Consider the following 57671-nt stretch of genomic DNA (forward strand, 5'->3'; position numbering starts at 1 on the left):
TAATCCCATACGACAAACGATGAACGACCTACGATCAACGTAAAAAGAGGCTGTCTTAATGCGACAGCCTCTTTTTCTTATGCTATTTCCGGCAGCACGGAGGCAATTTGGAATCGTCCCCCGTTTTTGTTTTTCCACCGGATGAGCAGCTGCCTGAGCAGTTGCCGCAGCAGCTGGCCGTTCCGTTGAACAGGCCGCGGATATGGTGGATGAAGTACGCTACGGCGATAAGGACGACGATAGCGACGATAATCGTTGCAGGACTCATAGATATACCTCCTTTCGGGATTAGCGATTATTAGTTGTGAAATCAACCTCTCCGGCCCTTTGGGCCACCTCCAGCCCGGCTCTCCGTTTTGGCAACCGTCCTGTGTTTCCCTGCGGTCAACGCCTGACGGACCAAAAAGGGCCTATGAGGGGAGGCTTAAAATCAACCTCTCCGGCCCTTTGGGCCACCTCCCCTATGAGGGGAGGCAAGCCACTAGCCACTAGCCACTAGCCACTAGCCACTAGCCACTAACATTATACGTTATGGGAGAGGCTGCTTCAAGCCTTAGGCGCCGAGGCCGGCCATGAGAGCCAGGTGATAGGTGGCAAAGGCCAGGACGTACGAGAGTACGAGGCACATAGCGTCGCAGGCGAGGAGCATTTTCCAGGAACCGGTTTCACGTTTGATGACGGCCATGGCAGCGACGCACGGCATGTAGAGCAGTACGAAGACCATGAGCGAGAGGGCGACGGCCTGGTTGAAGTCCGGATCATCGCGGAGATAAGCGACGATGCCCGATTCGTGGGTGTCGTCACCGCCAACGCTGTAAATCGTGCCCAGCGTAGATACCATGACTTCTTTAGCAGCCGTGCAGGCGATGAGGCCTACGCCGATCTTCCAGTCAAAGCCAAGCGGTGCGATGACCGGTTCTACGAAATGACCGAGGCGGGCGGCATAGGACTGCTGGAGTTTTTCAGCGGTCTGCTGGTCGTCGAGTTTGGACGATTCGTCGTCGGCATCTGCTTTGGCATCAAAGAGCGGCAGAGCCTGAGCGAAGACGGCCGGATTCTGTTCCTGGAGGTCGGCGAAGCTCTGCGGATATTTGCCCATGAACAAGTTGTCTTCTTCTTCTTCGGAATTCTTGACCTGGTCTTCGACGGAGCTCAGGGCGGCAGCCGGGTTCAGGGCGTTGCCTGTATCGGCTTCATCTTCATCGGCTTCGTCAGCGGCTTCATCAGCAGCAGCGACCATGGATTCATACATATCATTCAATTCAGCATTGTCTTCGATAGCGCTGAGGCCATAGGACTGGAGGATGTCAGACTGTTTCTGTTCCATTTCAGCCGTGACCTGGTCTTTGGCTGCATCGAAGTCCTGAGAGTATTCGACGTCCATCGGGTATGCCGTGAGGAACCAGACCAGGATGGATGCGCCGAGGATGAAGGTACCGGCTTTTTTGAGGTACAAGACGGTGCGTTCCCACATGTGCATGAGGACGCCCTTCAAGGTCGGAATGTGATACGGCGGCATTTCCATGACGAACGGTTCCTGTTCCCCTTTAAAAGTCGTATGACGGAGGACCAGGGCGACGCAGACGGAAATGATGATGCCCAGGAGATATACGCCGAAGAGGACGGTACCACCGTGACCGGAAGCGCCGAAGAAAGCGGCGATGAGCAGGGTGTATACCGGCAGGCGGGCACCGCAGCTCATGAACGGGCAGGCCAGGATCGTGACCAGACGGTCTTTTTCGTTATCCAGGGTACGAGCGGCCATGATGCCCGGTACGTTGCAGCCAAAGCCGAGGATCATCGGGATAAAGGACTTGCCGTGCAGCCCCAGGGCACGCATGGCGCGGTCAATCAGGAAAGCGGCGCGGGCCATATAACCCGTATCTTCGAGAAGGCTGATGAATAAATACAAGAGGACGATAAGGGGAACGAAGGAAAGGACGGAACCGACACCGCCGATGACGCCGTCGACGACGAGGGAGCGGAGCTGTTCATCTTCGATGACATCGCTGCACCAATCGCCGAGCATGGAAAAGCCCGTGTCGAGCCAGCCCTGCGGATAAGCGCCGACGTTGATGACGACGACGAACATGAGCCACATGAGGGCCAGGAAAATAGGAATCCCTAAATACCGGTTGGTCAGGACACTGTCGATTTTATCAGACAAGGAGTCGCTCGAACCGACATTGATAATCGATTTATTGAATACGTCAGTTGCGAATTGGTATCGGCATTGAGCGAAATAGAAGTCCAGATCAATCTTATTGGCCAGGGAATCACGCAGGGTCGAAGCCAAAGCCAGGATGGACTGTGTCCCTTCCATGGCGCGTACCTTGGCGATGGCGTCGGAGTCGTTTTCCAAAAGCTTGACAGCCAGCCAGCGGACCGGATACTTGATGATGCCCATTTTTTCAATGGCATCGGTCAGGTTGGCAATGGCCGGTTCGACATCGGAGCCATAATCGACCTTGGCGTTGACCAGGTTCTGGGTCTGCGTACCGGAAATGGCATCGAGCAGTTCTTTGGTGCCGATGTTCTTGCTGCCGACGAGGGGCACGACGACGGCGCCGAGCTGCTGTCCCAGTTTCTTGAGGTCGATCTTGACGCCCATGCGTTCAGCGATGTCCATCATGTTCAGCGCGATGACCATGGGGCGGCCCAGTTCGACGAGCTGTGCAGCCAGATACAAGTTACGTTCCAGGTTGGACGCATCGAGGACATTGACGATGATGTCCGGTTTTTCATTGATGATGACGTTACGGGCTACGACTTCATCCAGGGACCGTGCCGTCAGGCTGTATGTGCCAGGCAGGTCGACGAAGAGCAGGTCCTTGCCGTTGAAGGTACGATGACCTTCCTTCTTTTCGACAGTAACGCCAGGATAGTTGCCGACGTGCTGTTTCGCGCCGGTAATGTTGTTAAAAATCGTCGTTTTACCGCAGTTCGGATTGCCGGCCAGGGCAATCTTGATTTTTGCTGCATTTTCCATGACTACTATGTACCCCCTTTTATTGTTCGACAGCGACGGAAATCATCGCCGCTTCATTCATGCGCAGTGCCAGTGCGCACCCTTTGACTTTTACCTCAATGGGGTCTCCGAGCGGGGCCTTTTTGAAGACTGAAATGTGCGAGCCTTTGACGACGCCCATGTCGACGAGGCGGTGCTGGATGTTCCCCCGTCCCTGCAGGGCATCGACGACGCCCGACTGGCCGACTTTCATGTCGGCTAACGAAACAATTTTCATGACTAACTCCCCTTTGCTCACCTCAGACGGCTGTTTCCGTCGTCCGGGCTGCTAATATGTTTTTCAGCGCGTTCGAGCTGCTCGTATGGGAACGGACGACTTCGACGTTCTTGCGCTGGGCTTCTTTGATAGCGCAGCGGACCATACTATGGCTCACGGTGCTGGTGAACAACACGACAAGATCCGGCGATCCGATTTTCGACTTGAAATCGCTGGGTACCTGTGTAAAGACCTTTGCCTTATAATCGTACTCTTTGCAGATACGCTTATAGCGACAAACCATACAATCATTTCCACCTACGATGACGACACTCATTTACATCGCTCCTTTCAGCTCCGTAAATAATACTCACACATCCCTTCTGATTAATGATAATACATTTCATTACCATAAACATTATATATTTTTTCACAAACTGTGTCAATAGTTGCTATTGAAATTCATTTATAAAAAAAGGGCCTGTCGCATAACGACAAGTCCTTTTGTAGGGGCGCCACGTGGGGCGCCCGTTTCTGCCCGATGTGGGAATGTGTCCATCTCCCGGACGGGCTCGCCACGTGCGAGCCCCTACAAACTTTTTGAGGGATTAGGGGTTAGCAGTTAGGGGTTAGGGGCTAGTGGCTCGTGGCTAGCGGATGGTTTTAAATTTAGATAGAAAAGAACCTCTCCGGCCTTTCGGCCACCTCCCCTATGAGGGGAGGCTGTGGCATGCTTAAAGACGCTTACAACGTTATACAGGCCACCTCCCCTATGAGGGAGGCTGCTATGCCGGGCGTCTGGTGGGACGGGCCGGTTTGAGGATGCGGACGCTGTTGAGGACGACGGCCAGGGTAGCTGTATTGTGGATGACAGCGGCCCAGAGGGGGCTGATCTTCCCTAAGGCGCCGAGCAGCATGGCTGCCGAGTTGACCACAATGGTGGCCGTGAAGTTCTGGTTGATGGCCCGCATCGTTTCCCTGCCGATGTAAAGGGCATCGTACAGTTTCGACGGGTCTTCCGAACGGATGGTGATGGCTGCCGATTCGGCGGCGATGTCCGTCTTGTTGCCGCCGAGGCTGACGCCGATGTCGGCAAAGGCCAGGGCCGGTGCGTCGTTGATGCCGTCGCCGACCATCATGACGTTGCCCCGTTTCTGCATCTTCATGACGTAGTTGGCTTTGTCTTCCGGCAGGATTTCGGCGTGATACGAGTCGATATCCATGTCGCGGGCGACTTCGGCGGCGACGTCTTTCGAGTCGCCTGTGAGCATGACGACTTCGTCGATGCCCAGGCGGCGCATGCGGTTCAAGGTCTTCTTCATGCCCGGACGGACCGGATCCTGGATGACCAGGAAGCCCAGGTACTGGCCGTTGCGGGCGATGTACAAGAGGTTCTTGCCCCAGGTCTTGTTATCCGTCGCCGGCATGCCTTCGATGCCTTCTTCCGTCATGAAGCGGCGGCTGCCGACGAGGACTTCCCCGCCTTCGTAGCCTTCAAAGTCGGGCACGTTGGCTTTCATGCCGCGGGCGACGACGGTTTCCGACGAAGCATGAGGCGGCGTCTGCCAGCCCTGGGCGTTGACGTATTTCTGGACGGCTACGGCCAGGGGATGGACGGAATGCATTTCGGCCGAAGCGGCGAGGAGGATCATTTCCTTATCGTCCACGCCTTCGACCGTTTCGATGTGGTCGATCTGGGGAACCCCCATGGTGATGGTCCCGGTCTTGTCGAGGACGACCGTGTCGATGTCGGCCAGGTTTTCGATGTAGTTGCCGCCCTTGATGAGGATACCCTTGCGGGCTGCCACGCCGATGGCTGCCGAGATGGCCGTCGCTGTTGACAATTTCAGGCCGCACGAGAAGTCGATGAACAAGAGGTTGAGGACGCGCTGCCAATCTTTCGTCGCCCCGTAGACGATGGCTGCACCGATGAAGGAGATGGGAACCAGGAGGTTGGCCATCTTATCGGCAAAATTCTGGACCGGCGCCCGGCGGGTCTGGGCTTCTTCGACGAGGTGGATGATCTGGGCCAGGGACGTGTCGGCGCCGACTTTTTCGACGCGGATGACCAGGTCACCGGCTTCGATGACACTGCCGGCATAAACCGGCGATTTTTCCTGCTTGATAGCCGGATTCGATTCGCCCGTAATGGAGGCCTGGTTGACGGCGGCATTGCCGCTGACGACGCTGCCGTCGACGCAGATCTTTTCACCGAGGTGGACGGCGATGAGGTCGCCCCGCTTCAGCGATTCGACAGGGACCTTGCGTTCATGGCCGTTTTCGACGAGCCAGACATCGCGCTGGTCCAGTTTGAGGAGCCCCGAAATCTGACGGCGTGCCTTTTCGGCAGCATATTCGGTCATCATTTCAGCCCCGTTGGACAGTGCCAGGAGAGTCAGGCTCGATTCAGGCTTGCCCGCCAGGACGGAGGCAGCCACAGCCGTTGCCGTCAGGGTATCGGCATTGGCCTGATGGTCTTTTACGAGTCCCATGATGCCGTTCTTAATGTAACGGCGTGCAATATATAAGGTAAATAATCGGCGAAACAAGAGGATCGACCCGTAGAATTCCGGATTGACCTTGCGCAGGATGTTCATGGCAATGAAGCCGCCGACGGAAATGATGGCTTCCCGGCGATAGGTGGCGACATCCATGTCGTCATTCTTGGCTTCTTTCTTGCGGCCATATTTATCTTCAAAGGCACGGACGAAGAGGTTCAGTGCCCGCAGGTCCAGCTGTCCCAGATAGTAGACCGTGACTTTCTTTTCTTCCACGATGGCGGATACGATGCCGCGGAGCTGGCGGAGCTTGACGCTCAGGACAGGGCGCATGCGGCTGGGGATCTCACTGTGCAGGAAGATAGTGTTACGCATGTACATGACTTAATGCCCCCTCAATAAAGACAGGGCCCACCACAGCATCTGCGGTCCTGACGGGCGCTGTCCCATAAATACGACTTTGCGCAGGCCGCGAAGGGTCAGAAGCAAGGCAGCGACCGTGCGCAAGTCAAAAAAACGGCCCGATTCGTTGCGGATGATGCCGCTGAAGAAAGCCCCCGTATCGCGGACCGCTTTAAGGTACGTCGTTTCTTCTTTTTTTTTGCCTTCCTGCTGCTCCGCATCGCAGACAGCGCTGATAATGCCTTCGACAGCGTTCGGGAAGAGACGGAAGCGGAAGAAGTTTTCCAACCGGTCCAGGGTCCCTTCGCTATGGGCAAAGACCAGGATGCTGCCGGTGACGGCGCTGACCTGGATGAACTGGACCTCCGGCAGGGTGCTGACTTTTTCTTCGATCAAAGAAGCCAGCTCCGGATTGCCGATGAGGGCTGCAGCACGGTAACGGCGACGGCCTTTCAAAACGGAAACGCAAGCGAACCGGGGCACATCCGCTGCCGGCTTTGCCGCCTGGACCTGAGGCCGGAACGTACCGGCGGGCGCAGCTGCGGCAGCCGCTTTGCCCTTCTTATTGTGGAACAAGTCGTATACGGCTTTGCCAATCGACGTGCCCACCATAAAACCTGAGGCATAAGACATGATTATCTTCTCCTTTCAACATGGGTCATGATATAATTTTCTACCCGTACGAGTTCCCGGTTGGCCCGCAGGACCTGCGGCCGGTAGGTGATCAAGACGGAACCCGTGAGGACATTGACATCGACCTTATCGATTTCTTTATAACTGGCAATGTAGGCGTAGACCTTGCGGCCCAATTCGGCATTGCCGATGAGTTTTTTACTGTGCAGGCGGATACGGCCTGGTAAGTAAGACGAAATGGAAACGGCTTTCATGATGAGATCCCATTTCGACGTCGGAATAATCATACAAGCAGTCCTTCCTGGTGTTGTTCCTCTTAAAAAGAGGCTGTCGCATTAAGACAGCCTCTTTTTACGTTGATCGTAGGTCGTTCATCGTTTGTCGTATGAGATTAAAAATATCAATCCATCGCGATGAACGATGAACTACGAACGAAAAACTTTTAAGTTTAAGGGGCCTCGCATGATGGCAAAAAACCTTCGTGCGACAGCTCCTTTTTAAGTGGTTAGTGGCTAGTGGTTAGTTGTTAGCAGATGGCTTTAAATTTAAAGGCTTCCGCTGAAACCGCAAAGGCCTTCCCTACAAACTTATTTAGCCTGTGCGGCTTCCTGAGCTGCAATCATGTCTTCCAATTCTTCTTTCTGGCGCTGTAATTCAGCGAGCGGTACCGAAGCAGTCATGGCACCGGCAGCGGGCTGCTGCATAGCCAGGAGCTGCTGTTCCCGTTCGGACATGAGTTTATAACCGAAAACACCAGCGACGACACCGATACCTAAGCCAATCCAAAAGTCTGTATTCTGAAACATACGACACATCTCCCTTGAAAAAATTGATATTCATTTACGTCTTTTATTATAAAGTGTCTCCCTTCGCATGTCAATAGCGTTTATCAAATTCAATATAACGTTTTGTTTACAAGATGGTCTATTTCGAAGGAGATTCGCAAGAAAATGCCCAATTTTCAAGGGCTACCCCATTTATTTTACTGACAAAATTTGTTATAATGTAAGAACATTCTTATGTATATAATCTGTAAATTTTGAAATTATATCTTAAAATTTTGAAAGGTGTGACTTTCTTGTTCAATAGGTCTCTCTTAAAATCCGTTCAATCGGCCATCGCTGAAGCACCGGACAAACGGATTTTGTCCCTTTCTTTTGAAAATAAAACGTACTTCATCAAGCGCCGCATGGGCAATGGCCGCAATGCCTTTGCCAAGCAGAACCCGTCGGCCGCTTTCTGGTGCGAAGCGTACAAAATCATGACCGTCAACGCCCGCCTGCCCCTGGCACCGAAGCTGGTCCTCCTGGATGAAGACTTCTTCGTCATGGAAGCTGCCGGCAAGACGCTGCAGGGCGTTGCCAAGGAAGCGGAATATGCCGCCGTCCGTAAGGAGGCCTTTGAAAAAGCGGGCCAGGGCCTGGCCCGCCTCCACGCTGCCGGCCTGCACCACGGGCGGCCGGCCCTGCGGGACATCGCCTACGATACGGACACCGGGACGATCACCTTCCTCGACTGGGAAAACGAAAAGAAATTCGTCGACGCGCCGGCGCCGGTCCTGGACCTGTTCCTCTTCCTGCACAGCTGCTTCCGCGAAGAATGGAAAGATGACACCCTCATCAACGCCGCCGTCACCGGCTACCAGGCCATCGAAGGCAGTGCGCAGACGATAGCCGCCCTGAAAGCCTTCATCGCCGACCATCATACCCTCTTCGCCTGCTGTCATGCCCTGGTCCCCTTCGGCTGGATCGACGTCGTCTCCGTCGACAAGGCCAGGGCCTATATCCTCCAGAACCTATAGCACTGAAAAAGCCGCCGCACAGCGGATATAGCCGCCGGGAAGTTCCTCGGCGGCTTTCTTCATCTGCAGGGCCAGCAGGATGGGCAGCAGGTCGGCGACGGCGAGGCCCGTCTTTTCCAGGAGCTCGCTCACCGGCGCCGCCCGATCGAAGGGAATGACGTCGATGACAGCCTGTTCGGCTGGGCTCAGGCCAGGCCTTTCCGCATGGGATATGGTCTCCGGTCCCTGCCAGCCGCGGCGGCGGAATTCCCGGACCACATCGTCGGCACAGGTCAAGGGAATGGCGCCGAGCTGCAGCAGGTGGTTCGTCCCCCGGCTGGTCTCAGAAAAGACACTGCCCGGCATGGCAAAGACGTCGCGCCCTTCGTCGAGAGCGAAATCGGCCGTAATCAGGGAACCGCTGCGCAGGGCCGCTTCGACGACGATCGTCGCGGCCGCCATGCCGGCGATGATGCGGTTGCGGGCCGGGAAATTCCGGGACAGCGGCTCGACGCCGAAAGCATATTCCGAGATGACGGCGCCGCCACTGTCGACGATGTGCCGGAACAGGGCCTTGTTCTCCCTGGGATAGGTCCGGTCCAGGCCGTTGGCGGCGACGACGACAGTCCGCCCCTTCCCCTTCAGGGCGCCCCGATGGGCCCGCGTATCGATGCCCCTGGCACCGCCGCTGACGATGGTGAAGCCCTGGGCGGCCAGCTCGGCAGCCAGCGTCTCGGCAGCGTTCAGGCCATAGGGGCTGGCCCTACGGGAGCCGACGATGGCGATACTGCTGCTGTCACGCTGCATCGTCCCCTGACAAAAGAGGACCAGCGGCGGCTGGGCGATGAAGGGCAGCCAGCTGGGATAGTCGTCATCCCATAAGGCGACGGGCCGTACGCCATAAAAAGCCAGTTTGTGCTGGAATGTCTCCCAATCAAAAACATTTCGTTCTTGCCTGAGCTGAGAAAAAACCTTGGCCGGCATCCCTATCTGGCGCCGCAGGTCTTCATCCCAGACGGCGTCCCAGGCCTGCCGGGGCGAGCGGCAGACGTCGAGGAGGGCCTGCAGGCGGCGGCTGCCACAGCCCGGCAGGGACTGCAGGGCCGCAGCGTACATCGTTTCCTGATCCACATTCATCCCTCCTTCATGGCTGGTGCATCTTATTGCGGTAACTGATGGCTTCGGCGACGTGATCCTTGGCGATGACCGGTTCTTTGGCCAGGTCCGCGATCGTCTGGGATACTTTGATGATGCGGTCGTAACTGCGGGCGCTGAGACGCAGGACGTCGAAGGCTTCACGCAATAAGTGCTGGGCCGCCTCGGTCAGCTGGCACGTCGCCCGTATCTCCCGATGCCCCATATGGGCATTGCAGGTACAGCCATAAGGTGCCAGACGCTCCTGCTGCCGGTGGCGCGCCGACAGGACCCGCGAGCGGATAGACGCCGACGGCTCAGCCTGCCGCCGGGCCGTCAATTCCCGGTACGCCGGCCGTTCGACGCGGACATGGAGGTCGATGCGGTCCAGGAGGGGACCGGAGATCTTATGGGTATACCGGCGTATTTCACTGTCCGAACAGGTACAGCCTTCATCGAAGCCGTAACGGCCGCAGGGGCAGGGATTCATGGCTGCCACCAGGACGAAACGCGACGGATAGGACAAGGCCGCCTGGACACGGGCGATGTGGACGACGCCGTCTTCCAGGGGCTGGCGCAGGACTTCCAGGACGGACCGCGGGAACTCCGGCAGCTCGTCGAGGAAGAGGACGCCGTGATGACTGAGCGTCACTTCGCCGGGCTTGGGGATGGATCCGCCGCCGACGAGGCCGGCCATGGAAATGGTATGATGAGGGCTGCGGAAAGGCCGCTGCTGCAGGAGCCGCCCCTTGCCCAGGAGGCCGGCGACGCTGTAGATTTTGGTCACTTCCAGGGCTTCGGCTTCACTCATGGGCGGCAGGATGGTCGGGATGCGTTTGGCCAGCATGGTCTTGCCGCTTCCCGGCGGGCCGATCATGAGGACGTTATGGCCGCCGGCTGCGGCGATTTCCAGGACCCGCTTGGCTTCCGCCTGGCCCTGGACTTCGGCGAAGTCGACATCATAATCCAGCTGGTCCGGCGCCAGCGGTTCCGGCCGGGCAGGATCCAGCGTCTTTTCCCCGGTCAGGCAGGCAGCGACGTCGCTGAGCGTGTCGACGCCGTAGACCCTGAGATCCGGACAGAGCAGGGCTTCGGCCGCATTGTCCCGGCTGACGAAGACAGTCTTCATCCCCTGGGCCGCCCCTTCCAGGACCATGGGCAGGATGCCGTTCACCGGACGGATGCGCCCGTCCAGGGCCAGTTCGCCCAGGAAGAGGCACTTTTCGCAGGCCTCTTCGGGAATCTGGCCGCTCGACACCAGGATGGCCACGGCCAGGCTCAGATCCAGGCCGGACGTGTCTTTTTTCAGGTCTGCCGGCGCCAGGTTGACCGTCAGGCGGCGCATGGGAAATTCATAGCCGCTGTTCTTGACGGCTGCCCGGACCCGTTCTTTAGCCTCTTTCACCGACGTAGCGGCCAGTCCGACCAGGTCGAATGACGGCAGGCCGTTGGAAATATCCGTTTCGACGGCGATGACATGGCCGTTCAGGCCCAGCGTCGCCGCCCCATAGATACGCGCGAACACAGCCTCACCGCCTTTCCGCCAGGAAGGCATGGGCGATGTGGCGGATAGCCGGCTGGCCGCCGTCGCCGGGCCAGACTTCGATGACGTCGAAGCGGCACGGCCGCTCCCAAAGGTCGAACTGGGCCAGGTAGGCCGAAGCCACGCGGGTGATCTTGCGGCGCTTGCGCTTTTCGACGGCTTCGCAGGGCAGGCCGTAAGCCTCCGTCGTCCGCGTCTTGACTTCGATGAATACCAGCGTATGGCCGTCATCGGCAATGATGTCGATTTCTCCCAGGCGGTTGCGGTAATTGCAGCAGCGCACGTGATAGCCCTTTTCCTGGCGCACATACGCCAGGGCCGCCTGTTCCCCATAATAGCCTAATAGATTCTTCTCCATGGCGATTCCCCTTTCTCTCTTCGTTCCGATTACTTCCATCGTAGCCGGGAAAGATTAAAAATGCATAAAAAAAAGACCCTTCCGGGCCTTTTTTCATGAGAAGAAGATTAAATTTTATGGATCATCAGGAAAGCGACGACGCCGATGAGCAGGACGATGGCAATGATGCGGGTCAGGGCCGCCGCCGTAATCGTCACCTGGCGCTGGGGCTTCCGTCTCCGGCGCCTTTCACTCATACGCCGGGCCAAGCCATTTCTTTGCCGCCTAAGATGTGGGCATGCATGTGATGGACCGTCTGGCCCGCCTTTTCACCGGTGTTGAAGACGACGCGGAAGCCGTCCTTGTCGAGCCCCATGACCTGGGCGACTTTCTGGATGGCATAGAGCATCTTGCCGGCGACGTCGGCATCGTCCGGCGTCAAATCGGCGATACTCTGGATATGTTTCTTAGGGATGACCAGGACATGGACCGGGGCGACCGGGTTGATGTCCTTGAAGGCGAAGAAATTGTCGTCTTCCCAAACTTTCGTGCTCGGGATTTCCCCGGCAATGATCTTGCAGAAAATGCAGTCTTCCATGATAAATTCCTCCTTTGGTGTGTGGGGTGTTCGTAGGGGCCCGCCAGACCGTCGTAATCATGCAGGCAGGATGCGTTCATGTTCCGGACGGGCTCGCCACGTGCGAGCCCCTACCCGTTTCGTGTCAGAAACTATTTTTTATCCTTTGCGACGAACGACGAACGACGAACGACCTACGACCTACGACCTACGACCTACGAGCTTCTGCCCGTCGCTGCCGGTGAGGGTGACTTCGACGACCGTGCCTTCGGCCTGGGCCGGAAGGTTTTCGACGACGGCGCGTTCGTAGTTTTCCGTAAAGCCTTCGCCCGTCGTGCCGTCCTGTTTTTCGATGAGGACCGACGCCGTCTGGCCGACCAGGGATGCCAGGAGCTCTGCCTTCTGGCGGGCCGACAGTTCATTGACGAGTTCGACGCGCCGTTTCTTTTCCGCCGTTTCGACCTGGTCCTTCATATCCGCTGCCGGCGTCCCCTTGCGCTGGGAGTACGGAAAGGCGTGGATATGGGAAAAGCGGAGGCGTTCCAGCGTCGCCATGGTTTCCTCAAAAAGCGCTTCCGTTTCGCCGGGAAAGCCCAGGATGAGATCCGTCGAGACGGTCAGGCCGTCGATGCGGCTGCGCAGGCGGGCGATGAGGTCTTCATATTCGGCTACCGTGTAATGGCGGTTCATGGCCTTCAGAATCGGATCCGACCCGGACTGGAGCGGCAGGTGCAGGTGCGGACAGATGCGGTCCGAACTGTTCATGACGTCAATCATGTCGTCACCGATTTCCAGGGACTCGATGGAGCCCAGGCGGATGCGGGCCACGTCCGTTTCCTTGACCAGGCGGTCCAGGATATGGGCCAGCGATGGATGATCCGCCAGGTCGCGGCCATAGGCGCCGAGGTGGATGCCGGTCAGGACGATTTCCTTGAAGCCCGCTGCGACCAGGCGCTTCGCTTCGGCGACGATGGCGTCGGGCTGACGCGATTTCAAGGCCCCCCGCGTATAGGGGATGATGCAGTACGAGCAGAAATTGTTGCACCCTTCCTGGATCTTCAGGTCGGCCCGCGTGTGTTCCACGGCCGACGGATAGAGGGGGATTTCCTCGAATTCGTCTTGGCGGCGCACGTCGTGGACGGCCGTGATGGCTTCCTCTTCCCCGTCGTGCAGGAGTTCGCGGACGATGGAGACGATGCGCCTGCGTTCATTGGTCCCGACGACGGCGTCGACTTCGGGCATGGCCGTCAGCAGTTCCGGATCGAGCTGGGCATAGCAGCCGGTGACGATGACCTTGGCCGCGTCGTTGCGCTTCTTCGTCCGCCGGATGAGCTGGCGGGATTTCTTTTCGCCGACCTGGGTGACCGAACAGGTATTGATGACATAGACGTCGGCCGGGCCGTCGAAATCGGCTTCCGTGAAGCCCGCAGCCAGGAAAAGGCCGCGCATACTGTCCGTATCGTACTGGTTGACACGGCAGCCAAGAGTGGCAAAAGCGATAGTTGGCATTACTTGAATCCTCTTTCGTACATAATGATAGACAGGGCCGCCAGCGACGCCGTTTCAGCGCGCAGGATGCGGGGCCCCAGGGAGACCGTGCGGCACCACGACAGATGCTGCGTGGCATAGGCGATTTCCTTTTCGGCATAGCCCCCTTCAGGGCCGATGGCGATGACGACGTCGCCGGTACGCACGTCGTGGCAGGCTTCCGACAAGGGCGCCGTCTCCTGTTCATAGGGGATGACGAAGCGCGTGTCGGCATAGGCATCGACGAGTTCCGTAAAGCCCATGACCGGCGCTACGTCTGGCACGTCGTCGCGGCCGCACTGTTTGGCCGCTTCCAGGGCCAGGCGCTGCCAGCGTTCGAGCCGTGCCTGCCGCCGTTTATCATCTAATTTTACTACACAATGCTCCATTTGTACAGGAACGATACGCCCGGCGCCGAGTTCCGTCGCCTTCTGGACGACCCAGTCGAACTTGTCGCCCTTGAGCAGGCCTGCCGCCAGGATGACCCGGCCGTTCGACGCCGGCCCGTCGGAAAGCTTGCGCGCCGGCGTGAGGTACGCCGAATGGCCTTCCATGCGGGTGATGAAACATTCATAGGTCGCACCGGTGCAGTCCGTGACGTTCAGCGTATCGCCGACGGTATGGCGCAGGACGACGACGACGTGGTGGGCATCGTCGGCGGATAATTCAAAAGTCCCGCAAATAGGAAAATCCGTGAAAATCTTACGCATAGTCTCACCTCTTCATCTGGACGGCATACCAGCCGCTCCGGAACTGTTCATCGACCCAGGTGAAGCCGACGGCAGCAGCAGCACGGCGCACTTCGTCGATGCGTTCGTCGATGATGCCGCTGGCGATGAGCGTACCGCCCTTTTTGAGATACGGCGGCAGCGTCGGCAGCAGGGCCAGGACGGCATTGGTCACCAGGTTGGCCACGACGACGTCGGCCTGCTGCCCTTGCGGGATGGCGGCCAGGAGGTCGCTGTTGGCGATGGTCAATTTGTCTTCGACGCCATTCAATTTGGCGTTGACCGCCGCCTGCTTGACGGCGACGCCGTCGAAGTCGACAGCCGTCACGTGGGATGCGCCCAGTTTGGCCGCGGCGATGGCCAGGATCCCCGTCCCCGTGCCGATGTCAAAGACCGTATCGCCGGCCTTCACCGTATCTTCCAGATACTGGACGCACATGCACGTCGTATCGTGGAAGCCGCTGCCAAAGGCCAGGCCCGGATCGATGGAAAGGACGTCTTCGCCGTCTGCCGGCCGGGCCGGTTCCCACGCCGGTGCCGCCCAGAAGTGGCGGGAAATCTTCTTGGGATGGAAGTGTTCCTGCCAGGCAAAGAGCCAGTCCTTATCGTCGGCTTTCTTTTCGGCGACCTTCCAGTCGCCCAGGTCGACGCCCCGTTTTTCCAGGACGCCCATCTTTTCTCGTATCGTTTCCACAAGACCTTCCTGTGCCAGCGGGAAATACGCCGTAATGCGGATGCGCCCTTTGTGGTCCGGGTGCTCGTCGTCGATGACCGAGCCATTGCTTCCACATTCAAAAACAAGAAGGGCCACCAAATCGGTGGCCGTTGGGGAAACGAGCAAATCTACTTCATTCCATTGCATCGTTCATACTCCCTTTATCTTTACAGATCTTCTTTTAACTTCGACCAAAAGCTCTTTTTGGTCTTCTTCGTTTCTTTTTTATCGCTCTTGGCGTTCGTGGCGTCACCGTCGGCCGGTTGTTCAGCCGGCTTTGGCTCCCCCACCCACGTTTCACCGCCAGCATAGGCGAATTCCCGCAGGAGTTCCTTCTGTTTGGCGTTGAGGTGTTTCGGTACTGCGACCGTGACCTGGACGTGGTGGTCGCCACGGCGGCTCTTGGACCCCAGGACCGGTACGCCCTTGCCGCGGATGCGGAAGACCGTCCCCGTCTGGGTGCCGGCCGGGATAGTCAATTCGATCTTGCCGTCCAGGGTTTCGACGAGGATCTTCGACCCCAGGGCAGCCTGGGCGAAGGAAATCGTTTCCTGGGACAAGATGTCGTTGCCTTCACGGGTAAACTTGGGATCGCGGCGGACGAAGATGTAGACGTACAGGTCGCCGTGACCGCCGCCGCGGACGCCCGGTTCGCCTTCACCGGCTACGCGCAGGCGTGCGCCGTCGTCGACACCGGCAGGGATCTTGATCTTCAGTTTCTTGCGGACCTTGACCGTCCCCGTGCCATGGCACTTCTTGCACTTGTCATGGATGATCTTGCCTGTGCCGCCGCAGCGGGAACAGGTGCGGACGTTGACCATCTGGCCGAAAGGCGTGTTCTGGACGACGCGCTGCTGGCCTGTGCCGTGGCAGTCCGGGCAGGTATCTACCTTGCTGCCCGGTTCGGCACCGGTGCCGTGGCAGTGGTCGCACGTTTCTTCTTTCGGGACCTGGATTTCCATTTCCGTACCAAAGGCAGCCTGTTTAAAGGTAATGTCTACGTCGAAGCGCAAATCGGCACCGCGCTGCGGGCCATTGGCCGACTGACGGCTGCCCTGGCCGCCGAAGAAAGAATCAAAGATATCTTCAAAGCCGCCGAAGCCCTGGCCACCCTGGCCGAATCCGCCAAAGCCGCCAAAACCTCCGAAGCCTCCCTGACCGAAACCGGCACCGGAACCGGCAGCATTGCCGTTCTGGAATGCTGCCGGACCGAACTGGTCGTACTGGGCGCGTTTCTGTTTATTCGACAGGACGCTGTACGCTTCGTTGATTTCCTTGAATTTTTCTTCTGCTGCCTTCGGGTTGTCCGGGTTGCGGTCCGGATGGTATTTGAGCGCTAATTTCTTAAAAGCTTTCTTGATTTCAGCATCGCTGGCGTCTTTGGGAACGCCAAGGACTTCATAATAATCTCTTTTACTCATGTGGGCAGCCCCTCTTATCTATCTTACTTCTTGTCGTCGTCGACTACAGTGTAATCGGCGTCGACTACTTTTTCATCTTTCTGGCCATTGTTCTGAGCCTGCTGCTGTGCACCGGCCTGGGCACCGGCTGCCTGCTGCTGAGCCTGCTGGGCAGCGTCTGCATTCTTGTACATTTCGCTGGTCAGGTCATAGAGCGGTTTAGTCAAGGCTTCGGAAGCGGCTTTGATCTTATCCGTATCGTCGGTCTTCATGGCTTCTTTCAAGGCAGCGATCTTATCCTTGATTTCCGAAACTTTAGAAGCGTCGGCCTTGTCGCCCATATCCTTGATGGTCTTTTCAGCCTGGTAAATGAGGGAGTCGGCGTTGTTCTTGGCTTCGATGGCTTCTTTACGTTTCTTGTCTTCGGCTTCATGAGCTGCAGCTTCTTTGACCATGCGGTCGATTTCGCTCTTGTCGAGGCCCGACGAAGATTTGATGGTGATCTTCTGTTCTTTGCCCGTGCCGAGGTCTTTTGCCGAAACGTTTACGATACCGTTGGCATCGATGTTGAAGGTGACTTCGATACGAGGTACTCCACGGGGAGCAGCCGGGATGCCTGTCAGTTCAAAGCGGCCCAGGGTCTTGTTGTCAGCGGCCATTTCACGTTCGCCCTGGAGGACGTGGACGTCAACGGACGGCTGGTTATCGACAGCTGTCGAGAAGACCTGGCTGCCAGACGTCGGGATGGTCGTGTTGCGGTCGATGATCTTGGTGAAGACACCGCCGAGGGTTTCAATGCCCAGGGAAAGCGGCGTAACATCGAGGAGCAGGACGTCTTTGACATCGCCGACGAGGACACCGGCCTGGATAGCTGCGCCGATAGCGACACATTCATCGGGGTTTACGCCTTTGCTCGGTTCTTTGCCGAGGATGGATTTGATGGCATCCTGGACAGCCGGGATACGGCTGGAACCGCCGACGAGGATGATCTTGTCGATTTCATCGATGGTGTAGCCCGAATCAGCGATAGCTTTCTTGGTCGGTTCCATCGTAGCCTGGACGAGATCTTCCGTCAATTCATTGAATTTAGCACGGGTCAAGGTCAAATCGAGGTGTTTCGGGCCCGTAGCATCGGCTGTGATGAAGGGCAGGTTGATATTGGTCGAAAGGACGGTGGACAATTCGATCTTGGCTTTTTCAGCAGCTTCCTTGAGGCGCTGTTCAGCCATCTTATCCTGCGAGAGGTCGATGCCCGTTTCTTTCTTGAATTCGCTGATCATCCATTCCATGACTTTGTTATCGAAGTCATCGCCACCGAGGTGAGTGTTGCCGTTGGTAGCCTTTACTTCAAAGACGCCATCGCCGAGTTCGAGGATGGAAACATCGAAGGTGCCGCCGCCGAGGTCGAAGACCAGGATCTTGCCGTCGCCGCCCTTATCAAGGCCATAAGCGAGGGCTGCTGCCGTCGGTTCGTTGACGATACGGAGAACGTCGAGGCCGGCGATCTTACCAGCATCTTTCGTAGCCTGGCGCTGGCCGTCGTTGAAGTAAGCCGGAACCGTGATGACGGCCTGGGTAACTTTTTCGCCGAGGTAGCTTTCAGCGTCTTCCTTCAATTTCTGAAGGATCATGGCCGAGATTTCCTGCGGTGTGTATTTCTTGCCCTGGATGTCTACGGTGTAGTTTTCACCCATGTGGCGTTTAATGGACGAAATCGTGTTTTCCGGATTGGATACGGCCTGGCGTTTTGCCAGCTGGCCGACGAGGCGTTCGCCCGTCTTGGAAAAGCCTACGACAGACGGTGTGAGGCGGGAGCCTTCCGTATTCGTGATGACCGTAGGTTCGCCGCCTTCCATAACAGCTACTACGGAGTTTGTTGTACCTAAGTCAATACCAATAACTTTACTCATAAAAGATTCCTCCAATCTTATTTCAAACGATGATTAACCGTTGAATGCAACTTTGACCATGGCCGGACGCAGCGTCTTGTCGCCCAGGAGATATCCTTCCTGAAGGACTTCTACGACGACATCGTCATCGTATTCATCGCTGGGCACGCGCATGACGGCCTGATGATAATTGGGGTCGAACGGTTTGCCGACGGCATCGATCTTGGTGACCCCTTCCTTTTCCAGGACGCCCAGGAGCTGTTTGTAAATCATTTCATAGCCGTCGATGAAGGATTTCACATCTTCTGTGACTTTATCCTGCGGGACCTGCAGGGCCCGTTCGAAATTGTCGATGACCGGCAGGATGCGGGTCAGGACGTCCATCTTGACGACTTCTGAAATCTGAAGCTTTTCAGCAGCTGTGCGTTTTTTATAGTTAGCAAAGTCAGCCTGGAGCCGGACGAACTGCTGCTGGACCTTTGCGGCCTTTTCGGCTTCGGCTTTGGCAGCATCGTCTTTGGCATCCGGTGCCTTTTTATCGGCACTTTCATCTGCCGCAGCCTTTCCGGCTTCATCTACCTTTTCTTTGGCAGCGTCTTCGGCGACTTTTTCCGCGTCTTCTTCCAACACGGTATCTTTTTCTGCGTTTGTTTCTGTATCACTCATGTCTGTGTACCCCTCCCTACTTATTATCGTCGTGGTAATGCGCCAGCATATGTGTCACATGCTGTTTCATAAAATCCAAGAGACCGATAATCTTGGCATACTCCATACGGGCTGGTCCTAATACGGCCAGCTTGCCGAGGACTACATCATGGTCCGTAAAGGTCGCTTCAATGATACTGCAATCATTGATAGGCGATAACTTCGCTTCTTCGCCAATGCGGACCGTAACGGCCTCGCCTTCTCCCTCGTCGTGGAGGAGGTTGGCGACGACATCCTGTTCTTCCAGCATGGTAAAGAGGCTCTTGGCCTTGTCGACATCTTTAAATTCCGGCTTGTTGAGGAGTTCCATGGTCCCTCCTTTATAGAACTGCTGTCCTTTGCGGAAGGCCTGTCCCATGGACCGGAATGCCAGGCGGTATAACTCGACGTCGTCGACGATCGTCTCGTGAAAGGCTTCGATGGCCTTTTCGTCAATATGGTCTATGGCCGTACCGGCCAGGTAGTTGGTCAGCCGCTGGGCAATGATGTTCAGATCGTCCAGACTGGCGCCGGCCGGTTTCGGGTAAATGCAATTTTCTACCTGCCCCGTATCGGTGACGACAATCATGATGGCCCGACGGTCATCGAGCGGTAAGAAGCGGATGTACTTCAGCTTGGAATTAAGCCGCTGTGACGCCATGACCAGGGTGACGTTGTGGGTGATCCTGGCCAGTAACTTGGCCGTCGACTGAAAAATCTGGTCGACGCTGCTCACTTTATCCTGGAACCACGTTTGGACGAATTGCTTTTCTGCGTCCGTGATCTTCGTCGGCTTGAGCAGGCAGTCGACGTAGAAGCGGTATCCCTTCAGCGACGGGATGCGGCCAGACGACGTGTGAGGCTGTTCCAGGTAGCCCATCATTTCCAAATCGAACATTTCGTTGCGGATCGTCGCGGCACTGACGCCTAAGTCATACTTGCGGGCGATGGTTCTCGACCCGACAGGTTCGGCAGAGGAGATGTAATCCTGAATAATGGCTTGCAGTATTTTTTGTTTTCGTGCATCCAAATCCATCGTACTCACCTTCTGCTCATTTGACTATTCTTAGCAGTCTGACTATTTGACTTCTAAGACTATATATAAGATAGCATGGAGAATATGTTTTGTCAAGAGAATATAAGTCAAAAAGTCAAATAAGTTGTAAAAAAAGCGCTGTCGCATGAAGACAGCGCTTTTTTTCTGTAGGGGCGCCACGTGGGGCGCCCGCTCACACCCATCGTTCCACAAGTATCTCACATATATCCGGCGGGCTCGCCACGTGCGAGCCCCTACAGTGAAATTCAACCTCTCCGGCCCTTTCGGGCCACCTCCAGCCCGGCTCTCCGTTTTGGCAGCCGTCCTGCGTTTCCCTGCGGTCAACGCCTGACGGGCCAAAAAGGGCCTATCAAGGGAGGCTTTACGAGCCACGAACCACTAGCCACCAATCTCTTTCAACGCTTCGATGGCGTCGAGGTTGCCTGTGACGGCGGCTTTCTGGTACCATGCTTTGGCCTTGGCTGTATCTACCGGTACGCCCAGTCCCTTGGCGTACATGTCGCCTAAGTAGACCATGGCCGGTGCGCCGACGTGGTCCGTGCGCTGAGCCGCTTTTTCGTAGAGGCTCATGGCTTTGGCGTAATCCTGCTTGACACCCTTGCCCTGTTCGTAGCATTTGCCCAACAGGTACATGCTGGTCGTATCGCCTTTCTGCTGGGCTTTATCGTACCACTGGGCCGCTTTGGCATCGCTCTGTTTTTCGCCCCAGCCGTTGGCGGCCATGATACCCAGGTAGCGGGCCGCCTTCATGTGGCCGTCCTGCCAGGCTTTCTGGAAACATTCACGGGCTACGTCGTAGTCCGTCGTGCCGTTCTGGCCATACAGATAGGCAATCCCCGTATCGAGGAGGGCTTTCCCCTGGGGGCTGCCCTTATGGGCACCGCCCTGTCCGGCAGTATGACCGGCTGCGCCGGAAGGAGCCGTCTTTTTCAGGACGTCTTCGGCTTTCGTCTGTTCAAAAAGCCAGTCCCGGATGCCTTCGATGTTATAGGCAAAGGACCAGGTATACATGTGGTCCCCGTCCTTGAAGACCGTATAGTTGATGGGCGCCTGCTGGTCTTCCATGACCTTCATCATCTGTTCATAGACAGGCGTGCCGCCGGTGCTGTCCCACATGCGGCTGCGGGCGACGACAGCGCCGTCCTTTTCCCAGAGGGCCGTCGCTTCATTCATGCCCGGGAAGGCCTTGCTGTCACCCTGGCAGACGGTGATCCAGAGGTTCTTGTCCTTGAGTTTTTCCATTTCCTGCGTATCCCACTGGCAGGCGACGAGGTACTGGCCGGCAAAGAGTTCCGGATAGGCGTCGCTGATGGCGATATTGGCCATGCCGCCCTGGGACTGGCCGGTCCCGTAGATGCGGTCCTTGTCGACGCGGTACTTGTTGGATACATCCATGATGAGGTCCGTCACCAGGGTCAGGCCTTTGGTCCACTGGTGGGTATCGGTCGTCATCATGCCGATGGAGCGGATGAGGTCTTCCGTATACTGCGGCGCCAGGACGATGGCCGGGTGCTTGGCCTGTTCTTCCGGTGTCGCCCAGACGATGGCCCCGTTGCCCTGATAGAGGACGGCCTTGGGGTCGTTGATATTGGCGCTGGCATCGGCGATGAAGACGACCATGGGATAGGTTTTGGCCTTGTCGGCATCGTAGCCTTTGGGCAGGTAAATATTGTAAGGCATTTCATAGCCCGTAGCCGGGTCCTTATATATATAAGTTTTAAAGGAGTCCATGACGGCATCGACCGTCTTATCGGCAGACAAGGCCGCCGTCGTCGGGCCATAGGCCGTACCGTCCGCCGCATAGACCGTCCCGGTCTGGCTGACAGAGACGCTCAGGTCCGGCGCCTTGCGGTCGGAATACATGGGCGCATCACCGCCGTTCAGGGCGTTGGAACCTTCCTGGTCCTTATCGTGGTGTTCTGCCTTGCGCTGGGCCTGGGATGCAGCCGTCGGCAGGGGCGTTGCCGGATGGACCAGGCTGACGATGACATAACTCCCCTTCTTCCCTGTCAGCGACGTTTCCGGCGCATCGTTGGTGTAGACCTTGTCGATGGTCTTGCCGGCGACCGTGAAGTCCGACGCCTTCAGGCGGCTGGCGTCAATGGTCTTGGGGTAATGGAGAGCCACAGCCGATACGCTTTCGCCATCGCCATAGACGGTACTCAAAGCCGTCACATCGCGGATGGCGGATTGAGAAACATTAGCAGGCAAAGTTGCCGTCACGGCCGCCTGATTCAAATCATCCCCTGCCGGTGCCGCCCAGACCGGTGCCGTCAGGCTGAGGGCGCAGCAGAGCACAGCCAGAGCAGGAATATGTTTACCTTTCATAAAGAGGTCACCTCGAATTGAAATTTTTTTGCAATTCATTATACCACGCCTGGTTCGACCTTTTGTCGCCGTTGTGACACAATTTGGTGGAGACTCGTGGCTCGTGGCTCGTGGCTAGTGGCTCGTGGATTGCTAGCCACCAACAACTGAAAAGGGCCTGCCGCATAGCGACAAGCCCTTTTCTATTAGGAGTCAAACAATGGAATTATTTACCTTCGAAGGTTGCTTTGCGTTTTTCGCAGAAAGCAGCCATGCCTTCCTTCTGGTCGGCTGTGGAGAAGCAGAGGCCGAAGACTTCAGCTTCATAAGCGATACCGGTTACGACGTCGCAGTTGATGCCACGGTTGATGGCAGCTTTGGAGAGCTGTACAGCAATCGGAGCGTTCTTAGCGATCTTCTTAGCCAGTTTGACAGCAGCCGGCATTAATTCTTCCTGCGGGAAGACTTCGTTGACCAAGCCGATAGCTTTTGCTTTTTCAGCGTCGATCATGCCGCCCGTGTAGATGAGTTCTTTAGCGTGGCCACGGCCGACGACACGGGTCAGGCGCTGTGTGCCGCCGAAGCCCGGAGTGATGCCCAGGCCGACTTCCGGCTGGCCGAATTTAGCGTTTTCAGCTGCATAGCGGATATCGCAAGCGCAGGAGAGTTCGCAGCCGCCGCCGAGGGCGAAGCCGTTAACAGCTGCGATGACAGGCTGCGGCAGGTTTTCGATTTCCGTGAAGACGTTCTGACCGAACTGGCCCCATTCGCGGCCTTCAGCAGCGTTCTTGGAAGCCATTTCTTTGATGTCAGCGCCAGCGACGAAGGATTTAGCACCTGCGCCGGTGATGATGACGACTTTGATAGCTTTATCAGCTGCGATCTTTTCAACGACGTCTTTCAATTCGCTGACCGTAGCCTGGTTCAAAGCGTTCAGAGCCTTCGGACGATTGATGGTAATCGTTGCAATACCGTCTTCGACAGCAAAAATGATGTTCTGGTAATCCATGAGAAAAACCTCCTAAAGACATATAATAGTATAGAAATAGTATGTACAACAGGCTGCCCTCCCCAAAGGGACTCCTACCAGGCAGACCGCCCCTGCCGGCAGGATAGGCACACTGTCAATACGCGCATGAGATTCTAAAAATAATACGGGGTGTGAAAGTCACGCCCCGTATTCGATTAGCAGATTGCTAACTTATTTCGTGTAATCGTAGAAGCCTTTGCCAGTCTTACGGCCGAGGTAACCTGCCTGGACATATTTCTTGAGCAATGCGCAAGGACGATATTTCGGATCGCCGAAGCCATCATAGAGAACTTCCATGACATGGAGAACGACGTCGTTACCGATAAGGTCGCAGAGAGCCAGAGGTCCCATCGGATGGTTGAAGCCGAGTTTGCAGACGTTATCGATATCTTCTTTGGAAGCAACACCTTCCATCAAAGCCTGGATAGCTTCGTTCAGCATCGGGATGACGATACGGTTGCCAGCGAAGCCCGGGAAGTCGTTAACTTTAACCGGCGTTTTGCCGAGGTCTTTCGAGAGTTTGTCGATCTTTTCATACGTTTCTTCCGACGTAGCGATACCTTTGATGACTTCGATCAATTTCATGACCGGAGCCGGGTTGAAGAAGTGCATGCCGATGACTTTGTCCGGGCGTTTCGTAGCAGCGCCGATCTGGGTGATAGCCAGGGACGACGTGTTGGAAGCGAGGATTGTGTGTTCCGGGCAGAGTTCGTCGAGTTCTTTGAAGATAGCCGATTTGATCTTCAAGTCTTCGATAGCGGCTTCGACGACGAGGTCGATGTCTTTCATGTTATCAGCCGTACGGGTTACAAAGCCGGAGATGCGAGCCATCGTTGCGTCTTTGTCTTCCTGGGTCATTTTACCTTTGGAGACCTGTTTGGTCAGCTGTTTTTCGATTTTAGCTTTGCCGCCAGCGATGAATTCGTCTTTAATATCGTTCAAGACGACATCCCAGCCGTGCGTTGCGAAAACCTGTGCAATGCCAGAACCCATTGTACCTGCACCAATAACCATTACTTTACTCATGTTTAACTCCTCCTTCGTCGCGTGATTTTTTTCACTAGATTCTTCTAAAAAAAATCACGCACGTTCTAAATAAGATTCACTGCTTACACTGATAGTATACCACACTTCCCAAAAAAATCCACTAAAAAACGGCACTTTTTTCAACTTTTCACATTTATGACATGCATTTTACGCAATAATCAAGAAGTCAAATTACTCCTTTGCATCATTCAATAGAATTATCTCATAGGTATATGTGACGTTATGAACTTACGTCATGGGAGATACTTCCATTTTTCACAAAGTGCATGGATAGGGATTCCCTTTGGGAATCCCTACCCGCAGGTCGCAGGTCGCGGGTCGCAGGCCACAGGCCGCCGCGACATCGAAGATGTCGCTCCGTAGGGGCCGTCCTGGTAAGGCGGCCCGCTTGCGGGAATCCCGCAAAAAAGGAGCTGTCGCATCGCGACAGCTCCTTTCAAGTTGTTAGTGGCTAGTTGTTAGTTGTTAGCGGATGGGTTTAAATTTAAAGCCTTCTTCTGCAAACTACAAATTCTGTGCTACAAACTATCATGAAAAGCAACCTCTCAGTCAGCGTTGCTGACAGCTCTCCTATGAGGAGAGCCGGGCGGACCGCCCTTCGGATAGCGTTGTTCACAGGATTCAGGTGGGCCGCCTTATCAGGACGGCCCCTACGAATCACGAGCCACGAACCACGACTCACGACTCACGAGCCACGAGCCACGAACCATGAGCCACGAGCCACGAGCCACGAGCCACGAATCACGAGCCACGAGCCACGACTCACAAGGCGCCGTTCAGGGCTTTGAGCAGGGCTTCTCGTTTGTCGTAGGCCTTGCGGTAGGTGGCGGTATGGCTTTCGTCGGGCACGTAGGTGGCCTTGACTTCCAGCTGGCGCTGGAGGGCCTGTTTGAGGTCCGGTACATCGCCTGCGGCATAGGCGGCAACGATGCAGTTCGTCGGGACAGCGCCGCCGGCGACTTTGAGGGTCACGACTTTCGTATCCAGCATGTCGGCCTTGATCTGGTTCCACAGGTCATCGCGGCTGCCGCCTTCGGTGATGGTCAGCTGGGTCAGGTCGATGCCGGCCTTGCGGTAGCGGTCGGTGATTTCCATATAGTCATAGCCGATGCCTTCGAGGACACAGCGCCACATGGCGCCCTGGTCGGAGTCGAGGGTCAGGCCCGTAAAGGTCCCGCGGACGTTGGGATAGTCGCCGTTGCCGCCGGTCAGGTACGGGATGAACATCGCCCCGTCGCAGCCGGGCTGATGGCGCCGGGCCAGTTCGTCCAGCGTCCCGTAATAGTCATCGCCTTCTTCACGGGCGATGCTGTCCTTGAACCAGCGCAGGGCCAGGCCGCCCGTGCGGACCATGCCCCAGTAGAAATACGTCCCCGGCAGGGTGCCGGAGTTGAAGATGAGGTTGCTCCCCGGTACAGACAGTTCGGGGATGATGCCGTCCGTGGCGGCGCAGAACATGGCACACGTCCCGGCGACATCGACGGCGCGGCCGGCTTCCAGGATACCGCTGCCCATCATGGATTCCATCGTATCACCGGCGCCGGCGCAGATGGGGATGCCTGCCGGGAAACCCGTTTCCATGGCATCTTCTTCACAGAGCGTGCCGATGATGTCCCAAGGCTTGACGATGCGCGGCATATAGCGTTCGGGGATGCCCAGGATTTCCAGCTGCGCTGGCGACCATTTTTTCTGGACTACGTCATAGCCCAGGCCCCAGCCGGACATGGCGCCCCAGTCGATGAAGGCGTCTTCCCCTTTGAGGCCGGCCAGGTGCATGAGGACGTACGGGCAGTTGTGGACGAATTTAACGCCCTTTTCCTGCCAGGCCGGGACGTTCTTCATGAACCAGCGGGCGAACATGGCCGGGAACATGATGTTCGGTTCGGCATTGCCCGTTTCCCTGCCCCAGATAGCGAGTTTCTGGGCCTTCAGGGCTTCCACGTCGTCCGCCGTGCGGCTGTCGAGATAATTGATGAATGGCGTGATCGCGTTGCCATCGGCGTCGATACCGGCGATGCCGCAGATGATCCCGTCGCCCATGATGGCCCGGACCTTCTTCACATCCCAGCCCTTTTCTTCCATCTGGCGGCTGCACGAAGCCATGCACTGCTTGATGAGGCGGTAATACTCATCGACATCCATCTGGACCCATCCCGGCTGGGGATAGGCCAGATGCGTCTTGGCCGTGTCCATGGCCAGGCAGTGCTGGTCTTCGTCGTAGACGGCGACTTTGACACTCTGCGTCCCGGCATCGAAACCGAGGTAATACTTGTCACTCATAGGTAACACATCCTTTCCGTTCAGCCCCGGCAGTCCTTTACCATCCCGCCCAAACGGCTCACGAGGCCCGTCGTCGATTCATTCGGCTTGGGAAAGCGGCGCAGGGCGGTCATGGCTTCGACATAACAGAAGAACTCTTCCATAGCCGTCTCGATCTGCCCCAGCGTCTGGCCGTCGATGTGCTCGATGAGCGCCAGGTCGTGCTGTTCATAGCGGTTGATATAGCCGTAAAGCGAACAAAACGTACCGGGCCGCTTGGTATAGGAACAGAAAAAGCAGTATTCCACCATGGCGTCGCATTTCTTGAGCGTATCCTGCCGTTCGACACCGGCGAATTCCTGCCGTTCCTGGATGATGGTCTTGATCCAGCTGTTCAGGACGCCTTCAAAGAAGGCGAACAGGGACAAGAGGGCCGCCCGGTAATAGCGCCGGGCCAGGAACGTCCCCTTCTTGGTCCCCTTGTCCTGCTGCATGGCAGCCCGTTTCTTAAATGTACAATAATCCTTCCACAACTCTTCGTAAATGGAAGCATGCAATATATCCATATCACCATTATGGAAAATAGTGACATCAATCTTAGCCTTCATGAAATCGGCTACCCTCCTACTTGGATAACTTCAGGAAATCCGGGTCCTTTTCGGCCATACGGGAGAGGATCTTCTCATAACCGCCGCTGCCGTAGACCAGGCAGCGCTTGATGCGGCTGATGGTCGCCGTGCTGGCGCCGGTCTTCTTGACGATGTCTTCATAGATATCGCCGGCCTTGAGCATACGGGCCACTTCCAGACGGGCCGAAATGGCTTTCATTTCCTGAATGGTGCAAAGGTCTTCAAAAAATTCATAACATTCGTCGACACTCTTTAATTCCAAAATAGCACGAAATAACTGATCGTGCAAATGATCTCGCAATTTTTCATTCACTGCCATGACAATCCCTCTTTCTGAGACAGATTCCTTTAGTTCGTTAAACACTAAAAATATTATACGGCACAACAGGTCATCTGTCGAGAGTGTCTCCATCATTCACCCCAAATCGGCCACATACCAAACAGGATATCTACCGGATTTGCGCGGGCTCGCCGCGGCGAGCCCCTACAGCCGCCTGCTAACCGCTAACTGCTAGCTGCTAATGCTAACTGCTAACGGCTAACCGCTAACGGCTAACTGCTAACTGCTAACCGCTAACTGCTAACCGCAGGCGCCTACATAGCGAAAAGGTCGATCTGTTCATCTTCGGGCAAATCGCCGAGGCAGCCTTCCTGGCTCATGACGTCGACCAGGGACTGGGACACTTTGCCGCGCATCTTGAGGTCGGCCTTGGAGCTGAACGGGGCCTGCTCGCGGGCGGAAACAATCTGTTCGGCAACGTTGGCGCCCAGGCCGTCGATGGCCGTAAAGGGCGGCAGGATTTTGCCATCGCAGATAGTGAACTTTGTCGCTGCCGAGCGGTTGATGTCGACATTCATAAAGGAAAAGCCGCGGAGACTCATTTCCTTGGCCAGTTCCAGGGCCGAATAGAGGTCCTGTTCGATCTTCGACGCGCTCTTGCCCTTGGCAGCGATTTCCTTCATGGCCCGTTCCTGCCCTTCCAGGCCGTGGATCATGGCCGACAGCTTGAAGGCTTTGGCGCGGATTGTAAAGAAAGCGCAGTAATACGCCAACGGCTGGTTGATCTTATACCAGGCGATGCGGAAAGCCATCATGACGTAGGCCACGGCATGAGCCCTCGGGAAGAGGTAGCCGATCTTGTGGCACGAATCGATGAACCACTGCGGGATATGGCCGGCCTTTAGTTCCCCTTCATAGTCCGTCGTCTTCTGGCCCAGCTTATTGAGCTTGTCGATGCCCTTACCCTTACGGACATTTTCCATGACTTTGAAACTCGTCTTGGGCTTGATGCCGTGCTGGATAAGATAGTTCATGATGTCGTCACGCGTCGAGACAGCTTCCTTCAGGGGGACCGTCCCGGACGTGATCAAATCCTGGGCATTATTCAGCCAGACGTCGGTGCCGTGGGAGAAACCGGAAATGCGGACCAATTCGGAAAAGGTCTTGGGCTTGGTATCGACGAGCATCTGACGGACAAAGGACGTGCCGAATTCCGGGATACCCAGGCTGCCGACTTTCGAGCCCAGTTCTTCCGGCGTCACGCCCAGGGCCTTGGTCGAGCTGAAGAGGCTCAGCGTTGCCGGGTCGTCAAAGGGAATGGTCGTCGCCTTGATGCCCGTCATGTCTTCGAGCATACGGATGACCGTCGGATCATCATGGCCGAGGATGTCGAGCTTGACCAGACGGCCTTCGATGGAGTGATAATCGAAATGGGTCGTAATAATGCCGCTGTCCTTCTTGTTGGCCGGATACTGGACCGGCGTGAAATGATGGACGTCCATGTCGCGGGGAATGACCATGACGCCGCCCGGATGCTGGCCCGTCGTATTCTTGATGCCCGTGCAGCCGGCGACCAGGCTGTTGACATAGGCGTCATTGACCTTGATGCCCTTGGCTTCGGCCCACTTCATGACGTAGCCGTAGGCTGTCTTGTCCTTGACGGCGCCGATGGTACCGGCGCGGAAAACGTTGTCCTTGCCGAAGAGTTCTTCCGTGTACTTATGGGCTTTCGGATGGTATTCGCCGGAGAAATTAAGGTCGATATCCGGGACCTTGTCGCCGTCGAAGCCCAGGAAGATAGCGAACGGGATGTTGTGGCCGTTCTTGTGGAGCGGCGTGCCGCAGCGGGGGCAGACCTTGTCAGGCAGGTCGAAGCCGCCGCCGACTTCGCCGTGGGTAAAGAATTCGCTCCACTGGCACTTGGGGCAGACGTAATGCGGCGGCAGCGGATTGACTTCGGTAATATCCGACATGGTCGCCACGAAAGACGAACCGACGGACCCACGGGAGCCGACGAGGTAGCCGTCATCATTGGAGTGCTTGACCAGCTTGTGGGCGATGTAATAGAGGACGCCGAAACCGTGGCCCAGGATGGATGTGAATTCTTCTTCCAGACGGTCTTCGACGATTTTCGGCAACGGGTCCCCATAGATTTCATGGGCCTTCTTATAGCACATATTCTTCAGCGCTTCCGACGAGCCGGCGATCTGCGGGAAATAAAGCGTTTCCTTCGGCACCGGCCGGCAGTCGTCGATCATGTCGTTGATTTTATTGGGGTTGGTAATGACCACTTCCCGCGCCCGTTCTTCGCCGAGATAGGCAAATTCTTCCAGCATCTCGTCCGTCGTGCGCAGGTAGAGGTCCGGCTGGAATTCCGCATCCTTGAAGCCCTTGCCGGTCATGAGGATTTCCCGGTATATCTTGTCTTCCGGATTCATGAAGTGAGCGTCACAGGTGGCAACGGTCATCTTGCCCAAATCGTCGCCGATGCGGAGAATCGTCCGGTTGATGTCGCGCAGGCCTTCTTCATCGGCAACGAATCCTTCGCGGACGAGGAAGCCGTTGTTGGTGAGCGGCTGGATTTCCAGGTAATCATAGAAAGACGCGATTTTCTTCAATTCTTCATAAGGCAGCTTCTTCTGGACCATGGACCGGACCAGTTCGCCGGCTTCGCAGGCTGAGCCCAGGATGAGGCCTTCGCGGTATTCCGACAGGACAGCCCGGGGGATACGCGGACGGCCGCGGTAGATGTATTTCAGATGGGAAATGCTGACCAATTTGTAGAGATTGCGGATGCCGATCTGGTTCTTGGCCAGGATGATGATATGGTACGATTGGTCGATTTTATCGTCAAAGAGGTAGCCTTCCATGCCGTAGATGACCTTGACGTTGTTCGTCTTGTCCGTCGAGATTTCCTGGAGCAGCGGGAAAGACTGGACGACGCCGTGGTCGGTGACGGCAACAGCCGGATGGCCCCATTTCTTGATGGTCTTGATGAGCTGTTTGACCGTAATCAGGGCATCCATATCACTCATGACCGTATGCAGGTGGAGTTCGACGCGCGGCGTCGGGTTATGGTCTTCCCGTTCGACGGTCCCGCCATCGGCTTCCATCATGTCGTAGGCCATGAGGACGTAGTCGTTCTGGTAATTATCATACTGGATATTGCCGTGGACCCGGACGTAGACGCCGGGTTTGAGCTTTTTGACCAGGTTGTCGTATTCTTCCGGCGTCAGCGTGTTCTTGCGGCGGAACTTGCCGCCTCCGCCCTGATTGCTGACGTCGAGGAACTTCTTGGCCGAAATGCCGTTGGTGCTGTCGGCCATCTGGAAGGTCAGGAGGATGCGCTTCGACTTGAGTTCCCGGAACTCGACTTTGACGACCTTACCCTTGAGGATGACGTCGTTCTGTTCTTCCCCGAGGACGTCGTTAATCGGTACGGCGTCGCCGCCAAAAGCCCGGCCCATCCAGACCCGGCTGTCGCCGCCGGTCTTGGTGCCGCTGCCCTTGCTGCCCGTCTTCGCACTGCCTGCACTGGGCTGGGATGCCGACTGGCAGGCCTTCTTATAATCTTCATCGTCGTACAATTCGTCGTCCACATCGTAAATGGAATCGTAGCAGTCTTCATGGGGAATCCCATAGCCTTCCATATCGTCAGTGGAAATATCGGCGACCTGGCGCAGCGAATCGTTGTCGGGCACGGCCAGGGACATATCGCCGCCGTGGAAGACCGACGTCACACGGTGTTCGACCGATACCGTCCCGTCCAGGCCCAACTTGCGGCTGACCCGGTCGCGGAGGAGATCCATATCGCCGATGGCATAAGGCGACTCGGTCTTGACATGCCAGGCATGGCCAGCCAGGTCGGCCGCAATCGAAGCGACCGTCACCGACCGCCCGCCATCGACGGGGATCAAAATATCATTTTTAGGAACAATATGCCAGACTTTCATACAATTTCCTTTCTATATGAATCGGGGATTCAGGCGGGCCTGTCGCACAAAGGTTTTTACCACCATGCGCTAACCCCTAGCCACTAACTGCTAACCACTGAACTGGGACGCCCGTCGCACACAGTGTGGGAACATTCGCTACCTGTTGGTGAAATTCCTACAAAATCCAAACGGGCTCGCCACGTGCGAGTCCCTACATTAACCGATGAGTTATTCCTCATCGGCCGTGTCAGCCGCATCGGCCGCCGGGACATTGAAGTCCATCATGTCATGTGGGGCGTTGAGGAGCGGGTCCTGCGGTTCCAGGTCTGCCGTACTGACGACTTCTTCACGGTCTTCACCCGGCGTCAGGATGATTTCATCATTCGGGTCGTAATGGGACTCGATGGTATCGACGTGGCGGTCGCCATCGCTATACGCCACGGTCCGGCGGATAGTCACGTCATGGCCGTCGTAGCCTTCCTGCTTGCGCTTATCTTCGGTTACACTGTCGTCGTGCTTCTTGATGATTTTATGGGGCAGATTCTGGAGATGCGTCGTTTCAAAGGACACACTGCACGTATCGGCGTGATTGCCCAGGATATACGTCGTCACCGTATTCTGACCGGCGACCGTATAGACACAGACCGGATGCTGGAAGGGATTGGTAAAGGCAAAATCCAGGCCGTCATCGGCGACCGTCGCATCCATGCCGACCGGCACATAAGCGGCCGGTGCGAAATGCGGTTCCCGGCTGGCAATGAAGAGGCCTGCCCGCAGGGCCGCATTGAACAGGGTCGTACTGACCTGGCAGACGCCGCCGCCTGTCGACTGTTCCAGCTTGTTTTCAAAATACGACGGTGCCTGCTTATAGCCCTTGTCCGCCGTCCGCGTGCCGACATACTTATTGAAGGAGAAATCCTTCTGGGCCATGACGACGGCGTGATTCAAGCGCTTCTGGGCCAAGCGGATATTGACGTTGCGGTCCGGATTGGTGTCATCGAAATGAGTCGTATAGTACGACAGGACCGTGTCGATATCCTTGAGGTCGTCGGCCTTGATGTCCGCCCCTTCCCGGCTGTCCACGGGGACGTCCAGCGTGTCCGTCTTGCCCGTATGCAGCTCATCGGTCACGGCCTGCTTCAGCTTGTCCGTGTTGATGACGATGCGGTCCTTGGCCTCTTCAATGGCGACGGTCTTCTGGTCATCCTTGACATAGGCATAGGCATTCTGCGGGTCCTTATCGTACTTATCGTGGACGTCGGCCAGGGCCTTGTCCAATTTATCCTCATCGACGGCAATCGCCAGGGGCACGTCCTTGCCGTGACTGAGCGTCGTCACGACATCGGCCACGCGCTGCCAGGGCATACCCCGGCGGCCGACGAGATGCAGTTCATCGTCGATATAGCTGCGGTCCAGTTTGGCACCCAGTTCGTCCAGGTCCAGCGTCACATCGACACCGTCCGCCGCCAGGCGCAGCTTGCGTTCTTCCGCTTCCTTCTCGTGGAGGTCGAGATAATTGGTAATATCAGCATCGGTCATATCGGCAATGGATTGGCCATTGAGGGTCACCCTCTGTTCCGCTCTGCTCTGGGCGGCAAAAAAACCGCCAAAGCCAATGAAGCATAAGGCAACGATCACCGCAGCCCGCTTCTTCCAGGACGGCAGCTCCTTTTCCGGAGGCAGCCCGTGCTTTTCCCGGTACCGCCGGCGATATTCCTTCATCCGTTCTTTCCGTGCTCGTTCTTCGTCAGTCACATTCTAACCTACCTTTTCAATATATTTCAAAATGTACCCATACTACAAGTACTAAATTCCAACAATTTCTAATCGGGCGCCCCCTCTACTGCGGTCCGTTTCAGCAACCGTCCTGCCATTCCTTACAGTCATGACCTGACGGGCTGAAAAGGCACGTGGTCGCCCCTACCTCTATCACATGCTAACCTACCTTTTCAATATATTTCAAAATGTACCCATACTACAAGTACTAAATTCCAACAATTTCTGACGGGCGCCCCCTCTACTGCGGTCCGTTTCAGCAACCGTCCTGCCATTCCTTACAGTCATGACCTGACGGGCTGAAAAGGCACGTGGTCGCCCCTACATCTATCACAGGCTGACCTACCTTTTCAATATATTTCAACCGCCCCTGGCTCCCCTCATAGGGGAGCTGTCAGCGAAGCTGACTGAGAGGTTCTCCCCTGCGAACTGCGGGCCGCCAGCCTCAGCTGTCCGTTCCAGCAACCGTCCTGCGCCTTCCGTTGGTCGGCACCTGACGGGCTGGAAAGGCGTAGGCGCCCCTACCTACAATACAAGCAAATAAGGGGACCTATATCCTCAGGCGACGCCGTGCCGCGGCGGATATGGAGCTGGAGCGTAAAAATTTGGCAAATACAACTTTCTAACTCTTCTATTTTCCAATAAGATGCCACTTTTTGCAAGTGGTATAAGACATATTTTACGCTGCGGCCCTTATTGATGGTCTGCAGGATCTGTTCACACTGATGCTGACCGGCATGAGCCCGGCGCAATTCCTTATAGGCCAGGAGCAGGCGCAGGCGTGACAACATATAACCGGTATTCTTCAAAAACGCATCCTGCCGGCTGAAAAGGCCCTCCAAAAAAGGCAGGGTCTTGGCCCCATTGCGGCGCAAAAATTCGTCCATGAAGGTGAACAAATTCTTTTCCATCGTCCCGGCAAAGAGGTCCTGCAAATCGGCCACATCGACGGTCTGTCTGCCGTCGGGCACAGTGATGCACAATTTCTCCAGCTCCGAAAAGACATAGAGCAGGGAAATATCGCCCCAGGTCTGAAAGAGGGCCCGCAAATAAGCGACGGCCCGGCTGGTCAGGCGCTTGCCCTTGCCTTTCAAATAGTCCGTCACATACGGCATGACCGTCTTTTCCGTCACCGCTTCGGCGGCCACGACGTCGGCCATGGGCTTCAGGGCCTTGAAAAAAGCACTGCCCGTATCCATCTTGCCCTTCGTATAGAACAAAAGGCTGTTTTCGTCACTGAGACGTCCGGCCTCATCAAGGAACCACTGCTCCTCCTTAGTGAGCTTGCTCCGCGACCGGCCGCCGCGCTTGAGCGGCAGAAAGGGACAGTCATACCAGATAGTGACTGTCCCACCGCTAAAAAGACTCGCCCCTTGGAAGGATTCAACGACCGACGCCGCCACGGCATCCTTCTGGAAAGACTGGACCTCCGCATCGCCGCCGGCCCGCTTCCGGGCAGCTGCCAGGAAATGCTGGCGGCCGTCTTCCATGACATAGGGTTCCGTCCCATAAATAATCATTATATGTTTCTTATATTCCATGACTGTTCCTCATCAAACGTAGAAATGCGCCACTGCCCCCGCCAGCGATACAGACGGACCTGGCCGTCCCGGGATGGCGAAAAACAAGGCACACCGTAACCGGCCGCCGTCTCGCCCCACTCTGACAAGACTTCATCACCACGGCGCGAACCATAGACAATGGTCGCCATGGCCGATACGGGGAAATCCCGGCCATTCCAGCCCGTCAGGGACCGAAACTCCAGACACCGCAGCCCTTCCGGAAAAACCGGCGGCACCGACGCCATACAGCGAAACGGCACGTCGCCTTCCCCCTTTTCGGACAGAAAGGTAAAATCCCGCCGCAGCAAAGCCAGCGTATGATCCGCCCCGTCGCCGTCGACACGGCAATGGCGGAGCCGAAAGACGCCATGAGCCCGCAAAGCCGGCGTCACGACGACAGCCACCTGGTCGGGGTTGGCGAATTTAGACCTATTATACCATATATCGGCCGATTTATCTTCATGAATGACAGCCGTCACCTGATCCCGTCCGGCATCGAGGACCAGGACGCCCGACCCGGATGGTCTCAGGAACCAGGCCACAGCCAGACAGGCCAGCCAAACAGGGACAATGTGCCTGCGAACAGTAGGACAAAAGACAAAGGCTACAGCCAGATACCAGGCCAGGCAGGCCCACTTTGACGGCTGACCGGCCCAGAAACGACTCCCCGGCAGGGCAGCGATGAAGGCATTGCCCTTCAAAGCCAGGGCCAGCAAGGGCTTGATGAGCCACAGCACCATATCGGCACCACCAGTCCACAAGAGGGACAGGGCCGACGCCAACAGGCCGAGGACCATGACCAAGTCCAATACCGGTGCGACCAGAACATTGGCAAGCAGCGAATAGACGGGAAAAGAAAAGAACGCCGAAAACAAGAGCGGCACGACCAAAATCTGGGCCGCCACACAGACCGTCAGGCAATCCCGCAAAAACACAGGCAGACCCGAAAACCATTGGCTTACGGGCTGCTGAAAAAGGATGATGCCTGCCGAGGCACCGCAGGACAGGCGGAAACTCAAATCAAAGAACAAATACGGACTATAGAGCAGCATCCCGGCCATGGCCAGGGCCAATGCATGACCGGCCAGGTATTCGCGCCGCGCCGTCAGGCTCAAAGCACTGGCCGCCCCCATGAGGGACGCTCGGACGACAGGCGACGAAAAATCCGACAAGGCGCCGTACAAGAAGAGAAAAACTACAGAAATGCAAAATAAGCCGCGCGGCCGCAATCCCAGGGCGCGGCCCATGAGCTGGATCACAGCCAGCAACAAAGCCACGTGGGACCCGGAAACGGATAGAATGTGGATCAGCCCGGTCGTACTAAACGATTCCAGCAGCCCTGGAGGCAAGTCCTCATAGTGGCCGCCAAAGAGCAGGCTGGCCAATACCGGCGCATATTCGCTGCCGAGGATAGCTTCATAGCGTCCGGTCAGGGCTTGGCGCAGGTCCTGTAAAAAAGCCTCCCAGCGGCCTGGCGGAGCTGTTACAGTCACTTTTCCCCCATCATCAGCAAATAGACGCAGACAGATTGCCTTTTCCCGGTCGCGGTGCAGGGCATCGTACATGCCGTCGTTCTTGTAATATGTCAAAGGCCGGCTGTCGCCAGTGACGGCAACTATACTGCCTATGACCTGCGGTTCCGGCAAGGTCACATAGATGCAGCCTTTTCCGGGCTGTACGTCCGCTTCCCCATCATAGGCATAGCGCCGGACCTGCATGATATACCGTCCGACCCGTCCCTTTTCATTCGTATAGGTACTGCGCCGCTCTTGCAGCATCCCTTCTACGGTCAGTCTGGCGCCAGCCGCCTGATGCGGCAGGGCTTCGTAGCGATCCGCCTCTAGCTGGAGACGGCCGGCACCCAGACTCAGGGCGGCCAGCACCAAACAGACAGCCAGGCCGAGACGACTGCGGGGCCGGCTAAAGAATACACCAAGCAAAGACAGCAGGAACAGGGATATCCAAAGGCCGAACGACAGGGAAAGCGCATCTGCCAGGGCAATGCCTCCCGCCAAGGCCAGGACCAGGGACAAGCTGACCCATTCCGGTTTCATCTTTCCCATCATAAGCACACCAAATCTTTCAGTTTGGCGAACTTTGCCGGACCGATACCTTTGACTTTCTGCAGCTCTTCGATACTGCTAAAAGAGCCATGTTCCTGGCGATAAGCGATGATGTTGGCTGCCATAGCTGGTCCGATGCCGGGCAGATCCGTAAGAGCCTTCTCATCGGCCCGGTTCAGGGACACTTTGCCCGCTTCCGCTGGATTTTCTGGAATGCCCTGGAAATCATAGGGTACATGAATGTGGGTACCATCTTCTGCACGATCCGCTAAATTAACGGCACTCGTATCGGCATAGGCAATCATGCCGCCAGCTGCCGCTACAGCTTCACCGGCCGTCTTCCCCGTTTCCAGGGCATAAAGGCCGGGATTCTTGACAGCTCCCGTGACGTAGACAAATGCCTTTTCCGGCAATGGTTCTTCTACGGCCGGCGGCGGCTCACTAAAAGCGTTTTCAAAGTCAGGGGCGAATTGGAACAGGGCCACGCCCAGCAAGAGCAGGGCCAAAACTACGAATTTCTTCATGACAATCCCTCCTATACATATAGTATGAAAATCTATATGTATAGTATGCCCTATTTTTTGACCCCTTTTCGAAAATTTAATCGTCCTTTAATCGAATTCGGCAAAATTTAATCTTTCTCTCATCTACCAGCTGCTCTTGGATTTCCAGAAGCTCTTGCGCAGCATGACCAGGAGGGTGAACATTTCCAGCCGCCCCAGGAGCATGGACAGGCAGAGGATGGATTTGGAGAAGACCGAGAGTTCGGCATAGGTGCAGGTCGCGCCGGTGATGCCGAAGGCCGGGCCGATGCAGCCCATGGTAGAGACGCTGATGCCGATGGCGTCGAAGGTGTTGATGCCGTCAAAGGTCAGCAGCAGGGCCCAGAGGGCGATGAACATGATATAGAGGAAACAGAACTGGGCCGCCCGCATGACCGTATCGTCGCCGACGCGGCGGCCGTTGATAGTCAGGCCCCAGACCTGATGGGGATGGAGCTTGGCCTTCGTTGCCTGCCAGATGTAGCGCACCATGATGACGACGCGCGAGACTTTGAGGCCCGCTGCCGTCGACCCGGCACAGCCGCCGGAAATCATGAGCATCAGCAGGATGCCCTTGGAAAAGGGCGGCCAGCGGTCGTAGTCTGCCGATACGAAGCCCGTCGTCGCGATGGACGCCGCCTGGAATGACGAATAGCGCAGGGCCGTCGGCGCTGATACGTCGAAGCCGTCCATGAGGTTAAGGCCGATGAGGACTGTTGCCGCGGCGATGATGAGCAGGTAGGCCTTGAATTCGGTATTGCGCCGCAGGACGTGCCAGCCCTTCTGCCAGGCCTGGTAGTACAGGCCATAGTTGCCGCCGGTGAGGATCATGAAGAAGGTCATCCAGGCTTCGACGGCCGGGCTTTCAAAATGGGCCGCACTGGCATTATACGTCGAGAAGCCGCCGGCCGAGACCGTAGACAGAGAGTGGTTCAGGGCGCCGAGGAAGTCCATGCCGCAGAACAGGAAGATGACGAAGGCCGCCGCCGTAAAGGCCATGTACATGCGGAACAGGACCTGGGTCATGTCGTGGAGCCTGGGCAGGACCCGTTCCCGCGTCGGTCCCGTCGATTCAGCGTTGTACATGTAGACCGTCGACTGGCCCGCTTCCGGCAGCAGGGCGATGAAGATGACGACGATGCCCAGGCCGCCGAGCCAGTGGGTCAGGCTGCGCCAGAAGAGGAGGCTCTGGGGCAGGACCTCCAGGTCGGGGATGACCGTCGCCCCGGTCCCGGTAAAGCCGGAAATGCTCTCGAACAGGCCGTCGAAGTAGTTCAGGTAGCCGCCGAGGCAATAGGGCAGCATCCCCAGGAAAGTCGCCAGGAGCCAGCCCAGGCCGGTGATGGCAATGCCTTCGCGCATGGTCAGTTTCTTCGTCCGCACGTGGCCGTAGCGTAAGAAGCCCCAGCCTGCCAGGGCACAGACAAGGATCGTGCCGATAAAGGCCGGCCAGCTGTCTTCAGCAAAGGCCAGGGCCATCAGCAGCGGCAAGGTCATGACGCCGGCTTGGGCCCAGGCGATTCTTCCTAAAAATTGACAGATTACGTGTAAATCCATAAGCGTCCCTTCAAAAAAATGAAATCCTTTTTATTATACCATGGCCGGCGCGGGAACCGCAAAAAAAACTGTCATTCCATAGAATCTTATATATATGTTATAATAAGAAATACTATTGAAATAACCGACTTCTTCCGTCAGAAAGGATGACCTCCATGACTTATGACTATATCCATGACTTGTTGAATTTTATCCAGCACAGCCCGTCGCCATACCACACGGTCCAGGCCAGCCGGACCTATCTCGACCAGGCCGGCTTCCAGGCCCTGTCCCTGTCCGAAGCGTGGCAGCTGGAACGGGACCGCGCCTACTACATCCCCCTCTATGGTTCGGGCCTCGTCGCCTTCCGCACGGGATCCGATGTGCGCCGCCACCTGCGCCTGAGCGCGGCCCATACGGATTTCCCCTGCCTGCGCCTGAAATACCGGCCGGAAATCCGCCAGCATGGCTACCTCAAGCTGAACGCCGAAGTCTACGGCGGCCTGCTGCGCGAATCGTGGCTCGACCGTCCCCTGTCCCTGGCCGGCACGGTAGCCCTGCAGAGCCAGGATGCCTTCCAGCCGGAAATCCGCCTCGTCGACGCCGGCCGGCCGGTCCTGACCATTCCCCGCCTGGCCATCCACATGAACCGCCGGGCCAATGAAGGCGTCGAGCTCAACCCGCAGAAAGACCTGCTGCCCCTCCTGGGCCTGGACCAGCGCGGGCTGACGGACCACTTCTTCCTCGATTTCCTGTCGGAAAAATGCCACTGCCTGCCTGAAGCCATCCTGTCCTGGGACCTGACGGTCTATCCCTATGAAGCGGGCTGCCGCCTGGGCTGGCACGATGAATTCGTCTCGTCGCCGCGCCTGGATAACCTGACGTCGGTCCTGGCCTGCCTGACCGGGCTGGTCCAGGCGAACCAAGCCGACGGCCTCAACGTCGCCGCCCTCTTCGATAATGAAGAAGTCGGCAGCCAGACGAAACAGGGGGCGGACTCCCAGATCCTGCCGGACATCCTGCGCCGCATCTACCACGCCTTCGGCCTGACGGACGATGACTTCTCGGCCGACCTGGCCCGGGCCTTCATGCTCTCTGTCGATGTGGCCCACGCCATCCATCCCAACGTGCCGGAAAAATGCGACGTCACCAACCAGCCCGTCATGGGACACGGCATCGCATTGAAAATCGCCAGCAGCCAGCGCTATGCCGGTGACGCCGCCGCAGTCGCTGTCATCAAGTCCCTCTGCCGGGAAAATGATATTTCCTATCAGGTATTCATGAACCGGTCGGACATCCCCGGCGGTTCGACCCTGGGCTCCCTGCTCTCGGCCAACCTCCCCCTGCGGGCCATGGATATCGGCATCCCCATTACGGCCATGCACTCCTGCCGGGAACTGATGGGCGCTGCCGACCAGGAAAGCCTGGTCCGCCTGATAGGTGCCTTTTTTGGCCATGAATAATTTTTATTCTGTATCCTGTATACATCGTTTCGTTCTAGCAATATTTTTCCTAATTTAAATGGTATTTTGAATTCCACATTATGCAATTTCAAGCATAATATTCGCGGCAGGTTCCTAACTCTACGGTTGACGCTTTTTGTTATCCATATTATAATGACTTATGTGTATTACATTGTGTTGTACGTTATCCGAAAATGCTTGCATACAACAGAGACTTTTGTGTACAGAAAGAGTGAACGCGCATGACTTTAGGACAAGAAATTAGATATTACCGCAAGAAAAAGGGCTTAACCCAGACGGCTTTCGGTGCCCTCTTTGGCATGTCCAAACAGGCCGTCTATTCTTGGGAAACGGGCCTCTATTCGCCGGATATCTCTGTGTTATTGAAGATGGCTGACTTCTTCCAGATCCCCATCTGTATCCTCGTCGGACGGCCGGGTATGTACTGCAAAGGCAGTGAAGAACACGGCAATAATTGTGACTTCTGTGCTTCCATCACCGAAGACGACAGCCACATCATCCGGGCCATCCACGCCTTACCGCCGGAAAAACAGGAAGCCATTAAAACATTATTGAATATCAATGGCAACAAATAAAGCATTGCAAAAAGGGCTTGTCGCACGACGACAAGCCCTTTAAAGTTGTTAGTGGTTAGCAGCTGGCAAAAAGCCTTCGCGCGAGAAGCCCTTTTAAGATGATTCCTCGTGGTCAGCACCTGACGGGCTGGAAAGGCTTTGGTCCGGCCCCCACGAGCCACGGATCACTAGCCACGAGCCACTAAATCATGGTATGATGGAAGAAAAATGCAAAGGACGATGTGTGTTATGGAATCTCTTATCCGCTCGGTCTATGGCCGGGCCGATGCTGAATATGTCATCAAAAAATCCCGCTTCATCGCGACGGTCTGTGAAGTGAAGTCCGAAGACGAAGCGGCGGCCTTCATCGAGGAAATGAAAAAGAAGTACTGGGATGCCCGCCACAACTGCTCGGCCTATCAGGTCGGCCCGGACGGCCGCTTCCAGCGTTCCAGCGACGACGGCGAACCATCCGGCACCGCAGGCCGGCCTATCCTGGAGGTCCTCAAGAAACAGGGCCTGACCAATACGGCCGTCGTCGTCACCCGTTATTTCGGCGGCATCAAACTCGGTGCCAGCGGCCTCATCCGGGCTTACAGCCATGCCGCCGCCCTGGCCCTGGAAGCCGCAGATATCGCCGTCTATACGCCGTTTACGATCATGACGGCGACCGTCGCCTATCCCCTGGTCAGCACGATGGAACGCTTCGTCCCCGACCACGGCGGCACCATCACCGGCCGGGATTTCGCCGCTGACGTGACCTTCACCATGGAAGTCCCGCAAAGCGGCAGCGATGCCTTCGCCGCCAGCCTGACCGACACGACCAGCGGCCGCGTCACCTGCCGGAAAACCGGCACCATCGTCAAGCCCGTGGTTCGTGGTTAGTGGCTCGTGGTTCAGGACGGTTGCCAGAACGGATAGTTGTGGCTATCGGCCCGCTATTGGGGCTGGCGGCCTGCGACTTTCCGGTAATCCTTGGGCAGCAGGCCCGTCGTCTTCTTGAAGGCTTCGGCGAATTTGCTGCTGTTTTCATAGCCTACGCTGTTGGCGATGTGCAGGATGCTGTTATCGGTCCCGGCGAGCTGGCGCATGGCTTCGGCCATGCGCGCCTCTTTCTGGTACTGGTAAATCGTCGTGCCGCACATGTCCTTGAAGCAACGCTTGAGCGTCGTCGGCGCCATGCCATAGGCCGCGGCCAGCTCTTCGATGGTCTGGTGCCGGCAGAGATTCCGGCGCAGTTCCTTCTGGACGGCTTTGACCGTATCGGACTGGTGCCGCGTCAGGAAGGGCCGGTCCTGAATCGTCCCGGACGGCTGGGTGCCCAGGAAGAGGAGGATTTCCAGGATCTTCAGGCGGCAATAGCGCAGGTGGATAGCCTGCGGTACGTGATAGAGCTCAAAAAAGAGGTGCTTCATGGCCTCATTTTCCTGCATGATGACGCCGAAATCCGAAGCCCGGCAAAAACGGTCGCACAAGGCCTGCAGGTCCGGCCGGTCGTCTTCGAGGAGGCGGTTCAGGACGGGCTGGGCTTTTTTCCTGTCGATGAGCAGGGACAAGCCGTGATAATGAGAGATGGGAAAATACGCTGTATGGCAGTACTCACTGCAACTGCGCTTGCCGACGGACATGTCCCCTTTTCCCATATATAAAAACTCTCCGTTTTTAAAATTGCATTCAATGCGCCCTTCTTCACAGTGATTGATAGCAAAGACGCCGGGCCTGGGCCGGGCGTAGCAGGAAAATTCCTGGATATGGGCATCCATATAAGAAATAGAAATCCCCGGATATATGACGTAATTTGTCATATACGCCGAGCCTGTTTCATTTTCAATGCGTACCACCTGCCGGTCCTGATCATGGCAGAGGATGCGCATCGTCGTTTCACCACTCATGGGCAGCTCCTTTTCAGAATAGATAGGTCTGGCGCAGGGAGCGGCGTGTCTTGAGGAATCCGCTCCAGACGAAAGTCATCCGGGTCACATCGAGGGCGATGACATGAAGGACGACGGGCATAGCTGCCAGCCGCTGCGGGGTAATTCCCTTGAGGTCGGCAATACGCCGGTATTCCTTATCGCCGGGCTCGATGAAGCGCACACTGCCTTCAGCCTGCAGACCGGCCAGATGCTGGATATCCGTAAAGGCATCACAGACAGAAAAAGCGGCGTGATGATTGCGGTAGAGGTAGATGAATTTGCGTCCGCCTTCGCTGAAGAAATAAAATGTCCCCTTTTCATAGACGTATTCGATGGGCGTACCATGTACTTCCTGTCCCCATCCCGTCGACAGGACGCCGGTGTTATGGCCGGCCAGGAAGGCCTCCATAGCCTCAAGGACAGCCTTGTCCGATGATGCCTGCCGGTTTTCCCGCGCCTGGAAAGCCTGGGCAGCGCTGATCGTGTCGTCGATCCAGTTCTCCGATGAAACGAAGGCCGTCAAGTCCAGCGGCCGTCCCAGCCGGGCCTGGATAGCCGCTGCGATGCGTTCTGTATAGATATTTTGAAAGTCGTTCCACAAAAAAGCCAGCTGTTTGTGCTGCAGGGCCGGCTGCCAGACGGAAAAATGTGAAAACATGGCCTGTTTTGGCCCCATGATGAAGACGATACGTCCATAGCGGTCCCAGTCCCATTTTTCCGTATACGATGCATAGGCGCTCATACTCAGGACGCTGCCGACGAGGCAGGCAATCTGCCGGGTCTGCGCGTCGCCATCATAAATACATAAGGTATTTCCCATCGTTTCCTTCCTTTCTCGTTACCATCGGCTGCGTTTCCAAAGGGCCAGGGAATTGGCACAGGCCAGCAGGTCCGTCACGGGCAGCCGGGCCGGGCAGACCTGCTGGCAGGCCATGGACTGGCCGCACTGTTCAAAATATTGCTGCCGGTAGGCCTGGCGGAGCCGCCGGCTGTGAGGGCTGTCCCCTGTTTCCTGGGCCAGGATGCGGTACGCCTGGACGGCCGCAGCCGCCCCGGCAAAGAGGGACTGCGGCGAAGCATTGGGACAGACTTCCAGACAACAGCCGCAGAGCAGGCACCGTGCCGATTCGTAGCGGTTTTTCCAGGTCCAGGCCGACGCCGCAGCCGGATGTTCCAGCCAAATCTGCCAGTCCTTGAGGCGTTCCGACAGGACGTGGCGGTCGACGATGAGGTCGGCGACGACAGGAAACAGGCTGAGAGGCTCTAACGTAATGACCGGCCCGGACAGGCTGGACAAAAAGGTCGAACAGGCCAGGGCCGGTACACCGTCGATGACCATGGCACAGGCGCCGCACTTGCGCACGAGGCAGCTCCGCTGCCAGCGGATGGGCGCTGCCTCCTGTCCGTCCCGGTCCTTCAGGGGACTGCGGCCGTTGAGGACCGTCAGGGCCTGGGCCACAGAATCGCTGCCCTGGCCGTCATAGAGAAAATCCTGCCAGTACGCCGGGCTCTGGGCCCGTTCCTGGCGGCGGATATGAAAAATATAGGTCATACTATCCCCGTTTCTCCGGCACCGGCCGGTACGACAAGGTAATGCGCCGGCCGTCATATACGGCCAGCGTCGTCCGCAGGAAGCGGTCATCGTCGCGATGCGGAAAATCGCTGCGCCAATGGGCCCCGCGGCTTTCCTGCCGTCCCAGGGCCGATTGCAGCAGGGCCCGTCCCAGTAGCGGCAGGGTACCGGGCAAGGCGGCGATGCCGTCCAAGGCCCGGGCCAGTACCTCCCCGTTGCGGACGACGCCCAAGGCCTGGTCGAGGTGCTGCCGCAGGCAGGCCAGCCCTGCCGGAGACAGTACCGCCGGCGGCATATCGGGCCGTCCGGTCCGGGGCAGCGGCCGGTCCCGTCCCTCTTCCATCGCCGTACCAGCCGCTTTGCGGCCGCCATAGATGGCCCCGAGCAGGGAATTCCCGCCCAGGCGGTTGGCGCCATGGTACTGGCAGGCACATTCGCCGGCAGCGTACAGCTGCTTCCACGGCGTGCGATGCCATTCATCGACAGCCAGGCCGCCCATGAAATAATGGATGCCCGGTGCCACGGCGATGGGCTGACAGCGGATATCGACGCCGCCATAGAGCTGGCAGTCGGCCACCAGGCCCGACAATTTCCGGGAAAAGACGTCTTCATCCAGGCCCGTCAGATCCAGCCAGACCGTTTCGCCAGCCTGACAGTGGTACCAGATTTCCCGGGCCGTCACATCGCGGGGCATGAGGTTCCCCAGTTCCGGATATTTTTCTTCCATGAAATACCAGGGCTGCCCCTGTTTCATCACCCAAAGCCGTCCGCCTTCCCCGCGGGCCGCTTCACTGACCAGCATCCGCTTCCCGTTGCTGGCAATCGTCGTCGGATGATACTGGATGAACTCCCCATTGGCTACGGGCAGGCCCAAACGGAACAACTCGGCCGTCACGGCACCGGTATCGGCCAGCGAGCCCGTCGTACAGCCAAAGAGGCCATGAAGGCCGCCACTGGCGATGAGGACCGCCTGGGCCGGCAGGTCACACGTTTCCCCGCTCCAGGTGTCGCGCAGGCTGGCGCCGGTACAAACCGGCCCGTCGTGGAGCAGGGTCAGGAAATCATGGTGGTCCAGACGGTGTACGGCCCCTTCCACTTCATACCGGCGGACGGCGTCGATGAGGGCCGTCATGAGCTGTTTTCCCGTATCGCTCTGCGAAAAGGCCGTGCGTTTCTTCTTCTGGCCGCCGAAATAGCGCAGGTCGATCTGCCCGTCTGCCATCCGGTTGAAGGGGACGCCCAAATCGGCCAGTTCGGTTACCAGGGCCGGAGCGGCTGCCGTCATGGCCAGGACGGCATTGGGATCGGCCAGGCCGCAGGCCGCCCGCAGCGTATCGGCTCCGTGTCCGGCCGGACTATCCTCCTGCCCCTGGGTATCCAGGGCCGCGTTGATACCGCCTTCGGCCATGACTGACTGGGCCCGTTCGGACGGCAGGGAGGAACAGAGCCAGACCTGCCAGCCCTGACGGGCCGCCGTATAGGCTGCCGACAAACCGGCCAGGCCGGCCCCGATGATGACCATTTGCGGACTCATAAGTATTGCCACCTCACAAAATAAACGATGCCGGCCACGGCCGCAAACCCGCAGAAGACCAGGAGCACCAGCCTGATGCTGCGGCTCTGCCAGTCCAGCTGGGAACAGCCCAGGGCCAGGCATAAGGGTTTCAAATTCACGGCGATATGCAGGGCCAGGGCCGCGATGAGCAGAAGATGGGCCGCTAGCTTGACCGCCGTAAAGGGCAGGAGAAAATACGTCCCGTCTTCGGTCAGGCCGAACATGCCGATATGAAAGACCAGCAGGACCAGGATGGCGATCCCGCTGATCCGGCGCAGCCAAAAAGCCCGGTTCAGCCGGATATACCGGCGGGACCGGCATCGCAGGTTCCGCCAGGTCTGCCCTGTCAGGACCAGGCCGAAGCCGACATGGAGCCCCAGCAGGCCCGCCGCCAGCCAGGCCAGAAAGACCATGGGACGGCGGCTGGTACCGAGGAGCAGGAAACTGCCGCAGAGAGCATGGAGCAGGACGACGACCGTCAGGGCCGCCGCGACTAAGGTATGGATACGACGCATGACAGCCTCCTAACGCAGGACATAACTTTTATATTCATAACTACGGGCCTGAGCATCCAGGCCGTCCGGCAGGGACGCCGCCGGCACGAGGATGGCTTCATACGCCCGGGCCCGCAGGCGGGAGCGCAGGAAGACGGCTTCCAGCGGCCGCACGGTCAGTGTCACCTGCCGGCTGGCCGCCCGCCGGACCAGGGACTGGCTGTAAGCGGACAGGGCCGCGTCGTCCCTGGGAATATAAAGGACCACCGTCTGTCCGGCTAAAGGCGCAAGGCCAGCCCGGCTCTGGCTGAAGAAACGGCCGAAAGCCTGACAGGCTTTTTCCTCGTCAAACGGCGGCTGCTGGCTGTTGAGCAGCAGGACATACGAACCCGACAGCCTGCTGTCCCCTTTCGCCTGGGACCGCGGCGTAGCCCCGGCCAGGCCATCTACCGGCGATGCCAGCAAGGCCCCGGCCAGTAATACAAAGAGAACGGCGCCGCAAAGTACCTGTACCATCCGACGCCGTTGTCTGTTCCGTTCCATAACCCCACCCTGATTCAATAATAAATTTCATTATTAGTTTACCGAATCCGGCAGGTCTTGTCAATATGTCATTCCGTCAGCCCTTCATGCGCTGCATGACGGCCTGGAGTTCTTCGTGGCTCATATGCTTCATGGCTTCGGCCATGTGCCGCATGGCTTCCAGGCTGGGGCCGGCCCCGCTTTCTTTCATCTTCCGCATGGCTTCGGCCATGGCCGCCGACTTCGGCGAATCCTGGGCGGCAATGCCCTGCAGGGCCGCTGCCGTCTGGCCGGTCAGGAGATACTGCATACATTCCAGCGTCGTCTGGGTCAGGTTGACCTGCCAGAACTGGCCGGCATCGGTCAATTCGTAGAGGACGCCGTTATAGCGGACCAGGCCCTGTTCCTGCCAGCGCTGATAGAGCCAGTTCAATTCGCCCAGCCGCGGTTCCCTGGCTGCCAGGGCGCCGATATCGAGGCAGCCCTGTTCCAACTGATACTGGATGTCGTCGATGAGCGGCTGGAAAGGCGACTGGCGCAGGAGGGCCATGAAAGGCTTCTTGCCTTGGTGGACGAACATCTCGTACGGGGCAATGGCCCGGTGCAGCATCGTTTCATAGCCATCGACGTGGCCGCCGGCACCGCAGCCGAAGGGGAACATGGCCGCTCCCGACCGGGCCAGGGTATTGTAGAGGCTCCGTTCCCGCCGCGATTTGCTCCAATGGCAGATATTGAGGCGCGTATACGCCCGCTGGTCGAGATAGGTCTTGGCGGCCTGGAACATGAGGGCCTGCTGGGCCGTCGTCGCCGCCGGCGGCAGGGTCCCCTGGCGGATAGCCCGGTTCAAGGCACTGCCTTCAAAGACGTTGAGCTGGTAGAGGTCGGCGCCGTCGATGCCCGATCCGGCAAAGGTCCGGACATCGTCCATCCAGACGTCCATAGTCTGGCCGGGCAGGCCGTACATGAGGTCGATGACGACGACGCACTGGCCATAGGCCCGGAGGGCTTCCAGGCGTTCGAGGACCGTATCCCGGTCGTCGAGGCGGCCGACGGACTGGCGGACTTTCGTATCAAACGACTGGACGCCCAGGGACATGCGGTTGACGCCGTATGCCAGCCAGGTATCGATCTTTTCCGGTTCCAAATCGTGGACCCGCCCTTCCAGGGTCAGTTCGTAGTCATTGGCCAGGGGCAGGCAGTCCCGGATGGCCCCCAGGAGGCGGGCGGCATTATCTGCCGACAGGGATGTCGGCGTGCCGCCGCCGATGAAGACGGCGTGGATCAGGCTGTCCCGGAGGCGCGGTGCCTTGGCAGCCTGGCGCAGTTCCTGAACTAAACAGCGGACGTATTCGTCTTCGACGGACGGGTCCATCCCATTCTGGAAGAAACCACAATATAAACATTTTGTTTTACAAAAGGGAATGTGTATGTAGGCGGTCTGTATTTCTTTCCCTGTCGGCGGCTGGGCCATCAGGTCCTGCCAGATTTTCTGGGATTCTTCCGGGGATATCAGGCTTCCCTGGAGACCGGCATGGACGACGCGCTTCTGCGGGAACGCTCCGGTCAGGGCATCGCCGCCGTCTATGCCGAACTGTAACGCCCGCTGCTGCGGCGGCGTCTGCTCATAGAGTTGCTGGAGACTCATGGGCTCACCCCTTCCCTTCCAGGCGCTTCAGGACGGAAGCCGCGAAATCGGCGGCGGCCCGGAGATCCTGTTCATCGGGGTGGACGGCAGCCCGGGCATGGAGGGCATCGCGTTCCGGCGATTTTCCATGGGGATGGCCGGCCGGGAACTGCTTGTACATCATTTCGATGACCTTCGGGTCGACGGCGCCCTGGCAGACAAACGTCCCGACGATGGCATCCTGATCGGGCAGGAGGGCCATGCCATGTTCCAGGCACATCCTGGCGTGTTCCGACTGCGGATCTGCCCCCAGAGTGGCAAAAAGGGCGATATGTTCATTATGCAGGCCTGTCATCACCGCTTTGGCTTCTGCATTAGCCGTACCGCGGTCGACCCAATAGCCCATAAAGACGAGATCATACGCGGCCAGGTCTGCCGGCGCCTGACTGAGCGGGAGGCACGGCGTCCCCGCCGGCAGGGCGCCGGCGATGGCCCGGGCGACTTTCTCCGTATTGCCCGTGCGGGATGAGTATAAGACAAGTGTACGCATAGTATTCAGATTCTCCTTTATTGTATATTAAATGTAACTGGTACGTGGACGGTTACGGTACCGCCCGTCCCATTGGGATATGGGCAGGCGGCATAGACGGCATTGACGGCTGCCTTGGCCAGGAGGCCGCTGCTGTCGGCCGACGCGCTGACGCAGTTGCCGCCGCTGTCGAGGACGACCGTAACGGTGACCGTCCCGGTCAGGCCGCGCTTGATGGCCATGGGCGGATACGATTTATTGGCATTGACGGCTGCCCAAAAGCCATCGCTGTCAAAGGGAGCCGAGCCCGTGCCAGCAGCACCGCTGTCGCCGCTGCCCTGACCGTTACCCGATCCTTCGCCATACCCCTGGCCGTCGCCGCTGCCGGAACCGGTTCCACTGCCAGAACCGCCGCCGCTGCCACTGCCCGAGCCGGGCCCTTCACCACGGCCTTCGCCAGTCCCGGATCCATTGCCGGAACCACCGCCACTGCCGCCATCAGCAGAAACGCCAGCCGTACTGCCGCCCGTGCCCGATGTGCTGTCCGACGGGGCAGCCTGGGCAGCGGGAGCTGCCGGCGCAGCCGCTTTTTCAGCAGCGTCCGCCAGGATTGACTGGGCCTGTGCCACCTGTTCCGGCGGCGTCAGGGCGGAAGACTGGGCTGCGACCGCTGCCGTCCGCTGGGCGACTTCGCTATCCGATAATTTATCGGGAAAGAGCGCTTCCGACGAACCGCCGCCTCCCCCGCCGCCGGCATGGCCGCTGCCGGAATCGGTCAGGTCCGACGCATCGAGGTCGACGACATACATCTTTTCCTGCTCATGCTGGGCCACACTGCCCGCCAGGCCGACGGCCAGCAGGCCGGCCACGACGAGATGGACGAGGAGCGAACCGGCATACGCCCGTTTCCAAGAAATCCCTTCCATGACCGTCATCCCTTCTGCTTGGCCGCAATGGCCAGACGCTTGACACCGGCCGACTTGAGCATATCCATGACGGCCACGACCTGCCCATGGGCCGTGTCTTTATCGGCCTGAAGGATGACGGCGGCATTGGCATTGTCAGCCATATGCTTCTTCATCATATCCGAAGCTTCATCCAGCGTGACCGGCTTATTGTCCAGGGTAATGTGCCCGGCCTTGTCGACGGTCACGATGAGCGGCATCTGGGCCGGCGCCGAAGCGCTCTGGGCCTGGGGCAGCTGGACGGCCAGGGCCTTCTGGGCGACGGTCTGTAAACTGTTCATCATAAAAAACACGAGGAGGAAGAAAATGATGTCGATCATGGGGATGATCATGAACACGGGTTTCTTCTTCATCTTGACATGAGAAAACATGACCTGCGCCTCCTATGCATTTTTCCGAGCCTGCATGACCGCCATGCAGACCTTTTCCGTATCCGTAACGATGGTATCGAGCTGGTGCGAAAAATACGTATAAACGCAGAAAGCCAGGATGGCGACACAGAGGCCCGTTGCCGTAGCCACCAGGGCTTCGCCGACACCGCCTGTGACGGCTGACGCACCGGCGCCGTTGTCGAGGACGCTGAACGTGCTGATCATGCCGGTGACCGTCCCCAAGAGGCCCAGGAGCGGCGAAATAGTGACGATGGCACTGAGGTAATCGAGGTAGCGCTTGAAGCCGACGGCTTCGACACTCATCTGTTCATGAAAGGCGATTTTCATGCCCTTCGTGTCGCCGCCATGGCTCAGGCCGCTGGCTACGATACGGCTCATGGCCGTCGGGAACTTGCGGCAGAGCTGGCCCGCCGCATCCCACTGCTGCCGCTGGACCGCCTGGCTGACGCCGCTGCAGAACTGTTTGGACCCCTTACGATTCGCACGGTAATAGCCAAAGCGTTCGATAGCAATGGCCAGGGTGAAAATCGACAAGGCTAACAGCGGATACATGACGAGTCCGCCACTGTGAAATAAATGAAATGCATACTGAAGACCTTCCATGATGTGAAACACTCCTTATGTGAAATTAATTATCATATTCTTTACATGCACTATTCTATCAGCATCGCCCGTCCCTGTCTACTCCATTTCGGCCAAAATGCTCCATTCCGACAAGTTTTGGAGGGCAAAAAAGGGGCTGTCGCACGAAGGTTTCTGCCATCATGTGATGCCCCGTTTACTTTATAGTTTGTAGCACAGAGTTTGTAGTTTGCAGAGAAAAGCTTTAAATTTAAACCCATCCGCTAACAACTAACCACTAGCCACTAACAACTTGAAAGGAGCTGTCGCGATGCGACAGCTCCTTTTTTAGGGGTTGCACCTTTTCTGTAGGGGCGCCACGTGGGGCGCCCGTTCACACCAATCGGCTTACAGACATCTCAATAATCTGGGGCGGGCTCGCCACGTGCGAGCCCCTACAGGAGATGTATGAGTTCGCCACGTGCCACATGCGCCCCCTCCCTTACCGCTTACAGCCGATCTGCAAGGGCTGCTTGGCCATCTGCATCTGGCGCAGCATGACTTTGCGGTGCTGGTACATGTGCCATAACGACAGGCCCGTCAGGGCGGCCCCGAACAGGACATGGACTTTTTTAGCCCCAAAGGCCAGGGAACCGACCGTGCCGGCCAGGGCGATGGCCAGGGGAATCCCTAAAGGTAGCTGTTTCATCTTTTTTCTCCTCCTCATCCAGAATATGCAATTGATTCCTACTTTTATCTTACGACAGGAGGATTGGAAATGCAAGGACTGTGCCTTTAGAATTTGAATTCGATACCTGTGCGCCAAATGCGGCCGTCCAGGTAGATGGCGTCGATTTTCTTGTTGAAAATATTATCGACACCGGCAAAGAGTCGGACAGCATCGCCGTATTTCTTATTGATGACGAAATTCAGCGTATTATAGGAATAAGTCTGGCTGGAATCGCTTTCGTAATAGTCATGGACCCACTGTTCCCACAACGTTGCGTTGTAGCCATAGGGGCGGTGGTCGTCATAGGCCAGCTGCAGCGTCGTAATGTTGTCGGCAATGCCGTCGACGCCGTGAGCCGACGATTCGGCCGAAGCGACTTTATTGCTGGCACTCGTCCAGTTGCTGGTCACTTTGACATCCAGGTCCCGCGAGAGATTGCGGCCCAACGTCAGTTCGACGCCGTGGGTCTTGGTCGTGCCGTCGATGTTGTAGTATTCATTATAACCGTGACGGCCGCCGACCGTGCGGGTCGAAATCATGTTGTCGATGTCGTTGTGGAAATAGGTGATCTTGCCGAAGGTCTTGCCCCATTCGCCTTCATAGCTGAGGTCCCAGTTCTTCGATTCTTCCGGTCGCAGATTAGGATTGCCCAGGGTCAGGACGCCCATGTGGGTATAATCCATGTAGAGTTCGCTGACTGTCGGCGCCTTGTAGCCTTCGCCCCAGTTGGCCTTGAAGCGGTTGTGATCGTTTGCCAGGTAGGTCACGCCGAGATGAGGTGTCGTCTTGCTGCCGAATTCGCTGTGATGGTCATAGCGGACGGCCGGGATGATTTCCCATTTATCGCCCAGGAGCCATTCGTCCTGGATATAAGCGGCATAGGTGTTGATGTTCTTGCCGTTGTCGCCGTTCGTGCCGAAGTTGACGCCGTCGACGTCATAGCGGTCGTATTCCGTGCCATAGGTCAGGGTGTGGTCGCCGTTGATCTTATGGCTGTTCTTGGCTTCGATGCCCCAGATGCTGTACTTGTTGGTTTCGCCGTATTCCTTGGCCAGAGCCGTATACGGCAAGAAGCGGAACTTATCGAGCTTGCTGTAGAAAGTGCGGACCATGTAGTCGTCTTTCTTCGTCTTGCCCGTCAGGCTCAGGCTGGCATCGCGCCGTTCCGTTTCCAGCTTGGCGTCCTGCAGGCGGACGATACCGCCCCAGGCACCGAGGTTGTATTCCTTGTGGCTCCAGTCGCCGCTGAGCTTATCCTTGTAGTAGCCCAAATCGAGGTTCAAATTCTTGTTTTCCCCCAATTCATAGGTACCACTGAAATTATAGCTCTGCTTCGGCCCCTGGAGGTTCTTGACGGGCAGGCCGGATACTTCGTGTTCCGTCCACTGGCGGTCCTTGGAGAAATTCATATCGAACGTGCTGCTAAACTTGCCCTGCTTGCCCAGGTCGATGTGGTAATAGTTGGACATGTTCGTCGTCCCCGTCGTCGCGCCGACCGTGACCGACGGCTTGCCGGTAGACTTCTTGGTGATGATGTTGATGACGCCGGCCAGGGCATCAGAACCGTACTGGGCTGACGCAGCCCCGCGGACGATTTCGATGCGTTCGATATTATTGACGTTGATGCGGTCCAGGGCCAGGAGGTTCTGCGTCGTTTCCGTATCTTCGATAGCCGTCCGCTGGCCATTGATGAGAATGAGTGTCGAGTCACTGGACATGCCGCGCATGGAAATGCGGTGGCCAAAACCGGTGCTGGTATTCATGATCTGGATGTTGTCTGCCAGACGCAAGGCCGAATAGACGTCGGTCGCGCCGAGTTTCTGGATATCCTCTGCCGTAATGACTTCGACCGTATTGGGGACCATCTTCACGTCCGCTTCGGTCCGCGTCGCCGTGACGACGACATCCTTCGTCGTTACCGCGGAATTATCGGCGGCCCCATCAGCCGACGCCGCATAAGCCGGTACGGTCAAAGCCGTCAAAACAGCCCAGGTAATCCACGCCTTCTTCGTTCCCTTGATTTTATGATATGCCATGTAGGTAAATCCCCTCTCTTTCGCCAGTGGCGATATAATATTGAAAATCATTTACCAATAGATAATATCATAAAACAAGATGAAGGTCTGCTCCAATTGGTCAAAAACACTCCATTCCGACCGTTTTTCACAAAATTGATAAAAAGTTGTGATATGGGTGTAAAAAAGGGCTTGTCGCACGACGACAAGCCCTTTAAAGTTGTTAGTGGCTAGCAGTTAGTTATTAGCGGATGGCTTTAAATTTAAAGGTTTTCTCTGAAAACTACAAACTCTGTTGCTACAAACTATAAAGTAAATGGGGCCTAGCATGAAAGCAAAAGCCTTCGTGCGACAGCCTCTTTTAAGGGGTTAGCAACTAGTGGCTAGGGGTTAGCGGATGGGGCAAAATTTTAAAGTATCTGCTACGGACTGCGACCTGCGGACTGCGGGCCGCCCGCTGGGACGGCCCCTACGCTCACTACGCTCACGCCTTATACCCAGTCATGAGGTCGACGATGTTTTCCAGGGGATCGCCGGACAGGTAGCGTTTCAAGTTATCTGCGGCGATGCGGACGATATAGTCGTGCGTCGCCTGGAGATGATAGCCGCCGGAGATGTGCGGCGTAATGTAGATGCCCGGCGTCTTCCACAGGGGATCCGACGGCGGCAGCGGTTCCGGGTCGGTGACATCCAGGGCGGCGCCGACCAGATGGCCCCGGACGACGGCGTCCCTCAGGGCCGCCTGGTCGACGTTGGTGCCGCGGCCGACATTGACGAAATACGCACCTTTTTTCATAGCCGCAAAGCGTTCCGCATCATAGATATGATACGTTTCCGGTGTATCGGGCAGGCACGAAGCGACGATGTCCGCCTTCGCCAGGTATTCATTGAAATGAGCCATATCCCCCATTTCATCGGCTTCCGGCGGCACGGCCCCCTGGCGGCGGCGCAAGCCGATGACGTGGGCTCCCATAGCCTTGACGCGCTGACCGAAGTTGCGCCCGATATTGCCAAAGCCGACGACGACGACCGTCGCGCCATAGAGGGACGTGACCGGCCCTTCATCGTGCCACAGGGCCTGATGCTGATTGTCATAGTAACGATAGAGTTTCTTCATCATAGCCAGTGTCTGGGCCAGCATGTGTTCCGACAGCGCCAGGCCATAGGCACCGGTCGCATTGGTCAGGGTAACGCCGGCCGGCAGGACCCCGGGGCGGCAGTATTCGTTGGCACCGGCACTGTTGAGCTGGAGCCACTGCAGCTGCGACGCGTCCTTCACCCTGTCAGGAGCGATATTGCCAATGATGACGTCCGCTTCTTCCAGGTCCTTGCCGGCCTGGGTCCCATCGCCGGGACAATAACAAAAATCCGCTTCCGGAGCAGCGGCTTCCAGCCACTGTTTCTGTTTCGCATCGACATCCATGACAACTAAGATTTTCAATAGAATCACTCCCTATTGCTTTTTTCTTTTGCGGCAATTTCTTTTACCATTTCTAACGGGCATTGGGCAACATGCGCAATGAATTCATACGTCACGTCCTCCTTCAAGAGGTCCCTGACGATTTGATCGACACGGCACCGTTTTCCGTCCGTATTGACGAATTGGCCCATTTTCCCCGCCTCCTCTGCCATTATAACACAATCGAGAGACCTGCATATATATTGCAATAAGAATCATCCTTCTTTCATGAGGAGCCGCTGCCAGCTATTTGCAAGACAAAAGCTAGCAGCCGCCTGTTTCTATTTTATTATAGCTTCTCAATAAAGAAAAAGATAGCATTCCCTGATAGCTGTAACAGAACTGTGCAGGCCCGGCCATAATATGGCTGATGCGTCGTAATCTGTCATCGCCGTTTTTCCCGGATTGACAAGCGCTGTTTTTGTTCTATACTAATAGACAGAGTGTAATCGTCGAACGACCGCACGAAGGGGTACACCACCTTGGGTGTAAACTTTCGTGCGGTCTTTTTTTGTTAGGAGGTCTTTTTTCATGAAAGAATCATCACAGATGCAGCGCGGCCTGAAAAACCGTCATCTCCAGATGATCGCCCTGGGCGGCGCTATCGGCACGGGTTTGTTTTATGGGTCGGCATCGACCATTTCCCTGGGTGGGCCATCGGTCATTGCAGCCTATCTCATCTGCGGCCTCGTCATCTTCCTTATCATGCGCATGTTAGGGGAAATGGCCGTCGAAGAACCGGTATCCGGGTCCTTTAGTTATTACGCTGACAAATATTGGGGGCCTTTCCCGGGTTTCATGCTGGGCTGGAACTATTGGTTCTCTTACGTCATCATCAGCATGGCCGAATTGACGGCTGTCGGCATCTACGTCCATTACTGGCTGCCCGACCTGCCGCAATGGGTCACGGCCCTGGTCTGCCTCATCGCCATTACCTGTCTCAACCTGGTCAACGTCCGGGCCTACGGGGAAACGGAATTCTGGATGTCCTTCATCAAAGTGGCGGCCATCCTGGGCATGATTGCCCTCGGCGCCTGGCTCATCTTCCAGGACAGCCGGCCATTCCCGCAGAACTTCAGCAACCTCTGGGATTATGGCGGCGTCCTGCCCAATGGGATCTGGGGTTTCTGCCTGGCCATGGTGACGGTCATCTTTTCCTTTGGCGGCGTCGAACTGATCGGCATCACGGCGGGAGAAGCGGAAAATCCCGAACGGTCCCTGCCCAAAGCCATCAATCAGATCATCTGGCGCATCCTCGTCTTCTACATCGGGACCATGGTCGTCATCATGAGCCTTTGGCCGTGGAACCAGATTGGCACGCAGAACAGTCCCTTCGTCCAGATTTTCACCAACGTCGGCTTCCCGGCTGCGGCCAATCTCCTCAACTTCGTCGTCCTGGCGGCAGCCATTTCCGTCTATAACTCGGCTATTTACGGCAATTCCCGCATCGCCTACGGCCTGGCCGAAGAAGGCAACGCCCCGCAGTGGTTCCAGAAGCTGTCGTCCCGGGGCGTCCCGGTCCACACGCTCTGCCTCTGCTCGGGCCTGACCCTGTTCGTCGTCGCTGTGACCTACTTCTTCCCGGGAAAAATCTTCATGTACTTCCTGTCCCTCACCGTCGGCGCCACCATCGTCAACTGGATCACCATCATCGTGACCCACTTGAAATTCAAGGCCTGCTGCCAGAAAACAGGCAAGACGACGAAATTCCCATCCCTCTGGTACCCGGCAGCCGACTATTTCTGCCTGGCCTTCCTCTGCTTCATCGTCCTCATGATGACCCAGATGCCGGACATGCTCACAGCCGTCCTCATCATGCCCGTCTGGCTGGCTATCCTCTGGTGCTGCTGGCGCCGCCTGGCCCCTTCGCCCGTAACCAACAGCCGTTAATAGGGGCCTGACGGCCCCGCAGGCCGCTTCGGACTCAGATGCCGCTGCGCGACGATAAATTCAAATTAACGACATCGCCTCGAGTAACCCTCGGCTCGTGGAAAAGGCCGTGGCTCGTAGCTCGTGGTTCGTGGCTCGTGGCTCGTGGTTCGTAGCTCGTGGCTCGTGGTTCATGGCTCGTGGCTCGTGGTTCGTGGCTCGTGGCTCGTGGTTCGTGGCTCGTGGTTCGTAAAAGCCTGCCATTATACTCGAATGGGATGTGATGAAATCTCACAGCGGGACGCACAAGGCTCCCTTTATAGGGGAGCTGGCCGCCA

General features: G+C 57.1%; 52 protein-coding genes. 5 read left to right on the forward strand and 47 right to left on the reverse strand.

What is annotated here, in order from left to right; all coding sequences use genetic code 11:
* Positions 1-82: 82 nt before the first annotated feature.
* The 8 genes from ACE418_RS06670 to ACE418_RS06705 all read right to left on the reverse strand — a co-directional run bounded on the left by ACE418_RS06670 (position 83) and on the right by ACE418_RS06705 (position 7563).
* Positions 83-268, reverse strand: coding sequence for a FeoB-associated Cys-rich membrane protein (locus ACE418_RS06670; protein ID WP_416449884.1), 186 nt, complete (start codon positions 266-268; stop codon positions 83-85).
* Between the two features lie 285 nt (positions 269-553).
* Positions 554-2989: a ferrous iron transport protein B gene (feoB, locus tag ACE418_RS06675; RefSeq protein ID WP_416449885.1), complete on the reverse strand. Its 2436-nt coding sequence runs from the start codon at positions 2987-2989 to the stop codon at positions 554-556.
* A 19-nt stretch (positions 2990-3008) separates the two neighbouring features.
* A complete protein-coding gene (locus tag ACE418_RS06680) occupies positions 3009-3245 on the reverse strand; it encodes a FeoA family protein (protein WP_298586309.1) in 237 nt (78 codons plus the stop codon).
* A 22-nt stretch (positions 3246-3267) separates the two neighbouring features.
* The gene (locus ACE418_RS06685; RefSeq protein ID WP_416449886.1) at positions 3268-3561 is read right to left on the reverse strand and encodes a DUF2325 domain-containing protein; all 294 of its coding nucleotides are present in this window, start codon (positions 3559-3561) and stop codon (positions 3268-3270) included.
* Between the two features lie 448 nt (positions 3562-4009).
* On the reverse strand, positions 4010-6103 hold the full coding sequence (locus ACE418_RS06690) for a heavy metal translocating P-type ATPase (RefSeq protein WP_416449887.1): 2094 nt from the start codon (positions 6101-6103) through the stop codon (positions 4010-4012).
* 3 nt (positions 6104-6106) lie between these two features.
* A complete protein-coding gene (locus ACE418_RS06695; RefSeq protein ID WP_416449888.1) occupies positions 6107-6757 on the reverse strand; it encodes an HMA2 domain-containing protein in 651 nt (216 codons plus the stop codon).
* 2 nt (positions 6758-6759) lie between these two features.
* Complete coding sequence (locus ACE418_RS06700; protein ID WP_416449889.1) at positions 6760-7044, reverse strand: HMA2 domain-containing protein; 285 nt, start codon at positions 7042-7044, stop codon at positions 6760-6762.
* A gap of 300 nt (positions 7045-7344) precedes the next feature.
* On the reverse strand, positions 7345-7563 hold the full coding sequence (locus ACE418_RS06705; protein WP_226885701.1) for a hypothetical protein: 219 nt from the start codon (positions 7561-7563) through the stop codon (positions 7345-7347).
* A gap of 272 nt (positions 7564-7835) precedes the next feature.
* On the opposite strand from ACE418_RS06705, the gene ACE418_RS06710 reads away from it, so the two are divergent.
* Entirely contained in the window at positions 7836-8558 is a 723-nt protein-coding gene (locus ACE418_RS06710; RefSeq protein ID WP_416449890.1) for a hypothetical protein, read from the forward strand.
* Here ACE418_RS06710 and dprA read toward each other — a convergent pair.
* The 24 genes from dprA to ACE418_RS06830 form a co-directional block, all read right to left on the reverse strand.
* Positions 8553-9674: a DNA-processing protein DprA gene (gene dprA, locus ACE418_RS06715; RefSeq protein ID WP_416449891.1), complete on the reverse strand. Its 1122-nt coding sequence runs from the start codon at positions 9672-9674 to the stop codon at positions 8553-8555. The genes ACE418_RS06710 and dprA overlap by 6 nt on opposite strands.
* A 7-nt stretch (positions 9675-9681) precedes the next feature.
* A complete protein-coding gene (locus tag ACE418_RS06720) occupies positions 9682-11196 on the reverse strand; it encodes a YifB family Mg chelatase-like AAA ATPase (RefSeq protein ID WP_416449892.1) in 1515 nt (504 codons plus the stop codon).
* Positions 11197-11200: 4 nt separating this feature from the next.
* Positions 11201-11572 carry a YraN family protein gene (locus tag ACE418_RS06725; protein ID WP_416449893.1) on the reverse strand — a complete coding sequence of 124 codons (372 nt, stop codon included), beginning with the start codon at positions 11570-11572 and terminating at the stop codon, positions 11201-11203.
* Positions 11573-11679: 107 nt separating this feature from the next.
* Positions 11680-11808, reverse strand: coding sequence for a hypothetical protein (locus tag ACE418_RS06730; protein ID WP_416449894.1), 129 nt, complete (start codon positions 11806-11808; stop codon positions 11680-11682).
* Entirely contained in the window at positions 11805-12149 is a 345-nt protein-coding gene (locus ACE418_RS06735; RefSeq protein ID WP_298585855.1) for a histidine triad nucleotide-binding protein, read from the reverse strand. The genes ACE418_RS06730 and ACE418_RS06735 overlap by 4 nt, the downstream gene beginning before the upstream one ends.
* 180 nt (positions 12150-12329) lie before the next feature.
* Entirely contained in the window at positions 12330-13637 is a 1308-nt protein-coding gene (gene mtaB / locus ACE418_RS06740; protein WP_416449895.1) for a tRNA (N(6)-L-threonylcarbamoyladenosine(37)-C(2))-methylthiotransferase MtaB, read from the reverse strand.
* Positions 13637-14365 (reverse strand): 16S rRNA (uracil(1498)-N(3))-methyltransferase, encoded by a 729-nt coding sequence (locus ACE418_RS06745; protein ID WP_416449896.1) that lies wholly within the window; start codon positions 14363-14365, stop codon positions 13637-13639. The genes mtaB and ACE418_RS06745 overlap by 1 nt, the downstream gene beginning before the upstream one ends.
* A gap of 4 nt (positions 14366-14369) precedes the next feature.
* Complete coding sequence (gene prmA, locus ACE418_RS06750; RefSeq protein WP_416449897.1) at positions 14370-15245, reverse strand: 50S ribosomal protein L11 methyltransferase; 876 nt, start codon at positions 15243-15245, stop codon at positions 14370-14372.
* Between the two features lie 20 nt (positions 15246-15265).
* On the reverse strand, positions 15266-16519 hold the full coding sequence (gene dnaJ, locus ACE418_RS06755; RefSeq protein ID WP_416449898.1) for a molecular chaperone DnaJ: 1254 nt from the start codon (positions 16517-16519) through the stop codon (positions 15266-15268).
* Between the two features lie 23 nt (positions 16520-16542).
* A complete protein-coding gene (gene dnaK / locus ACE418_RS06760; RefSeq protein WP_416449899.1) occupies positions 16543-18408 on the reverse strand; it encodes a molecular chaperone DnaK in 1866 nt (621 codons plus the stop codon).
* Between the two features lie 33 nt (positions 18409-18441).
* Complete coding sequence (gene grpE / locus ACE418_RS06765; protein ID WP_416449900.1) at positions 18442-19053, reverse strand: nucleotide exchange factor GrpE; 612 nt, start codon at positions 19051-19053, stop codon at positions 18442-18444.
* Between the two features lie 16 nt (positions 19054-19069).
* Positions 19070-20107, reverse strand: a complete 1038-nt coding sequence (hrcA, locus tag ACE418_RS06770) for a heat-inducible transcriptional repressor HrcA (RefSeq protein ID WP_416449901.1) — start codon at positions 20105-20107, stop codon at positions 19070-19072.
* Between the two features lie 399 nt (positions 20108-20506).
* Complete coding sequence (locus ACE418_RS06775) at positions 20507-22456, reverse strand: esterase (protein WP_416449902.1); 1950 nt, start codon at positions 22454-22456, stop codon at positions 20507-20509.
* Between the two features lie 205 nt (positions 22457-22661).
* Entirely contained in the window at positions 22662-23444 is a 783-nt protein-coding gene (locus ACE418_RS06780; protein ID WP_416449903.1) for a short-chain-enoyl-CoA hydratase, read from the reverse strand.
* Between the two features lie 192 nt (positions 23445-23636).
* Positions 23637-24491 (reverse strand): 3-hydroxybutyryl-CoA dehydrogenase, encoded by an 855-nt coding sequence (locus tag ACE418_RS06785; protein ID WP_416449904.1) that lies wholly within the window; start codon positions 24489-24491, stop codon positions 23637-23639.
* Positions 24492-25274: 783 nt separating this feature from the next.
* Positions 25275-26792: a xylulokinase gene (locus ACE418_RS06790; protein WP_416449905.1), complete on the reverse strand. Its 1518-nt coding sequence runs from the start codon at positions 26790-26792 to the stop codon at positions 25275-25277.
* A gap of 20 nt (positions 26793-26812) precedes the next feature.
* A complete protein-coding gene (locus ACE418_RS06795) occupies positions 26813-27379 on the reverse strand; it encodes a hypothetical protein (protein ID WP_416449906.1) in 567 nt (188 codons plus the stop codon).
* Between the two features lie 16 nt (positions 27380-27395).
* Positions 27396-27719 carry a YerC/YecD family TrpR-related protein gene (locus ACE418_RS06800; RefSeq protein WP_294024360.1) on the reverse strand — a complete coding sequence of 108 codons (324 nt, stop codon included), beginning with the start codon at positions 27717-27719 and terminating at the stop codon, positions 27396-27398.
* 275 nt (positions 27720-27994) lie between these two features.
* Positions 27995-31633, reverse strand: a complete 3639-nt coding sequence (locus tag ACE418_RS06805) for a PolC-type DNA polymerase III (RefSeq protein ID WP_416449907.1) — start codon at positions 31631-31633, stop codon at positions 27995-27997.
* A 210-nt stretch (positions 31634-31843) separates the two neighbouring features.
* A complete protein-coding gene (locus ACE418_RS06810) occupies positions 31844-33370 on the reverse strand; it encodes a VanW family protein (protein WP_416449908.1) in 1527 nt (508 codons plus the stop codon).
* Between the two features lie 542 nt (positions 33371-33912).
* Complete coding sequence (holA, locus tag ACE418_RS06815) at positions 33913-34932, reverse strand: DNA polymerase III subunit delta (RefSeq protein WP_416449909.1); 1020 nt, start codon at positions 34930-34932, stop codon at positions 33913-33915.
* Positions 34911-37019 (reverse strand): ComEC/Rec2 family competence protein, encoded by a 2109-nt coding sequence (locus tag ACE418_RS06820; protein ID WP_416449910.1) that lies wholly within the window; start codon positions 37017-37019, stop codon positions 34911-34913. Before ACE418_RS06820 ends, holA begins: the two co-directional genes overlap by 22 nt.
* Complete coding sequence (locus ACE418_RS06825) at positions 37016-37540, reverse strand: ComEA family DNA-binding protein (protein ID WP_416449911.1); 525 nt, start codon at positions 37538-37540, stop codon at positions 37016-37018. The genes ACE418_RS06820 and ACE418_RS06825 overlap by 4 nt, the downstream gene beginning before the upstream one ends.
* A 123-nt stretch (positions 37541-37663) precedes the next feature.
* The gene (locus ACE418_RS06830; protein ID WP_416449912.1) at positions 37664-39115 is read right to left on the reverse strand and encodes a TrkH family potassium uptake protein; all 1452 of its coding nucleotides are present in this window, start codon (positions 39113-39115) and stop codon (positions 37664-37666) included.
* A 155-nt stretch (positions 39116-39270) separates the two neighbouring features.
* On the opposite strand from ACE418_RS06830, the gene ACE418_RS06835 reads away from it, so the two are divergent.
* The 3 genes from ACE418_RS06835 (at position 39271) to ACE418_RS06845 (ending at position 42017) form a co-directional block, all read left to right on the forward strand.
* Complete coding sequence (locus ACE418_RS06835) at positions 39271-40557, forward strand: M18 family aminopeptidase (protein ID WP_416449913.1); 1287 nt, start codon at positions 39271-39273, stop codon at positions 40555-40557.
* A gap of 242 nt (positions 40558-40799) precedes the next feature.
* Positions 40800-41153, forward strand: coding sequence for a helix-turn-helix transcriptional regulator (locus ACE418_RS06840; protein ID WP_416449914.1), 354 nt, complete (start codon positions 40800-40802; stop codon positions 41151-41153).
* 228 nt (positions 41154-41381) lie between these two features.
* On the forward strand, positions 41382-42017 hold the full coding sequence (locus ACE418_RS06845; protein WP_416449915.1) for a YigZ family protein: 636 nt from the start codon (positions 41382-41384) through the stop codon (positions 42015-42017).
* Between the two features lie 53 nt (positions 42018-42070).
* Here the strand turns inward: ACE418_RS06845 and ACE418_RS06850 are convergent, their stop codons facing one another.
* The 15 genes from ACE418_RS06850 to ACE418_RS06920 all read right to left on the reverse strand — a co-directional run bounded on the left by ACE418_RS06850 (position 42071) and on the right by ACE418_RS06920 (position 55616).
* Positions 42071-43024, reverse strand: coding sequence for a helix-turn-helix domain-containing protein (locus ACE418_RS06850; protein ID WP_416449916.1), 954 nt, complete (start codon positions 43022-43024; stop codon positions 42071-42073).
* 13 nt (positions 43025-43037) lie between these two features.
* Positions 43038-43865 carry a pyridoxamine 5'-phosphate oxidase family protein gene (locus ACE418_RS06855; RefSeq protein WP_416449917.1) on the reverse strand — a complete coding sequence of 276 codons (828 nt, stop codon included), beginning with the start codon at positions 43863-43865 and terminating at the stop codon, positions 43038-43040.
* 18 nt (positions 43866-43883) lie between these two features.
* A complete protein-coding gene (locus ACE418_RS06860) occupies positions 43884-44597 on the reverse strand; it encodes a 2Fe-2S iron-sulfur cluster-binding protein (RefSeq protein ID WP_416449918.1) in 714 nt (237 codons plus the stop codon).
* A 1-nt stretch (position 44598) separates the two neighbouring features.
* Positions 44599-46152: an FAD-dependent oxidoreductase gene (locus ACE418_RS06865; protein ID WP_416449919.1), complete on the reverse strand. Its 1554-nt coding sequence runs from the start codon at positions 46150-46152 to the stop codon at positions 44599-44601.
* Positions 46149-46688: a pilus assembly protein PilX gene (locus ACE418_RS06870; protein ID WP_416449920.1), complete on the reverse strand. Its 540-nt coding sequence runs from the start codon at positions 46686-46688 to the stop codon at positions 46149-46151. Before ACE418_RS06870 ends, ACE418_RS06865 begins: the two co-directional genes overlap by 4 nt.
* A gap of 9 nt (positions 46689-46697) precedes the next feature.
* Positions 46698-47210: a hypothetical protein gene (locus tag ACE418_RS06875; protein WP_416449921.1), complete on the reverse strand. Its 513-nt coding sequence runs from the start codon at positions 47208-47210 to the stop codon at positions 46698-46700.
* A 76-nt stretch (positions 47211-47286) separates the two neighbouring features.
* Positions 47287-48834: a heme anaerobic degradation radical SAM methyltransferase ChuW/HutW gene (gene hutW, locus ACE418_RS06880; protein WP_416449922.1), complete on the reverse strand. Its 1548-nt coding sequence runs from the start codon at positions 48832-48834 to the stop codon at positions 47287-47289.
* A 4-nt stretch (positions 48835-48838) separates the two neighbouring features.
* Positions 48839-49363 carry a flavodoxin family protein gene (locus ACE418_RS06885; RefSeq protein ID WP_416449923.1) on the reverse strand — a complete coding sequence of 175 codons (525 nt, stop codon included), beginning with the start codon at positions 49361-49363 and terminating at the stop codon, positions 48839-48841.
* 17 nt (positions 49364-49380) lie between these two features.
* Entirely contained in the window at positions 49381-50268 is an 888-nt protein-coding gene (locus ACE418_RS06890) for a TonB family protein (protein WP_416449924.1), read from the reverse strand.
* Positions 50269-50273: 5 nt separating this feature from the next.
* On the reverse strand, positions 50274-50678 hold the full coding sequence (locus ACE418_RS06895; protein ID WP_298586898.1) for an ExbD/TolR family protein: 405 nt from the start codon (positions 50676-50678) through the stop codon (positions 50274-50276).
* Between the two features lie 12 nt (positions 50679-50690).
* A complete protein-coding gene (locus tag ACE418_RS06900; RefSeq protein WP_416449925.1) occupies positions 50691-51302 on the reverse strand; it encodes a MotA/TolQ/ExbB proton channel family protein in 612 nt (203 codons plus the stop codon).
* A gap of 460 nt (positions 51303-51762) precedes the next feature.
* A complete protein-coding gene (locus tag ACE418_RS06905) occupies positions 51763-51969 on the reverse strand; it encodes a hypothetical protein (RefSeq protein WP_416449926.1) in 207 nt (68 codons plus the stop codon).
* A gap of 86 nt (positions 51970-52055) precedes the next feature.
* Positions 52056-54026: a TonB-dependent receptor plug domain-containing protein gene (locus ACE418_RS06910; protein WP_416449927.1), complete on the reverse strand. Its 1971-nt coding sequence runs from the start codon at positions 54024-54026 to the stop codon at positions 52056-52058.
* A 463-nt stretch (positions 54027-54489) separates the two neighbouring features.
* Positions 54490-55446, reverse strand: a complete 957-nt coding sequence (locus tag ACE418_RS06915; protein ID WP_416449928.1) for a D-2-hydroxyacid dehydrogenase — start codon at positions 55444-55446, stop codon at positions 54490-54492.
* A gap of 5 nt (positions 55447-55451) precedes the next feature.
* Positions 55452-55616 carry a hypothetical protein gene (locus tag ACE418_RS06920; protein ID WP_416449929.1) on the reverse strand — a complete coding sequence of 55 codons (165 nt, stop codon included), beginning with the start codon at positions 55614-55616 and terminating at the stop codon, positions 55452-55454.
* Positions 55617-55995: 379 nt separating this feature from the next.
* Between ACE418_RS06920 and ACE418_RS06925 the strand changes: the two genes are divergently transcribed.
* Positions 55996-57354, forward strand: coding sequence for an amino acid permease (locus ACE418_RS06925; protein WP_416449930.1), 1359 nt, complete (start codon positions 55996-55998; stop codon positions 57352-57354).
* Positions 57355-57671: the final 317 nt, after the last annotated feature.

Source organism: Megasphaera jansseni (assembly GCF_047974155.1).
GTDB lineage: Bacteria > Bacillota > Negativicutes > Veillonellales > Megasphaeraceae > Megasphaera.

Coding starts and splice junctions, on each gene's coding strand:
- ACE418_RS06670 (WP_416449884.1), bottom strand. CDS start 268: ATGAGTCCTGCAACGATTATCGTCGCTATCGTCGTCCTTATCGCCGTA.
- feoB (WP_416449885.1), bottom strand. CDS start 2,989: ATGGAAAATGCAGCAAAAATCAAGATTGCCCTGGCCGGCAATCCGAAC.
- ACE418_RS06680 (WP_298586309.1), bottom strand. CDS start 3,245: ATGAAAATTGTTTCGTTAGCCGACATGAAAGTCGGCCAGTCGGGCGTC.
- ACE418_RS06685 (WP_416449886.1), bottom strand. CDS start 3,561: ATGAGTGTCGTCATCGTAGGTGGAAATGATTGTATGGTTTGTCGCTAT.
- ACE418_RS06690 (WP_416449887.1), bottom strand. CDS start 6,103: ATGTACATGCGTAACACTATCTTCCTGCACAGTGAGATCCCCAGCCGC.
- ACE418_RS06695 (WP_416449888.1), bottom strand. CDS start 6,757: ATGTCTTATGCCTCAGGTTTTATGGTGGGCACGTCGATTGGCAAAGCC.
- ACE418_RS06700 (WP_416449889.1), bottom strand. CDS start 7,044: ATGATTATTCCGACGTCGAAATGGGATCTCATCATGAAAGCCGTTTCC.
- ACE418_RS06705 (WP_226885701.1), bottom strand. CDS start 7,563: ATGTTTCAGAATACAGACTTTTGGATTGGCTTAGGTATCGGTGTCGTC.
- dprA (WP_416449891.1), bottom strand. CDS start 9,674: ATGAATGTGGATCAGGAAACGATGTACGCTGCGGCCCTGCAGTCCCTG.
- ACE418_RS06725 (WP_416449893.1), bottom strand. CDS start 11,572: ATGGAGAAGAATCTATTAGGCTATTATGGGGAACAGGCGGCCCTGGCG.
- ACE418_RS06730 (WP_416449894.1), bottom strand. CDS start 11,808: ATGAGTGAAAGGCGCCGGAGACGGAAGCCCCAGCGCCAGGTGACGATT.
- ACE418_RS06735 (WP_298585855.1), bottom strand. CDS start 12,149: ATGGAAGACTGCATTTTCTGCAAGATCATTGCCGGGGAAATCCCGAGC.
- mtaB (WP_416449895.1), bottom strand. CDS start 13,637: ATGCCAACTATCGCTTTTGCCACTCTTGGCTGCCGTGTCAACCAGTAC.
- ACE418_RS06745 (WP_416449896.1), bottom strand. CDS start 14,365: ATGCGTAAGATTTTCACGGATTTTCCTATTTGCGGGACTTTTGAATTA.
- prmA (WP_416449897.1), bottom strand. CDS start 15,245: ATGCAATGGAATGAAGTAGATTTGCTCGTTTCCCCAACGGCCACCGAT.
- dnaJ (WP_416449898.1), bottom strand. CDS start 16,519: ATGAGTAAAAGAGATTATTATGAAGTCCTTGGCGTTCCCAAAGACGCC.
- dnaK (WP_416449899.1), bottom strand. CDS start 18,408: ATGAGTAAAGTTATTGGTATTGACTTAGGTACAACAAACTCCGTAGTA.
- grpE (WP_416449900.1), bottom strand. CDS start 19,053: ATGAGTGATACAGAAACAAACGCAGAAAAAGATACCGTGTTGGAAGAA.
- hrcA (WP_416449901.1), bottom strand. CDS start 20,107: ATGGATTTGGATGCACGAAAACAAAAAATACTGCAAGCCATTATTCAG.
- ACE418_RS06775 (WP_416449902.1), bottom strand. CDS start 22,456: ATGAAAGGTAAACATATTCCTGCTCTGGCTGTGCTCTGCTGCGCCCTC.
- ACE418_RS06780 (WP_416449903.1), bottom strand. CDS start 23,444: ATGGATTACCAGAACATCATTTTTGCTGTCGAAGACGGTATTGCAACG.
- ACE418_RS06785 (WP_416449904.1), bottom strand. CDS start 24,491: ATGAGTAAAGTAATGGTTATTGGTGCAGGTACAATGGGTTCTGGCATT.
- ACE418_RS06790 (WP_416449905.1), bottom strand. CDS start 26,792: ATGAGTGACAAGTATTACCTCGGTTTCGATGCCGGGACGCAGAGTGTC.
- ACE418_RS06795 (WP_416449906.1), bottom strand. CDS start 27,379: ATGAAGGCTAAGATTGATGTCACTATTTTCCATAATGGTGATATGGAT.
- ACE418_RS06800 (WP_294024360.1), bottom strand. CDS start 27,719: ATGGCAGTGAATGAAAAATTGCGAGATCATTTGCACGATCAGTTATTT.
- ACE418_RS06805 (WP_416449907.1), bottom strand. CDS start 31,633: ATGAAAGTCTGGCATATTGTTCCTAAAAATGATATTTTGATCCCCGTC.
- holA (WP_416449909.1), bottom strand. CDS start 34,932: ATGGAATATAAGAAACATATAATGATTATTTATGGGACGGAACCCTAT.
- ACE418_RS06820 (WP_416449910.1), bottom strand. CDS start 37,019: ATGATGGGAAAGATGAAACCGGAATGGGTCAGCTTGTCCCTGGTCCTG.
- ACE418_RS06825 (WP_416449911.1), bottom strand. CDS start 37,540: ATGAAGAAATTCGTAGTTTTGGCCCTGCTCTTGCTGGGCGTGGCCCTG.
- ACE418_RS06830 (WP_416449912.1), bottom strand. CDS start 39,115: ATGGATTTACACGTAATCTGTCAATTTTTAGGAAGAATCGCCTGGGCC.
- ACE418_RS06835 (WP_416449913.1), top strand. CDS start 39,271: ATGACTTATGACTATATCCATGACTTGTTGAATTTTATCCAGCACAGC.
- ACE418_RS06840 (WP_416449914.1), top strand. CDS start 40,800: ATGACTTTAGGACAAGAAATTAGATATTACCGCAAGAAAAAGGGCTTA.
- ACE418_RS06845 (WP_416449915.1), top strand. CDS start 41,382: ATGGAATCTCTTATCCGCTCGGTCTATGGCCGGGCCGATGCTGAATAT.
- ACE418_RS06850 (WP_416449916.1), bottom strand. CDS start 43,024: ATGAGTGGTGAAACGACGATGCGCATCCTCTGCCATGATCAGGACCGG.
- ACE418_RS06855 (WP_416449917.1), bottom strand. CDS start 43,865: ATGGGAAATACCTTATGTATTTATGATGGCGACGCGCAGACCCGGCAG.
- ACE418_RS06860 (WP_416449918.1), bottom strand. CDS start 44,597: ATGACCTATATTTTTCATATCCGCCGCCAGGAACGGGCCCAGAGCCCG.
- ACE418_RS06865 (WP_416449919.1), bottom strand. CDS start 46,152: ATGAGTCCGCAAATGGTCATCATCGGGGCCGGCCTGGCCGGTTTGTCG.
- ACE418_RS06870 (WP_416449920.1), bottom strand. CDS start 46,688: ATGCGTCGTATCCATACCTTAGTCGCGGCGGCCCTGACGGTCGTCGTC.
- ACE418_RS06875 (WP_416449921.1), bottom strand. CDS start 47,210: ATGGAACGGAACAGACAACGGCGTCGGATGGTACAGGTACTTTGCGGC.
- hutW (WP_416449922.1), bottom strand. CDS start 48,834: ATGAGTCTCCAGCAACTCTATGAGCAGACGCCGCCGCAGCAGCGGGCG.
- ACE418_RS06885 (WP_416449923.1), bottom strand. CDS start 49,363: ATGCGTACACTTGTCTTATACTCATCCCGCACGGGCAATACGGAGAAA.
- ACE418_RS06890 (WP_416449924.1), bottom strand. CDS start 50,268: ATGGAAGGGATTTCTTGGAAACGGGCGTATGCCGGTTCGCTCCTCGTC.
- ACE418_RS06895 (WP_298586898.1), bottom strand. CDS start 50,678: ATGTTTTCTCATGTCAAGATGAAGAAGAAACCCGTGTTCATGATCATC.
- ACE418_RS06900 (WP_416449925.1), bottom strand. CDS start 51,302: ATGGAAGGTCTTCAGTATGCATTTCATTTATTTCACAGTGGCGGACTC.
- ACE418_RS06905 (WP_416449926.1), bottom strand. CDS start 51,969: ATGAAACAGCTACCTTTAGGGATTCCCCTGGCCATCGCCCTGGCCGGC.
- ACE418_RS06910 (WP_416449927.1), bottom strand. CDS start 54,026: ATGGCATATCATAAAATCAAGGGAACGAAGAAGGCGTGGATTACCTGG.
- ACE418_RS06920 (WP_416449929.1), bottom strand. CDS start 55,616: ATGGGCCAATTCGTCAATACGGACGGAAAACGGTGCCGTGTCGATCAA.
- ACE418_RS06925 (WP_416449930.1), top strand. CDS start 55,996: ATGAAAGAATCATCACAGATGCAGCGCGGCCTGAAAAACCGTCATCTC.